Here is a 55,948-nt window from a genome sequence, read left to right as displayed (position 1 = left end):
ATCGATTACCAGACGCTGAAGTTCGAATACCGGACGCGCGCGGCGCGAGCCGGCGGCGAGGACGCGGCCGTGCATCCGGTGATCGTCGTCGGCGCGGGCCCGGTGGGTCTGTCGGCCGCGATCGATCTGGCGCAGCAGGGCGTGCCAGTGGTGCTGCTCGACGACGACGACACGCTGTCGACGGGTTCGCGCGCGATCTGCTTCGCGAAGCGCACGCTCGAGATCTTCGACCGGCTCGGCTGCGGTGAGCGCTTCGTCGACAAGGGCGTGAGCTGGCACGTCGGCAAGGTGTTTCTGCAGGACGAGCAGTTGTACGCATTCGACCTGCTGCCCGAGGAAGGGCATGCGCGTCCCGCGTTCATCAACCTGCAGCAATACTATGTCGAAGGCTATCTGGCCGAGCGCGCGTTCGCGCTGCCTAACATCGACATCCGCTGGAAGCACAAGGTGACGGGCGTCGCGCAGTCGGCGGAACACGCGGCGCTGACCGTCGAGACGCCGGAAGGCATCGAGACGCTGCGTGCGCGGTACGTGATCGCGGCTGACGGTTCGCGCAGCCCGATGCGCGCGGCGATGGGGCTGGAGAGCCGCGGCCGCACGTTCAAGGACCGCTTCCTGATCGCCGACGTGAAGATGAAGGCGGAATTTCCGACCGAACGCTGGTTCTGGTTCGACCCGCCGTTCCACCGCAACCAGTCGGTGCTGCTGCATCGCCAGCCCGACAACGTGTGGCGCATCGACTTCCAACTCGGCTGGGACGCCGATCCGGTCGCCGAGAAGCAGCCGGAGCGGGTGATCCCGCGCGTGCGCGCGCTGCTCGGGCCGGAGGTCGAGTTCGAGCTCGAATGGGTGAGCGTGTACACGTTCCGCTGCCAGCGGATGGATACGTTCCGTCACGGCCGCGTGTTGTTCGCGGGCGATTCCGCGCACGGCGTGTCGCCGTTCGGTGCGCGCGGCGCGAACAGCGGCGTGCAGGACGCGGACAACCTCGCCTGGAAGTTGAAGCTCGTGCTCGACGGCCGTTCGGACGACCGCCTGCTCGACACTTATGCAAGCGAGCGCGAATTCGCGGCCGACGAGAACATCCGCAACTCGACGCGCTCGACCGACTTCATCACGCCGAAGAGCGCGGTGTCGCGCGTGTTCCGCGACGCGACGCTGAAGCTCGCGCGCGACTGCGAGTTCGCACGCAAGCTCGTGAACAGCGGCCGCCTGTCGGTGCCGGCCGTGCTCGCCGATTCGCCACTGAACACGCCGGATCGCAACGGCGACGCATTCGCGTGCGCGATGCGACCGGGCGCGGCGGCGGCCGATGCGCCGGTGCGCGCGCAGGGCGCGCCCGGCTGGCTGCTGCAGCATCTGGGCGACGGTTTCGCGGGCATGCTGTTCGGGCGGCCGGGCGATGCCGCCGCGCTCGCGCAGGCGCTCGACGGCCTCGCGCTGCCGGTGCGGCCCGTGCTGGTGGTGCCGGTCGGCCACGCGCAACCGGTGCCCGGCGTCGACGTGGTGGAGGACATCGACGGTTTCGCCGCGCAACGCTACGACGCGCAGCCGGGCACGTTCTATCTGCTGCGCCCCGATCAGCACGTGTGTGCGCGGACACGCACGCTCGAACGCCAGGCGATCGCCGATGCCCTGGCGCGCGCGATCTGCGCATGCTGAGCACGGCATCGAACCCGACAACGACACCGGAGACACCCGTCATGCCCCGACTCGATACCCGCCCGCGCCTGGCCGATCCGGACGCGTTCTACGAAGCGCTGATCGACATGCATCGCGACCTGTCCGACGCCGACAGCCAACTCGTCAATGCGAAGCTGATCCTGTTGCTCGCGAACCAGATCGGCGATGCCGACGTGCTGCGCGAAGCGATGGCGCTCGCGCGCCAGGGCGTGAGCGCGCCTGCGCATCCGGCCGCCGAGGTGGTGCAATGAGCGCGGCGCCGGCCGGCACGCGCGTGCTCGAAGTCGAGCACGTGATCGACGAGACCCATCGCCCGGGCTTTCACTGGATGCTGCTCGTGCTCTGCGGGCTGTGTCTCGTCATCGACGGCTTCGATGCGCAGGCGATGGGTTACGTCGCGCCGAGCGTGATTGCCGAATGGGGCGTGCCGAAGCAGGCGCTCGGGCCCGTGTTCAGCGCGAGCCTGTTCGGGATGCTGCTCGGCGCGCTCGGGCTGTCGGTGCTGGCCGACCGGATCGGACGGCGCCCGGTGCTGATCGGCTCGACGCTGTTCTTCGCGGTGTCGATGCTCGCGACCCCGTTCGCCGGTTCGATCCCGGTGCTGATGGCGCTGCGCTTCGTCACGGGCCTCGGCCTCGGCTGCATCATGCCGAACGCGATGGCGCTGGTCGGCGAGTTCAGCCCGGCCGCGCATCGCGTGAAGCGGATGATGATCGTGTCGTGCGGCTTCACGCTCGGCGCGGCGCTCGGCGGTTTCATCAGTGCCGCGCTGATTCCGGCATTCGGCTGGCGCTCGGTGTTCTTCATCGGCGGCGCGGTGCCATTCGTGCTGACGATCGCGATGCTCGCGCGGCTGCCCGAGTCGATGCAGTTCCTGGTGCTGAAAGGGCGCGACGCGCAGGCACGCGACTGGCTCGCACGCTTCGCGCCGCAGGCCGGCATCGATGCGAACACACGGCTCGTCGTGCGCGAGCGCGCCGCGAGCGGCGCCCCGGTCGCCGAGCTGTTCCGCCACGGCCGGCTGCCGGTCACGCTGCTGCTGTGGGCGATCAGCTTCATGAACCTGATCGATCTGTACTTCCTGTCGAACTGGCTGCCGACCGTGATGCGCGACGCGGGCTATTCGCCCGGCACCGCCGTGATCGTCGGCACGGTGCTGCAGACGGGCGGCGTGCTCGGCACGCTGTCGCTCGGCTGGTTCATCGAGCGCTACGGCTTCGTGCGCGTGCTGTTCGCCTGCTTCGCATGCGCGGCCGTATCGGTGGGGCTGATCGGCTCGGTCGCGCATGCGCTGCCGTGGCTGTTGCTCGTCGTGTTCGCGGGCGGGTTCTGCGTGGTCGGCGGGCAGCCGGCCGTGAACGCGCTCGCGGGCCAGTATTACCCGACGTCGCTGCGCTCGACCGGCATCGGCTGGAGCCTCGGCATCGGCCGGATCGGCTCGGTGCTCGGGCCGCTCGTCGGCGGACAACTGATTGCGCTGAACTGGACCAATGGCGCGCTGTTCCATGCGGCCGCGGTGCCCGTGCTGTGCTCGGCGCTGTTCGTCGTCGTCCTGGCCGGCGTAACGCGGCGCAGCGGTGCGCAGGCGCCGAACGCCGCCATGAATTGATGGAGAAAGGAAACGATGACGTTTGACCTGTCGAAACCGGCGAGCGCCGGCTACCTGAGCGGCTTCGCGAACGAATTCGCGACGGAGGCGCTGCCCGGCGCGCTGCCGCACGGCCGCAATTCGCCGCAGCGTGCGCCGTACGGCCTGTATGCCGAGCAACTGTCGGGCACCGCGTTTACCGCACCGCGCGGGCACAACCGCCGCTCGTGGCTGTACCGGATCCGGCCGGCGGCCGTGCATCGGCCGTTCGAGCCGTTCACGGGCGTGCAGCGGCTCGTGTCGGAATTCGGCGATTCGGCCGACGTGCCGCCGACGCCGCCGAACCAGTTGCGCTGGGATCCGCTGCCGATGCCGGTCGAGCCAACCGATTTCGTCGAAGGGCTCGTGACGATGGCCGGCAACGGCTCGGCGGCCGCGATGAACGGCTGCGCGATTCATCTGTACGCGGCGAATCGCTCGATGCAGGACCGTTTCTTCTACAGCGCCGACGGCGAACTGCTGATCGTGCCGCAGCAGGGGCGGTTGTTCATCGCGACGGAATTCGGCCGGCTCGACGTCGAACCGTTCGAGATCGCGGTGATCCCGCGCGGCGTGCGCTTTTCCGTCACGCTGCCGGACGGCGATGCGCGCGGCTATATCTGCGAGAACTTCGGTGCGCTGCTGCGCCTGCCCGACCTCGGCCCGATCGGCTCGAACGGGCTCGCGAACCCGCGCGACTTCCTGACGCCGCAGGCGGCCTACGAGGATCGTGAAGGCGCGTTCGAGCTCGTCGCGAAGCTGAACGGGCGCCTGTGGCGCGCGGACATCGGCCATTCGCCGTTCGACGTCGTCGCGTGGCACGGCAACTACGTACCGTACAAATACGACCTGCGCCTGTTCAACACGATCGGGTCGATCAGTTTCGATCACCCGGATCCGTCGATCTTCCTCGTGCTGCAGTCGCAAAGCGACACGCCGGGCGTCGACACGATCGACTTCGTGATCTTCCCGCCGCGCTGGCTCGCGGCCGAGGATACGTTCCGCCCGCCATGGTTCCACCGCAACGTCGCGAGCGAGTTCATGGGGCTCGTGCACGGCGCGTACGACGCGAAGGCCGAAGGCTTCGTGCCGGGCGGCGCGAGCCTGCACAACTGCATGTCGGGCCACGGGCCGGACGCGGACACGTTCGAGAAGGCGTCCGCTGGCGACACGTCGAAGCCGCACAAGGTCGACGCGACGATGGCGTTCATGTTCGAAACCCGCACGCTGATCCGGCCGACGCGCTACGCGCTCGACACCGCGCAGCTGCAGGCCGACTACTTCGAATGCTGGCAAGGCATCAGGAAACACTTCAATCCGGAGCAACGATGAGCGATACCCAAGACTGGCGCGCGACGCTGGACCCCGCCCGCAAGAGCTGGGTCGATACGGCGAACGATCCCGCCTGCGATTTCCCGATCCAGAACCTGCCGTTCGGGATCTTCAGCGATGCGAAGCAGGCGGCGCGCCGCGCGGGCGTCGCGCTCGGCGACCAGATCGTCGATCTCGCCGCGCTCGCGCGTGCGGACCTCGTGACGGTGCCGGCCGGTGCGGATGTGTTCGCCGCGCCGACGCTCAACGCGTTCATCGCGCTCGGCCGCGATGCGTGGCGCAGCGTGCGCGTACAGCTGTCGGACCTGTTCTCGCGTGACAACCCGAGGCTGCGCGACGACGCCGCGTTGCGCGCGCAAGTGCTTGTCGCGCAGCGTGACGCGACGCTGCATCTGCCTGTCGACATTCCCGGCTACACCGATTTCTATTCGTCGAAGGAGCATGCGACCAACGTCGGTTCGATGTTCCGCGATCCGAAGAATGCGCTGTTGCCGAACTGGTCGGAAATGCCGATCGGCTACAACGGCCGCGCGTCGTCGGTGGTCGTGAGCGGCACGCCGGTGCGGCGTCCGAACGGGCAACTGAAGCTGCCCGACCAGGAGCGCCCGGTGTTCGGCGCGTGCCGCAAGCTCGACATCGAACTGGAAACGGGCTTCATCGTCGGCCAGGGCAACGTGCTCGGCGAGCCGATCGCATGCGAGGATGCCGAAGCGCACATCTTCGGGATGGTGCTGCTGAACGACTGGAGCGCGCGCGACATCCAGCAGTGGGAATACGTGCCGCTCGGCCCGTTCAATGCAAAGACTTTCGCGACGACGATCTCGCCGTGGATCGTCACGCTCGACGCGCTCGAACCCTTCCGCGTCGCGCAGCCCGAACAGTCGCCGCAGCCGCTCGCGTATCTGCGGCACACGGGCGAGCATGCGTTCGACATCGCGCTTGAAGTGACGCTGCGCGCGGAAGGTGCCGCCGAAGCGACGTCGATCTGCCGCACCAACTTCAAGCACATGTACTGGACGATGGCGCAGCAGCTCGCGCATCACACGGTTGCCGGCTGCAACACGCGCGTGGGTGACCTGATGGGTTCGGGCACGATCAGCGGACCGACCAGGGATTCGTTCGGCAGCCTGCTGGAACTGACGTGGAACGGCAAGGAGCCGCTCGCGCTGAACGGCGGCGGCAATCGTGCATTCATCGAGGATGGCGACGAGCTCACGCTCGCGGGCTGGTGCCAGGGCGACGGCTATCGCGTCGGCTTCGGCGCGTGTGCCGGCAAGATCCTGCCGGCGCGTAGCGCATAAGCGGCTGCGGCGCGATACGTCGCGCGTGATTCGCCGGAGCAGGGCGGCCCGCATTGCGCGGGCCGTTTTCGTTTGGCAGGCGGGCGGCGGTACCGACACGTCGATACGCCTGCGTGTCGATACGCCGACAGTCGCGCGCTGAACTACGCCGGCGTCAGATCGCGCGCTGCAGCGCGGTGCGGCGTTCCCACAGCGCGGCCGCGACGAACGCGGCGACGCACACGACCAGCACGCCGATCAACGCGTTGCTGCCCAGTTGCTCCATCAATGCGCCCGCAACCAGCGGGCCGCCGAAGCTCGCGGCGCTCCACGACGCCGATACGAGCGAGCTCGCGGTGACGAGCGCCGAGCCGCGGAAGCGTTCGCCGCACGCGACGAGCGACAGCGTATAGATGCTGCCGGCGGCCGCGCCGAGCACGAACAGCAGGGGCCAGCATAGCCACGGATTCGCGATCACCAGCGGCAGCAGCGGCAGCCCCGCGAGCACGATCCAGCCGGCGCCGAGATGTACGCGTTCGCGCCCGAGCTTGTCCGCGAGCCAGCCGATCGGGAATTGCATCGCGGTATCGCCGAACAGCATGATCGATGCGAGCAGCACGGCGGTCGCACTCGCGACGCCGTGATCCATCGCGTAGAGCGGCAGCAGCGACAGCGCGAGCGTATCGAACAGCGCGAAGAAGCCGGTGCCGATGATCAGCGCAGGCATGCGCGGCAGCACGGCGAGCCAGCTGTCGTGCGTTTCGTGATGCGCATCGTCGCCGGCGAGCGGCGCGCGCCGGATCGTCGCGAGCGTCGGTAGTGCGAGCAGGAACAGCGCGCCGCAGAGCGCAAAGCGGATGCTGGTCGCGCCGGCGATCTGGCTGACGAGCACGGGGCCCGCCATCTGGAACAGCGTGAAATTGGTCGCGTAGATCGCGACCACGCGGCCGCGCGTCGAATCGTCGGCGAGCTGGTTGACCCACGCCTCGCCGATCGTAAACAGCAGCATCAGCGCGGCGCCGCATAGCACGCGCAGCACGCCCCACAGAATCAGGTTCGACGTGAACTGCATCAGCGCGGTGGCGGCGGCGAGCAGCACGACCGACACGACGATCGCACGACGCGCGCCGATGCGCCGCGCGAGCGCGGTGACGAACGGGACGATCGCGAGGCCGCCGAGCGCCTGCGCTGCGGTCAGCATGCCGACGACGTTGGTGCCGTGGCCGGCTTCGGTCAGCGCGAGCGCGGTGAGCGGCAGCGTGGCACCGGTACCGAGACCGACTACCGCGACGCTCAGGATCAGCGCGAGGAAATCACGATTGAGAATGGCTTTCATCGGGCGCGATGCTACACCGCGGGCCCTGAAAGGTCCATGAAGGCCATCAGGATCGAATGGGGTTGCGCGCGCAACGAACGCCGCGGCGCGCGAGCGGGGCGCGGCGCATCAGATGTATTCGGTCGGCGCGGCCACCGGGCGGCGTTCGAGCGAGGCCGACCACAGCGTGAGCGCGAGCGCGGCGACGGCCATCGCGGTGCCGACCCACGGCAGGTTCACGAGCGACACGCCGGAGCCGATCGCCATCCCGCCGAGCCACGCGCCCGTCGCGTTGCCGAGGTTGAACGCGCCCTGGTTCAGCGTCGACGCGAGGTTCGGCGCATCGCTCGCGCGATCCACGATCATGATCTGCAGCGGCGGCACGATCGCGAACGCGAGGATGCCCCATACGAAGATCGTCGCGAGCGTTGCGAACGGCATGTGCATCGTGCCGGCGAACAGCGCGAGGACGACGCCGATCAGCGTGAGCGTCGCGATCAGCGACGGCATCCGGCGCCAGTCGGCGAGCTTGCCGCCGAGCGTGCCGCCGACGGTCAGGCCGAGGCCGAACAGCAGCAGCACGTAGGTGACCTGGTGCGGCGAGAAGCCGGTCACGTCCTCGAGGATCGGCGTGATGTAGGTGAACACGCTGAACAGGCTCGCGGACGCGAGCACGCTGATGCCGAGCACCATCAGCACCTGCGGATGCCTGAGCACGCTGAATTCGCGCGTGATGCTGGTGTCGGGCATCGCGAGGTTCTTCGGCAGGCAGACCGCGAGCGCGGCCGCCGCGGCAATGCCGATGCCGGTGACGGCCCAGAACGTCGCGCGCCAGCCGTACGCCTGACCGAGCGCGGTGCCGAGCGGCACGCCGAGCACGTTCGCGAGCGTGAGGCCGGTGAACATCAGCGCGATCGCCTGCGCGCGTCGGTTCGGCGCGACGAGGTTGCTGGCGACCACCGAGCCGATCCCGAAGAACGCGCCGTGGCAGAACGCGGTGACGACGCGCGCGGCCATCAGCACCGCATAGCCGGGCGCGATCGCGCAGAACAGGTTGCCCGCGATGAACAGGCCGATCAGTCCCATCAGCGCACGCTTGCGCGGCATCTTCGCGGTGACGATCGCGAGGATCGGTGCGCCGATCGTCACGCCGAGCGCGTAGCCCGACACGAGCATCCCGGCGGCCGGAATCGACACGCCGAGGTCGCGGGCGACGTTGGGCAGCAGCCCCATGATCACGAACTCGGTGGTACCGATTCCAAAAGCGGCGACGGCAAGGGCGAAAAGAGGTAAAGGCATCGCGGTGGCAGGTTACGGAACGAGCCGCTGCCGGGACCGGCGCAGGATGCGCGAGACGGGCGGGCGGAGGACATCAGCCGCGATTCTACTTCAGTGAAAACCCCTATGTTTGGGGCCAAAACGGATGTTGTCGGCGTGCGACGGCAAGGCGGCTGTGGTGCGCCACAGTGTGGGATTTCGCCGGGTTCAGGCAGGTATCGGTCGGGTATGTCGGGTCGGAACAAAACCGGCGAATCGGGCTTGATCGTGCTGCAAACGGTTCGCTCGGTCAGCGGTCGGGGAGTGCCGAGTTCGGTGCGGCGGCGGGGGCTTCGTCTGCTGCGGCGATCTCGGGCGACGATGACGATCCGGCTACGACCGAGGACACGGTGGGCGTGCAATCGGCGGAGGTGGGGGCGGAAGCCGCCGGCGCGTCCCAGCCGTTTTCGAACAGGCACGCTTCGATCGGCATCCGCGCGGCCCAGCGTTCCGCCTCGAGCATCGGCTTCGCGTAGAACGCGTCGACATGGCCGATGCACAGCACGGCGATCGGCTTCGCGCCGGCCGGCATGCCGAGCAGCGTGCGCAGCGCATCGACGTCGAACAGCGACACCCAGCCCATCCCGAGCCCTTCGGCGCGCGCGGCGAGCCACATGTTCTGGATCGCGCACGCGGCGGACGCGAGATCCATCTCCGGCATCGTGCGGCGGCCGAACACGTGGCGCTCGCGGTCGTCGGTCAGCGCGACGACCAGCAACTCGCCGCATTCGCGCACGCCTTCGACCTTCAGCCGCATGAATTCGTCCTGCCGTTCGCCGAGCGCGTCGGCGGTCGCGCGGCGCTCGGCCTCGACCAGCGCGTGGATCGCGGTGCGCAATGCGGGATCGGTGATGCGGATGAAGCGCCACGGCTGCATGAAGCCGACGCTCGGCGCGTGGTGCGCGGCGCGCAGCAGCCGCGCGAGCGTGGCCGGATCGACCGGCGCCCGCGTGAAGTGGCGCATGTCGCGCCGTTCGAAGATGGCACGGTAGACCGCGGCAATGGCGGAGTCGTCGAAACGCATGGGCGGCGCAAGCAGGGAGAAATCCGCGCAACGATAGCAGACGCGGCGCGCACGGCGTTACTTCAGTCGAAACAAAATAACGGATCGTTGACGGATCGCGTATGCCGAACGGGGCGAGTCAGCGGCCCGGCGTGACGACGTTGGTCGGCGCGCCCGCGTGCCACGCTTCGATGTTCAGCAGCGTCGTGTGCGCGATTTCGGCGAGCGCCTCGCGCGTGAAGAACGCCTGGTGCGACGTGACGATCACGTTCGGGAACGTCAGCAGGCGCGCGAGCACGTCGTCCTGCAGCGGCAGGTCGGAATGATCCTCGAAGAAAAGGCCGCTTTCCTCCTCATACACGTCGAGCCCGAGATGGCCGAGCTGGCCGTTCTTGAGCGCATCGATCAGCGCGTGCGCGTCGACGAGGCCGCCGCGCCCCGTATTGATCAGCATCGCGCCGTGCTTCATCCGCGCGAGCGTCTGCGCGTTGATCAGATGGTGCGTCGATGGCAGCAGCGGGCAGTGCAGGCTGACGATGTCGGCATGGCGCAGCAGATCGTCGAGCTCGACATAGCGCGTGCCGAATGCGATCAGTTCTTCGTCGTGCGGCGGCATCGAGTGCGCGAGCACGTGCATCCCGAAGCCCATCATGATCTTCGCGAACACGCGGCCGATCAGACCGGTGCCGATCACGCCGACGGTCTTGCCGTGCAGGTCGAAGCCAAGCAGGCCGTTCAGCGAGAAGTCGCCTTCGCGGGTGCGTGCCACCGCGCGCGGCAGCCGGCGATTGAGCGCGAGGATCAGCGCGACCGCATGTTCGGCGACCGCATGCGGCGAATACGCGGGCACGCGCACGACCGCGATGCCGAGCCGCTCGGCGGCCGCCAGGTCGACGTGGTTGAAGCCGGCCGAGCGCAGCGCGATCAGGCGCGTGCCGCCGTCGGCGAGCCGTTCGAGCACGGCTGCGTCGACGGTGTCGTTGACGAACGGGCAGACGACGTCATAGCCATGCGCGAGGATCGCGGTTTCCGCGTCGAGGTGTGAGGGCTGGAAGTGCAGCCGATAGCCGAACTGCCGGTTGGCGGCGGTAAACGAATCGTCGTCGTACTGCCGGCTGCTGAACAGGATCACGCGCATGCTGCACCTCCGATGGCTGTCGGGGGCAGTTTACTGCAGGCCCGTGACGATATCGGCACGATCGGGGCCGCGCGGCGAGCGCAGGAAGTCGTAGCTCGTCCGCTCGCCGGCCGCCTGCACGCCGAAATGCTCGAGCGCGTGTTCGACGAAGCTGCGCGTGCGAGCCGGCACATATTGGCGATTGGGATACACGAGCGACAGTTGCGCGTCCGGGTCGTCGATCCGGTAGCCGGGCAGCAGCCGCACGAGCGCGCCGCTCGCCAGTGCGTCGGCAACGCATGATTCGGGCAGCACCGCGATGCCCGAGCCGGCCGCGGCCGCCGCTTGCACGAGCGCGAGCTGATTGACCGTGCAGGTCGGGCGCAGCGTGACCGAATGCGTGACGCCGTCATGGCCGACGAGCCGCCACGCGGGCGCATGCTGATGCGGGGCGAGCGCGACCCAGTCGTGGCCGGGCAGGTCGTCGGGGATGCGGGGCTCGCCGCGGCGTTCGAGATAGGCGGGCGCCGCGCATGCGACGAACGGGTTCGGCGTGAGCGCATGACCGATCAGCGTCGGGTTGCCGTCGAGCCGGTTGCCGGTGATGATACCGACGTCGTAGCCCGAATCGAGCACGTCGAGCGGCCCTTCGGCGACGGTGAGCTGCACGCGCAGTTCGGGGTAGCGGTGGCGGAAGCTGCTGACGAGCGGCGTGAGGGCCAGCGGCGACAGCAGGCCCGACGCGACGACGCGCAGCGTGCCGGCCGGCTCGCGCACCGCATGCGCGACCGACGCCTCGAGGTGGTCGAATTCCTCGAGCAGCGCACGGCAGCCGTCGAGGTAGCGCAGCCCCGCCTCGGTCAGCGACAGGTTGCGCGTGGTGCGGTGGATCAACCGCGTATTCAGGTGCGACTCGAGCATCGCGATCGAACGCGTGACAAGCGCATTGGACACGCCTAGATGGTGCGCCGCGCGCCGGAAGCTCTGCTGCTCGGCGACGCAGACGAACACACGCATGGTCTGAATCTGGTTCATGGCTCGCGTATTTCTGGCCCGGTTGATTGATTTATGGTTGTGATTTTTCGTCGCACGCCCTGGAAAACCGTCGCGCGACCCCGGTTCTCGTTCGTATCGAAAAATCGATTTTTGATTCCACAGATGATTGTTCATGACGGAAGCGATATCCGTCAACCTGAGAAAAGGGGCGGGTTGCGGAAAATCGGATTCGCAGGTATCGGTTAAACGATGTGGGGCCGATCGGGCTCAATGAAGGGAGCTGGGGATGTATTGAAGGTGGGCACGGTCTGGATGGAGATTTTTTATTAAAAACAGTATGTTGGGTGTAATTTCGTGCGGCCGCTTACGGTAATGGGTGAAATCGGTCGCCAATAGATGCCGTGATAATGGATGTTTTTTAGCGCCCCCGGTTTTCGCGGACCGATTGCCGCCGCGCGATTTTTATCGTGATGCCGGATATTTTAGTGGGTAGATGCGCAGAGCCCAACGGCCGGCATCGGGGAGTTGTCACAATATTGCCGGAGTAAATCGCGCGAATCGAACCGAAGATGGAACCGATTCGCATGCGGAGCGCGATTCCCCGTCAATGAGAAATGCAATTGCGCGGCGTGTGCGCGGACGCTGGCCCGGTCCGTCGACCGGGCCAGCGTCACGCTGTCCGGCTGTGCGTGCCTCTTGCGCGCAGCCGCGGAACGCGGAATGATCGATCAGTTCGCCGTGCCGTGCGGCGGGCGACGTCCCAGCGTTTTCCTCCTTCCATTTTTGCCAGCCATGTCCATCGATTACTCGCCGATTCCCTGTCCCGTCGTCGTGCCGCTCGACGCGATCCTGCCCGAAGAACCGCTGCTGATGATGGGCGCCGGCCCGGTCCCGATCCCGGCCGCCGTCGCGAAGGCGAACACGATCGTGATCAACCACCTCGGCGCGACGATGGCGAAGATCATCGAGCAGGTGAAGGAGATGGCGCGCTACGTGTTCCAGACCCGCACGAAGTGGGTGCTCGGCGTCGCCGGCCCCGGTTCCGCCGCGATGGAAATGGCGATTTCGAACCTCGCGTGGCGCGGCACGCGCGTGCTGTCGATCCGCAACGGCTTCTTCAGCGCGCGGATGGCCGAAATGGCCACGCGCGTCGGCGCCGACGTCGCGACGCTCGAAGTGGCCGACCGCTCGGTCGCGAGCCTCGACGAGATCGCCGACGCGATCGCGCGCGAGCGGCCCGAGATCGTCACGATCGTGCAGGGCGAGACGTCGAACACCGTATGGAACCGCGACTTGCGCGACATCGCGGCGCTCGCGAAGGCAGCCGGCGCGCTGGTCGTCGTCGATGCGGTGTGCACGCTGTCGACGATGCCGCTCGAGATGGACGCGTGGGGCATCGACGCGGTGATCACGGGCGGTCAGAAGGGGCTGTCGTCGATCCCGGGCGTGTCGCTGATCGCGTTTTCGGATGCCGCGTGGGAGCGGATGAAGCATCGTCCGGAGCCGAACGCGCACTGGTGCCTCGACATGGCGCTCGCGGAGAACTTCTGGCACAACGCGGGCTATCACTACACGGCGCCGGTGTCGGGCGTGCTCGCGCTGCACGAGGCGCTGCGGCTCGTCTGCGCGGAGACGCTCGAAAGCCGCTTCGCGCGCCATCTGCGCTGCTCGCTCGCGCTGCAGTCGGGTGTCGAGGCGATGGGGCTCACGCTCTATGCGCCGAAGGACTGCCGGCTCAATTCGGTGGTCGGGATCGAGACGCCGGAAGGGCTGACGCCCGGGATGGTCTGCGGCCATATCTCGAAGCAGTACCAGGTCGAGATCTCGGGCTCGTTCGGTCTGCCGATCGTGCGGATTGGCCAGATGGGCGAGCAGTGTCGCGAACACAACCTGTTCCGTACGCTGCATGCGTTCGGCCGCACGATGGTCGACCTGAAGGTGCCGGTCGACCTGCCGGCCGGCGTGGCCGCGCTCGAGCAGGAGCTGTCGCGGCGCGGTACGTAAGCGGGAAGAAGGGCGTGCCGGGTGCGCTGCGCGCAACCGGCCGTTGAGCCGGCGTGCGGCGCTCAGCCGCCCTGCATGGCGCGCCGATACGCGTTCGGCGTCGTGCCGTGCGCGTCGCGAAAGCGATGGCTGAAGTGGCCGGCATTCGCGTAGCCGCATTCGGCCGAGATCTGCGCGAGCGGCAGCGACGTCGTGCGCAGCAGCAGGCGCGCCCGCGCGAGCCGCTGCTCGGCGACCCATGCATGCGGTGCGCGGCCGAACGACAGCCGGAACATTCGCGAGAAATGGTATTCGGACAGCGCGGCGACGTTCGCCAGCTCGCCGAGCGTCAGCGGCTGAGACAGGTAGCTGTCGATATAGTCGCGCACGCGGCGTCGCACGGCCGGCGCGAGCCCGCCGCGGAACGGCATGTCGGTGCGCATCGTGCTCTGGCCGCGCAGCAGCAGGCTCAGCACGTCGTGGGCGGCTTCGTTGACGCGCAGCCGGCCGTCGGCATCGTCCCAGCGTTCCAGCGCGAGCGAGCGGAACTGCGCCGCTACGCGCGCATCCTCGAAATAGGTGCGATCGGCGAGCTTCAACTCGCGCGGCTCGCGATCGAGCTCGCGGATCGCGCGCTGCGTGAAGTGCTCGGGCAGGAAGTACAGGTGGATAAAGTGCATCTCGCCGCGCACCCACCAGCGCGATTCATGGTCGCCCGGCAGCGCGCACAGCAGGCTCGGCGCGCCATAACGCTGCACGCGCTGGCGTTCCGTCCGGTAGCCGCCGTCGAGATAGCACGACAGCGTGTGATGGCCGGGCTGGTCGTAGATCGTCTCGCTTTCGTCGGTGATACGCGTCCATTCGGCGATCGCGAGATGGTCGCCGAGCCACGTGAAGCGCTCGAGCGTCGCGTTCGCCTCGGCGAGCGTCCGGCATACCGACTGCAGGCCGAACGGCATGGCACCGCCGGCCAGGGCGGCGGCGGGATCGACGGGTGGGGCGTGCAGGGGCGAACTCATGATGCGCCGAGTATAAGCGCGTGCGCGACGCGCCGTGCGGCGGGCCGAAAAAGACCGCAATTCCGGACAATTCGCGCGGGCGGTGCGGCCGCATAGTCGGCGTCCGTTTCACTCGATTTCGCTTCATCGCCGCCATGAACCTGTCGCTCTATTTCGTCACCGTGCTGATCTGGGGCACCACCTGGATCGCGATCAAGTGGCAGCTGGGCGCCGTGCCGCCGCCCGTCTCGATCGCTTGGCGCTTCTGGCTTGCGGCCGCCGTGCTGTTCGCGCTGCTGCGCGTGATGCGCCGGCCGGTCCGCCCGCCGCGCGAAGCGTGGCGCTACCTCGTCGCGCAGGGCTTCGCGTTGTTCTGCCTGAACTTCCTGTGCTTCTACTACGCGGAGCAGGTCGTGCCGAGCGGGCTAGTTGCGGTGATCTTCTCGACCGCGCCGCTGCTCAATTCGATCAACGGCCGGCTGTTCATGGGCCGCCCGCTGCGACCGTCCGCGATCGCCGGCGCATTGCTCGGGCTGACCGGCATCGCGTGCCTGTTCTGGCAGCAGATGGCCGGCCACCTCGACGATCACGCGACCTGGATCGGTCTCGCGATCGCATTCGCGGGCACGATGTGCTTCTCGGTCGGCAACCTGCTGTCGAGCCGGATGCAGTCGATGGGGCTGCACCCGCTCGCGACCAACGGCTGGGCGATGCTGATCGGCGCGGCGATCCTGACGGTCGGCAGCGCGGTGGCCGGGATGCCGTTCATGATCGACCCGAGCCCGCGCTATCTCGGCGCGCTCGTGTATCTCGCGGTGCCGGGTTCGGTGATCGGTTTCACCGCGTACCTGACGCTCGTCGGCCGGATCGGGCCGGAGCGCGCCGCGTATTGCACGGTGCTGTTCCCGATCGTCGCGCTGGCGGTGTCGACGGTGTTCGAGGGCTACCAGTGGTCGCCGCTCGCGGTGGTCGGGCTGCTGCTCGTGCTGGCCGGCAATCTCGTTGCGTTCGATCTCACGCGGCGGTTGTTTTTGCGGGCGGCGTGATCGGGGGCCAGGTACCACGACTCGCAAGAGCGCGGTTACCCGACGTTCTATCCGGAGGACGACACCCCGATGGGGCAGGTGTTCGCTCACGTGTGAATGATTGGTTTTCGACTTGAGACCGAATCACCGGCAAGCGCACCCGGGCGGGATGAATAAGTCGGCTGCTGGATGGAAAGCGACGCCGAAGAAATCAAGCTATCGCACCGATCCACCGGCGTAATCCCGCGCTAGGTTGATTCAAACAGTAAAACAGAGCAATTCACATCTGTTATAGGTGCCGAATCATATTCGTCCGATTGATCGACGTTTCTTATCTGGAATAGCGTCTCCAGGCAGCCATTCCATTTACTGAGACAGGGAAGCCGGATGAAAAACGAACTCCAAGCACCGACCCATCTTTTCGCCACCGTTGGCGCGCTCACGGAACGCGGTGGACGCGTCACCACCGCAACCAGCGGCCTGACCTTGGCTGGATTGGAAGTCGCCTGCGTCGGCGATGTAGTGACCTATGACGACGGCAGCGAGGCCGCGATTATCGACGGCGCGGGAAACAACCATAGCGGAGGCAAGCCATTGGCATTGGTGGGCAGCCGGTTGAGCAACGGCGACACGATCACCGATAGCCCCGAGCGACAAGGCGTAGCGTCGTCCGTTGTATTTAGCGTCGTCACCCGCTCGTCCATGCCCCACTGAGGTGGCGCCCATGATCCGCTACTTTCTTGCCAAAGGCGGCAGCGCCGGGGAAGCGGTGATTGTCGAAGGCCTCGACACCGTGACCTGTTCCAATCCGCCGCCGAGGGTTCAGATCGCCACGCTCGATATGAAGACCTACTGTACGGCCTGCAAGCGTGAAGGGTACATCGCACCGCAAGGGCCGCGCTGGCCCGGTACCGGCCCGAACGGCAAACAGTGGGCATTAAGCGGGGATATCAATGTCTGCGGATGCAACCCGCCGCCGATCTTTTACGCTGAGCGCGGCATGCGGATGATTTTTACTGCAGGAGAGATTGCGACGCTGAATGGGCGCAAACCTGGTCCAGCCCATCTGCCGTTTGCCTCATCGGATGCCGTACATGACGAGCAATTCACCTTGCTCGATGATGCGCACCGCCCGCTCGTCAACGTTCGCTATCGAATCGTCACCGACGCATCGGCATCTTTGAAAATCTATACGAAGGGGCGCTGACGCAATGAACGGTTTTTCGGGAAATAAATACAACTTCGAAGTTCAGGAAAACGAAGAATAGATCCTCGTCCATTCGAGGGCCGTCACCAATACCAATCCGGGGTCGATGGTCTATGTGTCCATCAACACGACACCCATATGCACGAACATGGCCAACAAGGCGTTCGGAGAATTAGTCATGAAGGCCCGCGATGCGGCGACTTCGTTGATACAACAGCGTATCGCGGGCGTGACTACGTGGAACGTAGCGGAACAGGCGCGTGCCCGTCTCTACTTCGGGCCGTGCCGACAACGACATCCGGGCAATCCTGGCGATCGGGCTTCCGAAGCTGCTCAACGCGATGCAAGAGCTTGTTCCGGAGAAAATTGTTCGATGGGACGACACCATGAACACGCAACTCACCTGCGGTGTGATACCCGACAGTGGCAGCAATACGGCTGGAGTATGCAAGCCGGATTCCGAAAAACGAATCATTGCCATCTATTCGAAGTTCTGTACGATTTCAAACGGCGACTTGTGGCCGGCAGCGAAGGTCAAGACACTCATTCACGAATGCGCCCACTATATCGACACTTTCGATTCAGATGACATTGCGTATTCCGATACGGAATCCGGGTTGAGAATTTTCGCAATGAGCAACCCTGATAGCGCGATCCGAAACGCGGATAGCATTACGGGATACATTGCTACCTTCGACAGGACGGTCATGAAATGAAGACCCACATCAAAGATGCCATCCGGAGCGCATCAGCGATGCTCGCATTATTCGCATACGTTGGCATCACGCCTGCATACGCATGCACCATAGGGGAGCCAGTCCGAATTTCATTGCCGCTAAACGGCATTGACGTTTCCAATGCCGACAGGCTAAGAATTGCCGACGCAGTAATCGAGGCAAAAAAATGGCCAGGCGTCGAAGTTCAAGCCGTCGTAATACCCGGCGCTTATACGAAAGAACGGAGCGGCGAACAGCTCAAAGATGAGCGCGCCACGGATGCGGTCGCATACCTAAAACAACTGGGAATCAAGAGCGAAAACATCATCGTCGAAAAGAAGACATTCACCGATGAGATGGTGCGAAAGAGCGACGGAACGCTAGACCTGTATCAGATTGATACCGAACTAGTTCCCCTGTGCCCGGGCGGATGTCAAAAGCTTTGTGACGACCCGCGTGTAACGCCCCGAAGCCGGGCGATCCAGTGAGGCCAATGACGCCCGCAAATAGCGGGTGTCATTGGCTCGCGGGCGATGGTTCGCGAACGCATTCAGCACAGCGTTCGCCGATCGTTACCCTTTTCTGTCCTTATGCCGCCGCACCGCTCCCCTCGACCCGCGCCTGCCGCTGGTACAGCACCATCGACAGCCCCACGCCGGCCGCCGCGGCCACGGCCGCGAACAGGAACACCTGCGGATAGCCGAACGCGCCGGCGACATAGCCGGCGAGCGGGCCCGTGATGCCGAGCGACAGGTCGAGGAACACCGAATACGCGGACAGCGCCGCGCCGCGGCTCGCCGGCGGCACGAGCGCAACGGCCTCGACGCCGAGCGCCGGGAAGATCAGCGCGAAGCCGAAACCAGTCAGCGCGGCGCCGACGAGCGCCACGTGCGGCACGGGCGCGAGCCACAGCAGCACGAGGCCCGAGCATTCGAATGCGAACGACACGATCGCGACGCGGAAGCCGCCGTAAGTCTTGATCGTGTTCGCGAACAGCAGCCGCGCGCCGATGAACAGCGTGCCGAACACGGTCAGCGACAGCGCGGCGTTCGGCCAGTGGCGCGCCGCGTAGTACAGCGTGACGAAGGTCGCGATCGAGCCGAAGCCCGCCGAGCCGAGCGCGAGGCCGAGGCCGTGCGGCAGCACGCGGGTGAACACGCTCGCATACGACATCCGTTCGCCGTGCACGAGCGGCACGGCATCGATCAGGCGCGCGAGGTAGAAGCCGATCGCGGCGAGCGCGATCACGATCACGCCGATCAGCGCCGGATTCAGCGTATGCGCGATCGCGACGCCGACCGGCGCGCCGAGTGCGAGCGCGCCATAGGTGGCGATGCCGTTCCATGAGATCACTTTCGCGTTGTGCGCGACGCCGACCCGGCCGATGCCCCACAGGATCGCACCGGTGCCGCACAGGCTCTCGCCGACGCCGAGCACGAGCCGGCTCGCGACCAGCAGCACGAGACTCCCGGCCGGCCAGTGCGCCAGCAGCAGCGCGACGAGCAGCAGCATGCCCGACACGCCGCAGCCGATCAGCCCGCGCAGCACTGTCTGCTTCGGGCCGAGCGTATCGGCGAAGCGTCCGGCGAGCGGCCGGGACGCGAGCGTCGCGAAATACTGGACGCTGATCGCGCCGCCCGCGACGATCGCGGAAAAACCGAGGTCGTCATGGACGAAGCCCGGCAGCACCGCGAGCGGCAGGCCGATGGTCAGGTAGCAGATGAACGTGAAGCAGACGACGGACACGATTTGCAGCGTGACGGCGAACCCGCTGCGCGGCGGTATGGCGGAATCGGTTGACATGGGGTCGGAACGGATGATCGAAACGGAACGGAAGGCGGCGAGAAACGGAATCGGGATTTTCCCATGGAACCGGTTTTGGCGCATGTACCGTTTAGTTAATGGGGCCCCGTTTTAATCGGTGACGGATCGACGGCGGACCGGAGCGGACCAACGGGAAAACCACGCGGGGCAACGCGCGGCGGGCGCGCCGGGCAGTCCCGGCGCGCATATCGCGGCAGTTATATGGGCCTCATGCGTGATGGGCTATGGGTTGCGGAATTTGATGGTGATAGCGTGCAAACTGTCAGAAAAACGTCGGTCGAGCGCCAAGCGCAGGCCGCCTTGCCCCCACTTGAAGAATGATAGAGACATGAGTGAGCCGATCCGCTTCTACCATCGTCACGCGGTCCGCGAAGTCAGCGGCGCGGACGTCACCCGCACCGTGCTGCAGTATCTGCGCGAGGACGCGCACTGCACCGGCACCAAGGAAGGCTGCGCGGAAGGCGATTGCGGCGCGTGCACGGTCGTCGTCGGCGAGCTGACCGATTCGGGCACGGTCGCGTTCAAGGCCGTCAACGCGTGCATCCAGTTCCTGCCGACGCTCGACGGCCGTGCGCTGCTGACGGTGGAAGACCTGCGCCAGCCGGACGGTTCGCTGCATCCGGTGCAGCAGGCGATGGTCGATTGCCACGGCTCGCAATGCGGGTTCTGCACGCCCGGCTTCGTGATGTCGATGTGGGCGCTGTACGAGAAGCATGGCCACGAGGGCTGCGGCGGCGCGTGCGCGAAGGCGAAGGACGTGCCGACGCGCACCGAGATCGCCGATGCGCTGACCGGCAACCTGTGCCGCTGCACCGGTTACCGGCCGATCGTCGATGCGGCGGTGCGCATGTTCGACGCGAGCGGCGAAGGTGCGCCGCAGCCGTCGGCGCTGGTCGACACGGCCGCGCTCGCCCGCACGCTCGCGTTGCTCAAGCGCGACGACACGTTCGCCTACACCACGGCCGACGGCGCGCAATTCGCCGCACCGCGCACGCTCGATGCGCTGGCGGCGCTGAAGGTCGAGCGTCCCGATGCGCGGATCCTCGCCGGCAGCACCGACATCGGCCTGTGGGTCACCAAGCAGATGCGCCGGCTCGACGACCTGATCTATGTCGGCCAGATCGCCGAGTTGCAGCAGGTCGCGCACGGCGACGACTGGATCGAGATCGGCGCGGGCGTGACGGTCGAAAAGGCGTACGCGGCACTTGCCGGCACGTATCCGGAGCTGACCGAGATGTGGAAGCGCTTCGCGTCGCTGCCGATCCGCAACGCGGGGACGATCGGCGGCAACGTCGCGAACGGCTCGCCGATCGGCGACTCGATGCCCGGCCTGATCGCGCTCGGCGCGCGGGTCGTGCTGCGCGGCGGCGACACGGTGCGCGAGCTGCCGCTCGAAGCGCTCTACACGGGCTATCAGCAAAAGGACATGGCGCCGCACGAATTCGTCATAGGCGTGAAGGTGCCGACCCGCACCGGCGCGCGCGCGAAGCTGCAGTTCCGCACCTACAAGCTGTCGAAGCGGTTCGACTCCGACATCTCGGCCGTGTGCGCGGCATTCGCGTTCATCGCGGACGGCGACCTGGTGCGCGAGCCGAGCATCGCGTTCGGCGGGATGGCCGCGACGCCGAAGCGCGCGACCCACGCGGAAGCGGTGCTCGACGGCGCGCAGTGGCACGAAGCCACCGCGCAGGCCGCGATGCAGGCGCTCGAGCGCGACTACCAGCCGCTGTCCGACATGCGTGCGACGAGCGCGTATCGCCTCGATACCGCGAAGAACCTGATGTACCGATTCTGGCTGGAGACGCGCCCGCATGATCCGCTGCCGCCGCAGGCGCTGAACGTGCGTGAAGTGGCCGCTGAAGGTGCTAACGACGCGGCGCGCGTCTGAAGAAGGAGAACACCGAACATGAACCAGCAAGCAGAACCGTTCCTGAGCACCCTCGATCCGCAGGCAGACGCCGCGCAGGTGCACGTGTCACGCGCGCACGAATCCGCCCATCTGCACGTGAGCGGACGCGCGACCTACACCGACGACATTCCGATCGTCGCCGGCACGCTGCACGCTGCGCTCGGATTGTCCGCGAAGCCGCACGCGAGGATCGTGTCGATGAACTTCGACGCGGTGCGCGCGACGCCCGGCGTGGTCGCCGTGTTCACGGCCGACGACATCCCTGGCGTCAACGACTGCGGCCCGATCATCCACGACGACCCGGTGCTCGCCAAAGGCATCGTGCAGTTCGTCGGCCAGCCGATGTTCATCGTCGTCGCGACGTCGCATGAAACTGCGCGGCTTGCCGCGCGCCGCGCGCAGGTCGACTACGAAGAGCTGCCCGCGATCCTGACCGCGCAAGAGGCGCGCAAGGCCGAAACCTACGTGATTCCGCCGCTGAAGCTCGCGCGCGGCGACGCGGCCGCGCGGCTTGCCGCCGCGCCGCATCGCGAGTCGGGCGAGATGCTGCTCGGCGGCCAGGAGCAGTTCTACCTGGAAGGGCAGATCGCGTACGCGGTGCCGAAGGACGACGACGGCATGCACGTGTACTGCTCGACGCAGCATCCGAGCGAAATGCAGCACCTCGTCGCGCACGTGCTCGGCGTCGCGTCCCACAACGTGCTGGTCGAATGCCGCCGGATGGGCGGCGGGTTCGGCGGCAAGGAATCGCAGTCGGGCCTGTTCGCCTGCTGCGCGGCGCTCGCCGCGTGGAAGCTGCTGTGCCCGGTGAAGCTGCGCCCGGACCGCGACGACGACATGATGATCACCGGCAAGCGGCACGACTTCCATTACCGCTTCGACGTCGGCTACGACGACGACGGCCGCCTCGACGGCGTCGCGCTCGACATGACGTCGCGCTGCGGCTTCTCGGCCGACCTGTCGGGCCCGGTGATGACGCGCGCTGTGTGCCACTTCGACAACGCGTACTGGCTCGGCGACGTCGACATCGCCGGCTACTGCGGCAAGACCAACACGCAGTCGAACACGGCGTTCCGCGGCTTCGGCGGCCCGCAGGGCGCGTTCGCGATCGAGTACATCCTCGACGACGTCGCGCGTTCGCTCGACCGCGATCCGCTCGACGTGCGCTACGCGAACCTGTACGGCAAGACGGAGCGCAACGTGACGCCTTACGGCCAGACGGTCGAGGACAACGTGCTGCAGGAGCTGCTCGGCGAACTCGAAACGACGAGCGACTACCGTGCGCGTCGCGCGGGCGTGCGCGAATTCAACGCGCGCAACACGGTGCTGAAGAAGGGCATCGCGCTCACGCCGGTGAAGTTCGGCATCGCGTTCAACGTCACGCACTTCAACCAGGCCGGCGCGCTGGTGCACATCTATACCGACGGTTCGGTGCTCGTGAACCACGGCGGCACGGAGATGGGGCAGGGGCTCAACACCAAGGTCGCGCAGGTCGTCGCGCACGAGCTCGGCATCCGCTTCGGCCGGATCCGCGTGACGGCGACCGACACGAGCAAGGTCGCGAACACGTCCGCCACCGCTGCGTCGACGGGCTCGGACCTGAACGGCAAGGCCGCGCAGGATGCGGCGCGCCAGTTGCGCGAGCGGCTCGCGGCGTTCGCGGCGAAGCAGTTCGGCGACGGCAAGGTCGAGGCGGCCGACGTGAAGTTCGGCAACGACTTCGTGTGGGTCGGCGGTACGGGCGTGCCGTTCGGCGAAGTGATCGCGAAGGCGTATCTCGCGCGCGTGCAGCTGTGGTCGGACGGTTTCTACGCGACGCCGAAGCTGTACTGGGATCAGTCGAAGCTGCAGGGCCGGCCGTTCTACTACTACTCGTACGGCGCGGCCGTGTCGGAAGTCGTGATCGACACGCTGACCGGCGAAATGCGCACGCTGCGCGTCGATGCGCTGCACGACGTCGGCGCGTCGCTGAACCCGGCGCTCGACATCGGCCAGGTCGAAGGCGCGTTCATCCAGGGGATGGGCTGGCTCACGACCGAGGAGCTGTGGTGGAACGCGGGCGGCAAGCTGATGACGCATGCGCCGTCCACCTACAAGATCCCGACCGTCAACGACACGCCGCCCGAGTTCAACGTGCGGTTGTTCCAGAACCGCAACGTCGAGGACAGCATCCACCGTTCGAAGGCCGTCGGCGAGCCGCCGCTGCTGCTGCCGTTCTCGGTGTTCTTCGCGGTGCGCGATGCCGTGGCCGCGGTCGGCGACTACCGGGTGAATCCGCCGCTCGACGCGCCGGCCACTGGCGAGTCGATCCTGCGCGCGGTGTGTGCGGTGCGTGCGGCGAGCGCCGCGCGGGCAGGCTGACATGAACGGGCCCACCCGCTCGCTGCGTGCCGCGTCGCATGCGCCCGTCGCCGGGTGCGACGGCGCGTGCGCGGGCGCATCGGACTACGCGTTCGCGCAAGGCACCGGCCGGCGCAACCGTGCGAGCGCCGCGCGGCCGCCGATGCACATCGTGCTGTTCGGCGCGGGGCACGTCGGTCACGCGCTCGTCACGCTGCTCGGCGCATTGCCGTGCGTCGTGCAGTGGGTCGACACGCGCGACGAGCTGTTCCCGGACGAATGTCCGCCGAACGTGCAGCCGGAGCCAACCGACACGCCGGAGGCCGTCGTCGACGCGGCGCCGCCCGGCGCGTACTTCCTCGTGATGACGCACAACCACGCGCTCGACTTCTCGCTCGCCGCGCAGATCATGCGGCGGCGCGACTTCGCGTACTTCGGGATGATCGGCTCGCGCACCAAGCGCGTGAAGTTCGAACGCCGGCTCGCGGCGCGCGGCGTCGATCCGGTCAGGCTCACGGAGATGGTGTGCCCGATCGGGGTTGCGGGCATCGTCGACAAGGCGCCGGGCGCGATCGCGGTGGCCGTCTGTGCGGAACTGCTGCAGGCGCGCTCGGGCACGCCGGTCGCCGATGCAAAGGCGGCCGCGGCGGGTCGCACGCGCGACGACGTGAGCTGCGCGCGATAACCGCATGCGCGACGCGCACGCGCGCGTTTTTGCATACACTGCACGGAATGCGCGGCATGGGGCCGCGCATTTTTTTCGCGCAGGCACCATGTCCGATCATCAGGCCTATCTCGACGCGCTCGATACGAGCCTCGTCGTCATCGAACGCTGGCTATCCGGCGTCGACACTTCACCCGCCGCGCTCGACGCGCTGATCGCGCTGTTCTCCGACGATTTCACGATGATCATGACCGACGGTCGCGCGCTCGATCGCGACGGCACGCGCGCGCTGTTCGCGACGCTCGGCGGCGTGAAGCCCGGGCTGCGCATCGCGTTGTCGGAAATCCGCGTGCTTGCGGCCGATGCGTCGCATGCGGTGCTTACCTATTTCGAGGCGCAGCATGCGGCATCGGGCGAGCTGCCCGCGCGTCGCGCGACGGCCGTGTTCGAGCGCGACGCGGCGGGCGTCGTGCGCTGGACCCATCTGCAGGAAACGACCTGCGCGGCGCAAGCGAGCCGCGCGGACTGAAGGCGAAGGCCCGTGCGGTTGCGCGTCAGCGCTTGCGGCCGCGTTGCGCCGTCAGTTCGTCGGACACGCTCTGCATCAGCGCGCACAGCCACGCGATGTCGGTCGGGCGATCCGGCTGCGGATGCGTGAGCAGGTAACTCTTGATGCGCGGAAACGGCACGGGCGGCGTGACGACGACGAGCGGCAGCAGTTGCGCATAGTGCGTTGCGAAGCGGCGCGTCGTCGTGAAGATCAGGTCCGATTGCAGCAGCACCTGCGGCACGATCCCGAAGTACGGCAGCGTCGTCACGATCCGCCGCGTGAGGCGCGCGCGCGAGAGGCCGATTTCGATCGCGTTGCGCTTGTCGCCGGTGTACGGCGTCGGCGCGACGTGCGCGGCCGACGCGTACGCCTCGCGTGTGAGCGGCGCGTGCGCGAGCGGATGCGCGTCGCGCATCAGGCACACGATCGTGTCGGAGAACAGGTCCTGGCGCGCGAAGCGCGGATCGGGTTTCGGCCAGTTGCCGATCACGAGATCGAGCGCGCCCGATTCGAGCGCGCCCGCATGATCGAGCGCGGGATTCAGTGAATCGATTTCCAGATGCGCATGCGGCGCCGCGTCGCGAAAGCGCTCGATCAGCGTCGGCATGAAGAAGTCGTTCAGGTAGTCGGGCGCGGCGACGCGGAACGTGCGCCGCGCGGACGACGGATCGAAGTCGCCGTGCGGCGTCGCGATGAAGTCGACTTCGCGCAGCGCGCGCGACGCCGCGCCGAGCAGCGATGCGCCGTATTCGGTCGGCACCATCCCGGATTTGCCGCGCACGAGAATCGGGTCGTTCAGCGTTTCGCGCAGCTTGCGCAGCGCGGTGCTGATCGCGGGCTGGGTCTGGTTCAGCCGTAGCGCGGCCTGCGTGACGCTGCGCTCGAGCAGCAGCGTGCGCAATACGCGCACGAGCCAGATATCGAGCGAGGCGGTACGGTCGTCGTCTTCCATCGGGGCGGGTCGATTCGGGGAAGCGTAACCTTACCGCAGCCGCGCGTTGCCGTGCGTGATACCGGCCATCACGCGCGGCCCTTCGGCAGCGTGCTGATCCGCCTGACTTCGCGCGACTCGAGCCAGTTCGGCGTGCGCGCGCAGTACAGCACCATCGGCAGCGCGTCCTCGCCCCAGAACAGTTGCTTGTTCATCCAGAAAGTCGGCACGCCGAACACGCCGAGCGCGATCGCGTCATCGGTGTTGCGGCGCAGTTGTGCATTCGTTTCCTCGAATTCGATCAGTTCGTCGCCGTGCCCGACGCCGACGCGTTCGCACAGCGCGGCGAACCCGTCCGGTGTCGACGGATCGTTGCCGTCGCGCCAGATGAAGCGGAACATTTCGAGCACGGTCGCGATGTCGGCGCGCAGCGCGATCGCGAGGCGCAGCACCTTGTCGGAATCGAACGGATGCGCGGGCGGCATCTTGAAGCGGATGCCGAGCTGTTCGGCGCGAAACAGCGCGTGACGGTACGTGAACACGCGCTTGGCCGGGACGTCCGCGCTCGAGCGCTGCCCCCAGTGACGCTGCAGGTCGGGCAGCGACACGGCGACGGGTTCGAACGGCACGTCCGGCCACTTGTCGTGTTGTTCGAGCAGCAGGTAGGAGAACGGCGACACGAAGTCGAAGAACCAGGCAGGCTGGGCAGTGTCGAGGCCGGTTGTCATGGCGGATCTCCAGAGGTGGGGCGTGCGCGCCTGGCGGTGGCCCTCATGTTACGCGGTGGCGCGCGGATGCGGTAATGATCGCGGATCGTCCGCTCATGCGGAACCGGGAGTCGCCCGAGGGGGCGCGCCGGCCGGCGGCGACGTGACGCCGGTGTCGGCGCCGGGCGTGCCTGCCGCCGTGTCGCGGTCGTGCGCGGTGAGCCGCTCGCGCACGAAGCCGATGTGCTCGCGCAGCACGTAGAACTGTCCCGCATACGCGAGCGGCATCTTCATCCGGTTCACGGCTTCCTCGATGTCGTCGAGCTCGTCGAGCAGCGCGACGCGTTCCTCGGCCGTATGCTCGCCGAGGGCGCTGCGCTCGAGCGCGATCAGCGCGCCGTACCAGCGGTAGATGCGCGAGCGCACGCGCCAGCCGTACAGCGACGGCACGAGCCGCAGCCCCGGAATCAGCACGACGATCAGCGGCACCACCACGACGAGCAGCCGGTCGACGAGACTCGCGACCCAGAACGGCAGGCGCCGGTACAGGAAGGTCTTGCCCGACTTGTAGTAACGCGCCGCATCGTCCGACAGCGGGAAGCCGCGCGTGATCGGCGACGGGAATTCGCCCGCGTGCTGGAGGATCGTCGCGTGGCCGTGGACTTCGCGCGCGGCCTCGATCAGCAGGTCTGACAGCGCCGGATGCAGCGTGTCGCGCGCGACCAGCTCGATCGTCGGTGCGACCGTATGGATGTCGGCGGGCGGCAGGTTGCGGCCGAGATCGTAGACGCCCATCGGCAGCGTGATCGCGGTCAGGTACGGGAAGCGCCGCGCGTACGCTTCGGCCTGCGTGAACGAGTACACGTGCACGCCGGGCGCGCGGAACAACTTCGCCATCACCGGGATCTGCGTCGAGTCGCCGGACAGGAACGCGGCGTCGATCTTGCCGTCGAGCAGTTCGGTCGCGGCGTCTTCGCCGGCGGTCGGCAGCAGCTCGGTCGAGCCGCCCGGCACGATGCCGTTCATCTTCAGCAGCGCGAGGCTCAGCTCGCGCGCGCCGCTGCCTTCCGCGCCGAGCGCGAGCCGCTTGCCCTTGAAATCGGACAGGCGCGCGACGATCGGGCCGCGGTACATGATCGCGAGCGGCACGTAGCCGATGCTGCCGAGCGACACCAGGTGTTCGTCGCGCTCCTTCGGGCCGATGCCGCTCTGCACGAAGCCCACGTCGACCGGCGCGTTCGGGTTCGACAGGCGCGCGAGGTTCTGCGCGGATCCTTCGGACGCCTCGACGTCGAGCGTGATGCCGTTCTTCGCGAGGATCGTCTTGTATTTCTGCGCGGCGTTCCAGTATGTGCTGCCGGGCGGCCCGGACGAAATCACGAGCGTGGACGGCGGCGCGGGCTGGATCAGCTTGACCGCGAGCCAGACGGCCGCTGCGGCGAGCAGCACGGTAGGGCCGATCGACAGGGCGAGGTCGCGCCACGACACCGCGACGAAGCGGGCGAGGATGCGGCGTGGCGGGCGAGGGCGGGCAGGCTTCATGGAATCGGCGGATGACACGGGTGTGACGCATCGATGACGACCGTCATCGACGATGCACGCGGTGCACGTTCTGGCGGCGATGGTACCCGGTTTCGCCGCACGTGCGCGAGCCGGGCGGCGCGGCGCGGCTGTGCGCCCACGTCGGCGGGCGGGCGCGCTTCAAAAGCTTTGCGCTTCGGCGGGCGCTGGATTACATTGTCCGACGCAGCCGCGCCCGATTCGCGCGCGACCCGGCACGCAATGAGACCGGGCGCGTCCGGCCGGCGGCTGTCCGGCCCGGCCGGCCCGCATTCGCGCGCGCCGGTCGCCGGCCCGTGTCGCCTCTCTCGCATCGCCGTGGAAATCATCGGCCGTCCCGCCCGTTTGCGCGCGGGCCGGCTGCCTTTGGGGGTTTCCGGCCGTACTGTGCACGGCCGTTCCGGAGTCACAAGGAGATAGCATGAAGTCGATTGTGTTGAGAGCGTTGGGTGTTGCGGCCGTGGCGGCCTGTTTGACGGGCAGCGTATACGCGCAGTCGAGCGATGCGGCGGCCACCGAAGCGCCGGCCGCGGCGACGAGCTCGCCGAAGGCGGCAGCCAAGACCGCGAAGAAGGCGAACCGCAAGCTGGGCTACGCGGTGCGCAAGGCGATTACGAAGGATGGCGGCGTGAACGTGTCGAACCTCGTCGTACGTTCGAAGGGCGGGGCGATCACGCTGGAGGGCACGGTGCCCGAGCAGGCACAGATCGACAAGGCGGAAGCCGCGGCCAAGGGCGTGAAGGGCGTGACGTCGGTCACGAACAAGCTGACGGTCCAGCAGCAATGACGCCGGGCGGCGGCGCGCCAGCGCCGTCCGCGCCCGCATTCAGGCGGGCCCCGGCATGCCGGGGCCCGTTTGCGCTTCAAAGGCCGCTAGCCGCGCACGACGTGGCGGCGGACCCATGACGAGATCGAGAGGGCGGCAATGACGACGCACGGGTGGGGCAGTCGGATTCTTCTCGGCGCGGCGCTGGCCGCGGCTACGATGCTCGGCGCCTGCAACGGCGACGATTCGGGCGAACGCAACCGGCTGCCCGGCTTCGTGTCCGGCAGCGTGCGCACGACCGCCTATGACGGCACGAGCGACGACCTGCTGACGGCCGGCCTTGGCAAGACGGGCCTCGCCGCCGCCACCGCACCGGCATTCGCGAATCCGTCGCGGCCGACGAGCGCCGAGCTGCGCCGGGTCGCGATCTGGTCGAACTACCGCGCGCTCGTCGACATGAGCGCCAACGGTGGCTACGGCCGCTTCTGGGGGCCGAACGTCGACCTCGACGGCAACGACACGCTCGGCGAAGGCAAGATCCCCGGCACCGAGTATCTCGCGTACTCCGACGACGGCAGCGGCCGCAAGAACGTGACGCTGCTCGTGCAGGTGCCCGCGAGCTTCGATCCGGCGCAGCCGTGCATCGTCACGGCGACGTCGTCGGGCTCGCGCGGCGTGTACGGCGCGATTTCGGCGGCCGGCGAATGGGGGCTCAAGCGCGGCTGTGCCGTGGCGTACAACGACAAGGGCGGCGGCAACGGCGCGCACGAGCTCGGCACCGACACGATCACGCTGATCGACGGCACGCTCGCCAACGCGGTGCTGGCCGGCAGCGCCAGCCTCTTCACCGCCAACGTGACGAGCGGCGATCTCGCCACGTACAACAGCCGCTTCCCGAACCGCTACGCGTTCAAGCACGCGCATTCGCAGCAAAATCCCGAGCAGGACTGGGGCCACGCGACGCTGCAGTCGGTCGAATTCGCTTACTGGGCGCTCAACGAGCGGTTCGGGCCGCTGCTCGACGGCTCGCATCGCGGCGTGCGCTACCACCCGGGCGACATCACGACGATCGCCGCATCCGTCAGCAACGGCGGTGGCGCCGCGCTCGCGGCGGCCGAGCAGGACACGCGCCGCTGGATTACGGCGGTCGTGGTCGGCGAGCCGCAGATCAACGTGCGGATGGCGGCGAACGCGGTCGTGCGCGAGGGCGGCCAGCCGGTGCCGTCGTTCGGCCGGCCGCTGGCCGACTACGCGACGCTCGCGAACCTGCTGCAGCCGTGCGCGGCCGCGTCGGCGTCGCTCGCCGGCGAGCCGTACCTGAGCGCGCTGCCGCTCGCCACCACGCAGTCGATCCGCACGCAGCGCTGCGCGACGCTCGCCGCGGCGGGACTCGTGTCGGGCGCCGATACGCCGAGCCAGGCCGCCGACGCGCTCGCGCAACTGCACGCGGCCGGCTATCTCGCCGATTCCGACCTGCTGCACGCGCCGATGTGGGATTCGCAGGCGATTCCGGCGATCGCGGTCACCTATGCGAACGCGTACACGCGCTCGCGCGCGACCGACAACCTGTGCAACTTCAGCTTCGCCACCACCAGCGCGGCGACAGGCACGGTCGCGCCGCCCGCGGCGTCGCCGATGCCGGCCGTGTTCGGCCTCGGCAACGGCGTGCCGCCGACGGCCGGCATCGATCTCGTGTTCAACACCGGCGCGGGTATCGACCACCGGCTCGCGACGCCCGATGCCAGCTTCGCGGGCGCGCTGTGTCTGCGCCAGCTGTGGACCAGCGGGATGCTCGACATGCCGGCGAACGTCGACGCGGTGCGCGTGAACGCGAACCTGCAGGGCAAGCCGGCGATCATCGTGCAGGGCCGCAGCGACGCGCTCGTGCCGGTAAACCATGCGTCGCGCGCATACGTCGCGCAAAACGGCATCAGCGAAGGCGGCCGCAGCCAGCTCGTGTTCTACGAGGTGACGAACGGCCAGCACTTCGACGCGTTCCTGCCGGTGGCGGGCTTCGACACGCGCTTCGTGCCGGTTCACTACTACAACCTGCAGGCGCTGAACCTGATGTGGCGGCACCTGAAGAATGGCGCGCCGCTGCCGCCGTCGCAGGTGATCCGCACGGTGCCGCGCGGCGGCACGCCGGGCGCCGCGCCCGCGCTGACGAGCACTAACCTGCCGCCGATCTCGTCGTCGCCCGGCGCGAACGCGATTACCGCCGGCGCCGGCACGATCGACGTGCCGCTCTGACGGCGCCCGGCGCGCCGTACGCCCGAAGCCGGACAAGTCGTCCGGCTTTTTTCTTTTCAGCGCCCGGAATCGGTTCCGTACGGTCTTTTATCCGAATGACCTGCTCTGTAACAAATTATTACTTTACGGCGGAAAACCCGGAATCTAATATGCGCCGATATTTTCACTTAATTTAATAAATTACCGAGAGACAATAATTCTTTCCGCATAATTAACCGATCCTTTCGATTTCATTAAGTCGATTCGAGCAGCGACTGGCCGCCGTTTTGTGCTTGGCCGGCCTCTCGTCGGCGGGGATCGTTCGTCTGTTCGAAGCGAGGCTGCCTTGTCCGGCGGGCTTTGCGGGGGAGCCTTTTGCTTTTTGGTTGATGACGAGCATGGATGGTCGCCTGAATCTGCATTGCTGCGGATTATTGAATTGTCGTTCGCAATGGAATTGATTCCATTGTGCAATCACGAAATATGGGTGGGGTAAATCATGCCGGTCGGTATTCGCTGACCCGGTAAAAAACTCGGAATGCGTCGCATAACGAATGCATTCCGGTGCGGAGCGCCGGCGCAAATGATCCTTTGCGAGCGGCGGTATTTATCGTTCTGTTCGAGAGGCAATAATGACGACACTGAAGTCCTTGAAAGACGGTTTCGCGCTATTTGGAACGACACTGAGCGTGCCGCTCGCCGCAGCCGCGGCGGCGGCGCTGCTCGTCACGGGGTGCGGCGGCGACGACGGATCAGGGCCGTCCGCCGCGACCTCCGCGGCGGCCGCGACGACGTCGAACGGCAGCACGTCGGCCAGCGCCGACACGACGGCGGCTGCGGCCGACCAGCCGTACGTCGATAACGACGTGTACGGCACCGGGCCCGACGACGCGGTCACGGACTCGACCGAAGGCGCAGCAGTCGTGCACCGCCAGGTCACGATCGGCGGCAAGACCATCAAGTACACGGCCACCACCGGCCACCTGACCACCATCGACCCGACCACGTCGGCGCCGAACGCGAAGATGTTCTACGTCGCGTACACGCAGGACAACCCGGATCCGTCGAAGCCGCGCCCGGTCACGTTCTTCTACAACGGCGGCCCCGGCTCGTCGTCGGTCTACCTGCTGCTCGGCTCGTTCGGGCCGAAGCGCCTGCAGTCGTCGTTCCCGAACTTCACGCCGCCGGCCCCGTACAAGCTGCTCGACAACCCGGACAGCCTGCTCGACCGCACCGACCTCGTGTTCATCAACCCGGTCGGCACCGGCTATTCGGCGGCCATCGCCCCGGCGAAAAACAAGGACTTCTGGGGCACCGACCAGGACGCGCGCTCGATCGACCGCTTCATCCAGCGCTACCTGACCAAGTACTCGCGCTGGAATTCGCCGAAGTTCCTGTACGGCGAGTCGTACGGCACGGCGCGCAGCGCGGTCGTGTCGTGGGTGCTGCACGAGGACGGCATCGACCTGAACGGGATCACGCTGCAGTCGTCGATCCTCGACTATGCGAATGCGCTGTCCGCGCCGGGCACGTTCCCGACGCTCGCGGCCGATGCGTTCTACTGGAAAAAGACGACGCTCAACCCGACGCCGACCGATCTCGACGCGTACATGGTGCAGGCCCGCAACTACGCGGACAACACGCTCGCGCCGCTCGCGCAGAAGCCGAACCCGCAGGACGGCGGCTTCGTGAACGTGCGGTTGAACCTGAACCTGCAGACCGCGCAGCAGATGGGCTCGTACATCGGCACGGATCCGACGTCGCTGATCCAGACCTTCGGCAACCCGGCCGCGCTCGGCAACGTGCCGTCGTCGGACGACAACCCGCCGTACACGTTCTTCCTGACGCTCGTGCCGGGCACGCAGATCGGCCAGTACGACGGTCGCGCGAACTACACGGGCAAGGGCATCGCACCGTACATCCTGCCGAACTCGGGCAGCAACGATCCGTCGATCACGAACGTCGGCGGCGCGTACACGGTGCTGTGGAACAGCTACATCAACACCGACCTCAAGTACACGTCGACGTCGTCGTTCGTGGACCTGAACGACCAGGTCTTCAACAACTGGGACTTCAGCCACACCGACCCGACCGGCGCGAACAAGGGCGGCGGCAATACGCTCTACACGGCCGGCGACCTGGCGGCGACGATGAGCGTGAACCCGGATCTGAAGGTGCTGTCGGCGAACGGCTACTTCGATGCGGTCACGCCGTTCCACCAGACCGAGCTGACGCTCGCGCAGATGCCGCTCGATCCGACGCTCAAGGCGCAGAACCTGACGATCAAGAACTACCCGTCGGGTCACATGATCTATCTGAACGACGCGTCGCGCACCGCGCTGAAGGGCGACCTCGGCAGCTTCTACGACGGCATCCTCGCGAACCGGTCCGCGCTGCAACGCGTGCTGAAGCTGCAGGCGCGCACGCAGCAGCTCAAGCAGCAGCAACTGGAGCAGCAGGGGCGGTAAGCATGGCGGATGGCGCGCGTCCGCCGCTGCGGGAAAAAAACTGACCCGCTCATGCGTTCCTGCGCTTCGTATCGCGTGTGTTAACGGACCTCCGCCGTTCCTCAAGATGCCCCGTGAGTCGAGGACTCCCGGGGCATCGTCTCGTCCTTGCAGGCGTGCATCGCCCTGGAAGTCACCAGTGACGGCATCTTGTAATTCCCAAAAGAAGGATGGAAAGCCCTCTATTGAGGATTTGCCTGAATATCCTCATAACGAGGACGATCATCCCTGGTTTGAGGATTTTCGTGGGCCTTGCCGACTTTCTCTTCACGCCGGGCATGCAACGCGTCCTGGGTGCTGCGCTATTGCAACCCGATCGCAGTTTTACGCTGCAGGAATTGCTGCATTTGGCAAACAGTGAGCGTGGAAGCGCTCAGAAGCAGGTGGACCGGCTGATCGAAGCCGGCGTACTCAAGGAGGATGCCCGACGAGGTCGACAACGGAGCGTCCGCGCGAATACGGAATTCATCCTCTATGCGGAATTGGTGGAGATCGCACGGAAGACGTTTGCCGTGGCGGAGCCTTTGAGGGAAGCTTTGTTGCCTTTCGCCTCGCATATTTCCACGGCCTTCGTGTTTGGGTCGGTGGCCAAGGGCACCGATAGCGCCCGCAGCGACATCGATCTGATCGTCATCGGTGACATCCAACTCCTCGAGCTATCCGAAGCCATGCACGCGCCGAGCAGAATCTGCTGCGTCCCATCAACTTCTCGTTGTACGAGCCTGCCGAATGGACCGTGTTGGTAGACACCGACCCTGTCATGGCGCAGATCGCCCAAGGCCCCACGTTGAGGATTCTGTGATGCAGCCGCCCAACTGAATACGAAAACCTCATCAAGACGAAAGCCTTTGATGCCGTTGCGCCGACGCCCGGGGCAATTGCGGGTTTCCTGCGCAATGCCGACGATTACAAGGCCACTGCCGACGAGCTGGATCCTGCCCGGCATTTGCAAGTATTTACCTTGGCCTGCGAAGGCTACTTCCAGGTGGTACAGGCCGTCCTGGAGTTCTACGAGGTGCGAACCAAGGATGCAGGCCGTAACCTGGCCATCCAGCGTGTATCTGCCTCATTGGGCGTGAGTGCTCCGGAGTTCGCCTTCATCACGAAGGCGCACGAGCGACGCAACGGCACGTCGTACGTTTCGCCATTTCCGCCGGTGTCGAAAGCAGAGGCCGCCACCATGCTGAGCATCCTGGCGAAGGATCTGCCAGTTGCACGTACGCTGACCGGTATGCCGTGAGACCCGGCTGGAAATCCGTCAAGGAGACGATGACAGGCGCACGCACCGAGGTGGCGTGTTTCGTCAGGGCAGAGGCTGCTTACGCGAGCACGAGCCGCACGCCGACCGCGACGAGCGTCGCGGCGAGCAGGTTGCGCAGCAGGCGCTCCGGCGCGCGCGCCGACAGCAGGCTGCCGAGCACGATGCCGGGCAGCGAGCCGAGCAGCAGCGACAGCAGCATCGACCAGTCGACCGAACCGAGCAGCCAGTGGCCCATGCCCGCGACGAGCGTGAGCGGCACCGCGTGCGCGATGTCGGACCCGACGATGCGGGTGGTCGCGAGCGTCGGGTACAGCAGCAGCAGCACGGTGACGCCGATCGCGCCGGCGCCGACCGAGGTCATCGACACGAGCACGCCGAGCACGACGCCGGTCAGCACGGTCGACCATAGCGTGCGCGCGGGGCTGGGTGCGAGCGGATTGCGCGCGGCGAGGGCGGTGAGCTGCGGCCGGAAGATCAGCGCGAGCGACGTGAGCAGCAGCGCGACGCCGAGCACCAGCTGGATCACCCGCGCGGTGCCCGGCGAATTCATCCCGTGCGCATGCATCGCCCACAGCGTGACGGCCGCGGCCGGGACGCTGCCCGCTGCGAGCCGGCCGGTGATGCGCCAGTCGATCGACCCCTTCAGCCCGTGGACGAGCGTGCCGGTGGCCTTGGTCGCGGCCGCGTACAGCAGGTCGGTGCCGACTGCCGTCGCGGGATGGACGCCGAACAGCAGCACGAGGATCGGCGTCATCAGCGAACCGCCGCCGACGCCCGTCAGGCCGACGAGAATGCCGACGAACAGGCCGGACAGGGAGTACAGCAGATCGATATGGGGAAGCGACATCGGAGGCAGGCGGTTATGCGGCGTTCGGCGGCGGCGCGTGGCGGCGGCAGCTTGGCTGCGGCGCGGCGTCAAAGTCTGCCATTGTCGCAAAAGTGGCGCTTCGGTGTACGACTACGTTAAAAATCGGCCGGAGAAGCCCTCCGGGCGTGCGGTTCGTCGTGCGTGAAACGGTCGTTTGAACGTGTGTCGTGCCGGAAGGGCGACGCGCGTGCGGCTGGCGGGCTGGCGGGCGGCGGGGCAGGCCCGCCCGGAAAAGCGGGAGAGGCCGGGGCGTGGCAGTGCGTGCCCCGGCCGGCCGTCAGTGCATCGCGGGGCCGACGCCGGGGACCGCATCCTGGCGACGGATGCGCAGCGCGAGGCCGAGCAGCACGCCGATGCTGCCGCCGCCCGCGCACACGAAGCCGTAGACGCCCATCGCGCGCGCCCGTTCGCCAGGCTCGCTGAACAGATTCATGATCAGCGACAGCGACAGCGACAGCGACAGCGACAGCGACAGCGACAGCGACAGCGACACGGCCGACACGGCCGACACGATCGCGCCGCCGAAGCCCTGCACCGCGCGCGCGGCGATCAGCATCGTCTGCGACTGCGCGAGGCCGCATGCGAGCGACGCGAGCGTGAACACGACCAGGCCTGCGAGGAACATGCGCCGCTGGCCGTACAGGTCGCCGAGCCGGCCGCCGAGCAGCAGGCAGCCGCCGAACGTCAGCAGGTATGGGTTGACGACCCACACGAGCGCCGTCTCGGTGAAATGGAGATCGGTGCTGATCGACGGCAGCGCAACGTTCACGATCGTGCTGTCGAGCACGATCATCAGCACGCCGAGGCAGAGGACGATCAGCGCGTACCAGCGTTTCTCGCCGTGAAACCCGTGGGTCATGGGCTTGCAGCCTTCTTTTCGATAGGTATTTGAAAGGCTGCGTTGTAGACGTCATTCGCGCGGTTCCTGCCGGTTTGTGGCAGCAGCGGCGCGTCGTGACGGGCGCGCTTCGCACGACGGCGTGGCGCGCCGGGCGCCGGGTGTTATTCGCGCGGCGGCAGTTCGCAGCCGTCCGGGCCGCAGGCAGCGGCGGCGTCGCCGGTCAGCTCGACGATGCCGCCGTCGCGCCACGCCTGGTCGAGCGCCTGCGCGAACACGTCAGCCGGTTGCGCGCCCGACACCGCGTAGCGGCCGCCGAACACGAACAGCGGCACGCCGCGTCCGCCGATCTGCCCAGCGAGAGCGATGTCGGCCTCGACTTCGTCGCGGTATGCGTCGCCGCGCAGCACGGCTTCGGCTGCCGAGCGCTCCAGCCCCGCTTCGACCGCGAAATCGAGCAGTGCCGCGTGATCGAACAGCGAGCCGTGTTCGCAGAAATACGCGCGGTACAGCCGCTCGGTCAGCGCGTGCGCGCGGCCCGTCGTTTCCGCGAGCTTCACGAGCCGGTGAGCGTCGAGCGTGTCGCCGGCGAGCGTGCCGGGCAGGTCGTAGTTCAGCCCGACGCTCGCGGCCGCGTCGGTCACCTGGCGCAGCATCTGGTCGACCTGCGCGGACGACATCCGGTACTTGCCCGCTAGCATCGCCTCGACCGGCTCGACCGGATGGCCCGGCATCAGCCGGTACGCGCGCAGCACGACCTCGACGTGCTCGGCGTGCGCGAACGCGGCGAGCGCCTCGTCGAAGCGGCGCTTGCCGATCCAGCACCACGGGCAGATCAGGTCGGACCAGATTTCGACGGTCAGGGTCGGGCGGTCGGTCGGGGCAGCGGTGATCGGCATCGGGACTCCGGGCAGCAAAAAATGTAACCGAGACTATATCATTTTCCGGTTTCGATGCCGGGGGCGGCGCGGCCGCGTTGCCCGACACTGGCCGTGCAGCCGTGCGAGCAAGCGGTATCCGGCGCGCGCCGATGCGACGCGCGGCTTGCCGGTTTACGCGTCGTCCTGCGTTTCCTTCAGATGCTTCAGGTGCTTGTAGACGGTCGCGCGGCCCATCCCGAGCACGTTCGCGACATAGTTCGCGGCGCTCTTGCCGCGGAACGCGCCTTCCGCATGCAGCGCCTCGACGAGCTCGCGCCGGTGCTCGCGCGTGAGCCCGTTCAGGCCGACCTGACGCTCGCGCAGCCAGCCGTGCAGGAACGTGTTGATGCGCTCCTGCCAGTCGTCGCGGAACAGCTCGTCGGGCTGCGCGACGACGCCCGCGCCCTTGATGAACACGTCGAGCGTCGCGCGGACGTCGTCGAACACCGCGATGTTGAAGTTGATGCACATCATCCCGGCCGGGTGGCCTTCGTCGTCGAACAGCACGTTGCTGACACAGCGCATGCGCCGTCCGTCCCAGTTCAGCTTCTCGTATGGGCCGATCACGCGTTCGCGTGCCGAATGATCGATTTCCTCGAGCGCCGAGTCGTCGCCGACCTCGCGTTTGGACAGGTTGTTCGCGAGATACAGCACGGTCTGGTCGTGCAGGTCGTGGATCACGACTTCCGCGTACGGGAAGAACAGCGCCGCGATGCCGTCGGCGATCGGTGCGTAGCGGGTGAGCAGCAGGTCTTTGACGGGGGATTGCTTCTTGCGCATCGGAATCGCCATCTCGGGTGAGCGGGGGCCGGGCGGTGCGTCGGCGGTTGCGCCATTGTATCGGCCCCGCGTGCGCGTGACGCTCATGCGCGCGTCAGCTGCGTGTACAGCGCGTGTGCGATCGCGATGTCCTCGAGTCCGAGGCCGATCGAGCGGAAGAACGCGTGACGCGTGCGCGACGGCGCCCCGCAACTGCCGGCGACGAGCGCGGGCAGGTCGCCGACGATCCGCTCGGGCGACCAGCCGTGTTCGGCCGCCGCGATCTGCATCTCGCCCGCGCTCGCGGGCGTGGTGTGCCGGTAGTCGCAGTACACGTCCATGTCGGGCAGCCATGCGGGCGGGATTTCGTGTGCGCGCGCGACGTTCGTGCTGATCGACGTGACGAGCGCCGGGCGCGTGAGCATGCCGTCGGCGAGCACCGGCGTGCCCGACGACGTGCAGAGCATGACGACATCCGCGTCGCGCACGCACGCTTCGACGCTCGCGGCCGGTCGCGAGCGCGGATCGATCTGCGCGAGCGTCGCCTGCAGCGCGGCGTCGTCGGCGAGCGCCGGAGAATGGACGCTGATCGAAGTCCAGTCGCGCAATCCCGCGGTGTGGCGCAGATGTGCGAGGCCGACCGCGCCCGTGCCGATCACGGCGAGCCGGCGCGCATCGCGCGGCGCGAGGCAGTCGACCGCGAGCGCGGTCGTGCCGGCCGTGCGCTCGACCGTCAGCAGCCCGGCGTCGCACCACATCAGCGGCTGGCCGGTGCGCATCGACATCAGCGCGGTCCACGCGGTGACGATCGGTCTTCCGGCGGGCTTGCCGCCGGTCACGATGTAGGGCGACAGCTTCGCGCCGAACACCTGTTCGTCGGCGAGCGCGCCGAGGTACGTGATGAAGTCGCCGGCCTGTTCCGGGAACAGCGCGAGGGTTTGCGGCGGCTGCACCGCGCGGGCCGACGCGAGCGACGCGAACATGCGGCGCAGCGTGCCGAGCACGTCGAGCGACGGCAGCGCTGCGCGCACCGCGGCTTCGTCGACGGTCAGCGGCAGGGTCGGGGCGGGTTGCGTCATGGGACTTCTCCGGTCGGGAGCTGGACGACACAGTCTCGAAAGACGGCGTCCGGCGGTGTTCGTAATGGACTAAAATTCTAATATAGACAAAAGAAGTCTGGTGAAATTTTCTTTTCGGGACGGGATGGTGCCCGTGGATATTGGAAAAACCCCGATAAATCAACGTCATTCTGCGCAATCCGCGGAATTTATGCAGGCGGCATCCTGACCGGGATTATCGTATCCCCTATAGTCTATAGTAGACTAAGAGTCTATATTTCGCGTGCAGACCGGCGTGCCGCCGCACGGCGTCATGCGACCGGTCTTCACCGCCTCAATCCAGAACCGAAGGACCTCCGCCATGAACTGGAAGCTTTCCCTTTGCGCCGTCGCGGCGCTTGCGTGCGCGGCCGTCACGGCCCACGCGGAACAGACCACGCTGCGCTTCGGGATCGAAGCCGCCTACCCGCCGTTCGAGAGCAAGACGCCGGCCGGCCAGTTGCAGGGTTTCGACGTCGACATCGGCAACGCGGTGTGCGCGAAGCTGAACATGAAGTGCGTATGGGTCGAGAACGCGTTCGACGGGCTGATCCCGGCGTTGCAGGCGCGCAAGTTCGACGCGATCAATTCGGCGATGAACATCACCGCGAAGCGCAAGCAGAGCATCGACTTCACGCCGGCGATCTACGTGGTGCCGATCGTGATGGTCGCGCGCCGCGGCTCGCCGCTGCGCCCGGATGCGGCGAGCCTGCGCGGCAAGCACGTCGGCGTGCTGCAGGGGTCGTCGCAGGAGGATTTCCTGAAGGCGCACTGGGCCAACGCGGGCGTCGCCGTCGTGTCGTACCAGGATCAGGACCAGATCTACGCGGATCTCGTCGCCGGCCGTCTCGACGCGGCCGTGCAGGAAGCGCAGACCGCGCAGGACGGTTTCCTCGACAAGCCGGCGGGGCGCGATTACCAGATCGTCGGCGATCCGCTGAAGGATCCCGCGACGCTCGGCGAAGGCACCGGCTTCGGGATGCGCAAGGGCGACAAGGCGCTGCAGGCGAGGATCGTCGGCGCGCTCGATGCGCTGAAGAAGGACGGCACGCTCGGCGCGCTGTCGCAGAAGTACTTCAAGCGCGACATCATCGCGAAGTAAGTCTCCCCGCGCGCTGGCCGCGGGGCCGGTGCGCGTCGTACCGAATCTCGACGCAGTACGGAAAAAGCATGGATTTCGACGTCATCGTTCTGGGGGCCGGCATCGTCGGCGTGTCGTCGGCGCTGCATCTGCAGGATCGCGGGCTGCGTGTCGCGCTCGTCGACCGGCGCGCGCCCGGCGAGGAAACGAGCCACGGCAATGCCGGGCTGATCGAGCGCTCGTCGGTCGTGCCGTACGCGTTCCCGCGCCGGCTCGGCACGCTGCTGCGCTACGCGCGCAACCGCTCGGTCGATCTCTATTGGGACTACAAAGCATTGCCCGCCTATGCGGGCTGGCTCGCGCGCTTCTGGCGCGAATCGTCGCCGCAACGGCTCGCGGCCGCCGCGCGCGACATGCTGCCGCTGGTGGCGGCGAGCGTCGTCGAGCACGACGCGTTGCTCGCGCGCACCGACGCGCAGCCGCTCGTGCACGACGGCGGGTGGATCGAGGCATTCCGCTCGCCCGCGCTGTTCGACGCGGAAACGCGCGCGCAGCAGCGCGTGGCCGACGCGCACGGATTGCGCATGCGCGTGCTCGACGCGCGTGCGCTGCGCGATCGCGAACCCGGCATCGGCGATGCCTTCTGCGGTGCCTTCCACTGGCAGGATCCGAAGACCGTGTCGAGCCCGGGCGGGTTGACGAAGGCCTACGCGCGGCTGTTCGAGCGCGACGGCGGCACGTTCGTGTCCGGCGACGCGACGACGCTTGCGCAAGTGCGCGACGGCTGGCAGGTCGATACCGGGCACGGTCCGGTTTCGGCGAAGTCGGTCGTGGTGGCGCTCGGGCCGTGGTCCGATCACGTGTTCGCGCCGCTCGGCTACCGGATTCCGCTGCGCGCGAAGCGCGGCTATCACATGCACTACCGGCCGACCCGCACGCCGCTGAACGTGCCGGTGTGCGACACCGAGGAGGGCTTCGTCGTCGCGCCGATGGAAGGCGGCCGCCTGCGGCTCACGACCGGCGTCGAGATCGCGCTGCGCGGCGCGCCGCCGACCGGCGTGCAGCTTGCGCGCGCGGAGCCGCTCGCGCGCAACGCGTTCGGCATCGGCGAGCGTCTCGACCCGGCGCCGTGGCTCGGGATGCGGCCGTGCACGCCCGACATGCGGCCGGTTATCGGGCCTGCGCCGCGCCATCGTCATCTGTGGTTCGCATTCGGCCATTGTCATCACGGGCTCACGCTCGGCCCCGCAACCGGACGGTTGCTCGCGGAAATGATGACGGGCGCGCCGACCTACATCGATCCGCATCCGTATCGCCCCGCGCGCTTCGGCTGAGCGTGCCGGACCGTGGCGGCCGCGCGTGCGGCTGCCGCGGCTGTTCGTTGAGCCGGCCGGAGCGATCGGCGACTGGATTGACGCGCGAGCGCAAGCAATTTGCGTAATCGGGCGGAAAGAAATCGCGAAATAGAAAAATTCGGAAATCGCGATTCATCAATGCAGTTTCATTGCGATGAAAAGCGGAACGGCAAGTCCGTCCGGGCAGGCCGGCATGTACCGGAACACGTTACCGCAGCCTCGCCAACGTTACGTTACATCGGCGTTCCGCACGCCTTTTTCGTCGGACGATTAAGGCGATTCGGCGCGCCTTTTACCCGGAAATTCCTGAAAAAAACGTGATTGGCTTGCAATGAGCCAACGAACGAATCCGCTTCGTCGCGGTGGCATGCTTCGTGCAATCGGTCCCCATGCTTGATCAACGTAGTGTCAACCGAGACGGGGTAACGATGCGGCAAAAACTCAAATTGACGGGGATGGCGTTGTCGGTCGCGACGGCGTTCGGGGGACTCGCTTCGGGGGCTGCCATGGCCGAGTCGCTCGGTGCGCTGCCGATCCCGCAAGCGATCGTCAATCCGCCGGCGAGCAACGTATCCGTCGGGCTGGTCGCGACGGCCACGTCGCCGCTCGGTTCGGTTGCGGTGGTGACGGGCGCATCGGGCTCGGCCCCGACGTCGCTCGACAATCCCGGTCACGCGCTGTCGGGTGCGGCGGGTGCGCTGACGGGCGCGCTCGGCGGAGGCAATCCGGCTGGCGCACTGAGCGGCGCGCTGAATACGGGGGCGGGCGCGTTGAGCAACGCACTCGGCGCGGCAACGGGCGCACTGGGTAACGCCGGCGGCGGTGAAATCCCCGCTGGCGCCGCTTCAAGGTGTGGTGAATCAGGTAACCGGCCCGCTCGGCGGCGGCAACCCGGCAAGCGGGGTGACCGGTGCCTTGGGCAACCTCGTCGGCAGCAGTCCGGCAAATGCGCTGACCGGCGTCCTGGGCACCGTCACCGGCGCGTTGGGCGCTGCCGGCAGCGCGACCCCGATTGCGCCGCTCCAGAGCGTCGTCGACCAGGTGACGGGCACGCTGGGCAGCGGCAACCCGGCCGGTACGCTGGGCAACGCGGTCAATACGATCGCAGGGACGCTCGGCAACGCCGGCGGCGCATCGAACCCGCTCGCGCCGGTGCAGGGCGCCGTCACGCAACTCGCCGGAACGCTGGGCAGCGACAACCCGGCAGGCGCGATAACGGGCGCGGTGAACTCGCTGACCGGCACGCTCGGCAACCTCGGCGGATCGGACCCGCTCGCGCCGGTACAGGGTGTCGTGAATCAGGTCGTCGGCACGCTGTCCGGTGCAGGCGCCGGCAGCGGCAGCCCGATCACGCCGATCACGAACCTCGTCAGCGGCCTGCAGAACGCGCTGCCGACGAGCGGCAACGCGGCGGGCGTGCTCACCGGTGCGCTCGGCTCGGTGCGGGGCGCGCTCGGCAGCCTCGGCGGCTCGAACCCGCTCGCGCCGGTGCAGGGCGTCGTGACTCAGGTCGTCGGCACGCTCGGCGGCGGCAATCCTGCCGGCGCGCTGAGCAACGCGGTCAGCTCGGTGACGGGCACGCTCGGCAATTTTGGCAATCTCGGCGGCTCGAACGCGCTCGCGCCGGTGCAAGGCGTCGTGAGCCAGGTCGTCGGTACGTCGGGTGCCGGCGGCGGCAACCCGGCCGGCGCGCTGACCGGTGCGCTCGGCTCGGTGATCAGGGCGCTCGCGAACGGCCCGGCGGCGCTCGGGCAGGCGGCCGGCACGTCGTCGGGCACCGCCGGCTCGCTGCTGTCGACGGGCACCAATGCGACGACTGCGGTCGTCAATGCGGTCGGCACGACGCTGGGCACGGCGCTCGGCTCCGTGCCGGGCCTGTCGGGCGCGTCGCACTCGGGCGGCGGCTCGGCGAACAACCTGCTCGCACCGGTGTCGACGCTGCTTCAGTCGGTGACGGGCGCACTGCCGAAGTAACCTGCGCGAACGCGGGGCGGCGACGCATCGTCCGCCGAGCGAACCAGGGCGCGCAACGCGGCATGACAGCAATGTCATGCCGCGTTTTCTTTGGATCCCCGATTGCTTGTGCCGGATCACCGGCCGGTGCGCGGTCGCCGCCGGCCATCGTGCGATGTCGTGGAATGTCCGGTCTCGCACATCCCGTTCGCAGCGGGATAATGGACGCGACGAAGTCGAGCGTTCGATCCGGCGGTGCGGTGGTGTCAGGCCACGCCCAGGAGAGCGGGAATGAAGACGATGCAGCGCGTGGTCGCGCGGCGGGTGACGGAAGCGCTGCGCAGCGTCGAAGGGAACCCGGCCGACGAGGATTGCGTGGCGTGCGGCGTGCTGCGGGGCCGCGCAGCGGGCATCCGGATTGCGCACGGGAACTGTGCTGCACTCGCGCCGGTACCGGTCGGATGCAAACCGGCCTTCGCGCCGCCCGGTGTCGACATCGACGCGCGGCAGGCCGGCATCGCGCCGCACGCGGGAGCGGATGCGGCACCGCGTACCTTCCGCTTCATCGCGGCGGAGCGCGGCGGCTTCGCCTGCCATTTCACGCATCGGCTGCCGTTCTTCGGCGGCCGTCGCGAGCGCGGCATCGAACGCGCGTTCGACGTCGAGGCGGCGCCATGATCGCCGCATTGCTGGCCGCGAGCCTGATAGGAGCGAGCATGACAGCCGATCCCGTGACCGTCGCGCAGGCGCATTTCGACCACGTCCAGTCGTACCGCGCGACGATTCGCGCGTCGGGGAGAAGCGGCGAGCGCACCGAGATTCACTACGCGTACCTGAAACCCGGCTTCGTCCGGATGGATTTCGTGTCGCCCCACCATGGCGCGGTGCTCGCCTACGATCCCGGCGAAGGCAAGGTCCGGCTGCGTCCGTTCGGCGAACATGCACCGCCCGCGCTGACGCTGTCGCCGTCCAATCCGCTCGTGCGCGATCGCAGCGGCCACCGTGTCGACCACTCGGACGTCGGCGCGCTGCTGCGCAACGTCCATGCGCTGCAGCAGGGCGGTGCGACGGTGACCGGGGGCGAGGAAACCGTCAGCGGCCGCACCGCGCTGCGCGTATCGGTGACGGGCGCGCCCGCGCATGCGATCCACGGCGTGCATCGCTACGAGCTGTGGCTCGACACCGAGGACGGCTTCCCGTTGAAGGTCGTCAGTTTCGCGGATGGCGACGGCGAGCCGCTCGAAACCGTGACGCTCGACGACGTCGAGATCGACGTCGCGTTTCCCGCACGCTTTTTCGCGCCCTGATCGCGCGTCATGCGCGCACGACACGACACGCCGGAGGCTGCATGGCGGAATACCGGTTTTCGACGACGTGGCGCGTGGATGCGCCGCTCGCGGTCGTCTGGGAGGCGATTTACCAGGTCGACCGCTGGCCGGACTGGTGGAAGAGCGCCGTGCGGACCGTCGAGATCGAGCGCGGCGACACACGAGGCGTCGGCTCGCTGCAGCGGTACACCTGGAAGGGGGCGTTGCCGTACCGGCTGACCTTCGACATGCGCGTGCTGCGCATCGAGCCGCCGCACGTGCTCGAAGGCCGCGCGAGCGGCGCGATCGAAGGCGACGGGTGCTGGTCGTTCGGCGCCGATGGCACGCGCACCGTCGTGCGCTACGACTGGCACATCCGCACCCGCGAGCGCTGGATGAACTGGCTGGAGCCGGTTGCGCGCCCGCTGTTCAGATGGAATCACGACGTCGTGATGCGCGAAGGCGCGAAAGGCCTGGCGCGCCGGCTCGGTGCCGAAGTCGAAACGGACGGCCGCACCTTCCGGCCGGCCGCGGGCGCGGACTGCGCCGACGTGTGAGCCCGGCGCGCCGGTCAGCGCGCGTACGCCATCACCGCACCGTCGACGACGAGTGCGACGCGCTCGCCGACGGCCGGACACCGATGCCCCGGCACGCGCGCGCGCACGAGGGTGTCGGCAGCGGCGTCGAGCCGCACGAGCACGTCGGCGTCCTGCCCGGCGAACTGCGTGGCTTCCACCCGCGCGGCGTGACTGCTCGCGGTGCCGGCAGGCGGCGGGCGCGATGCCGATCTGTTCCGGACGCAGCATCGCGTCTGCCGGCCCGTCCGGCAGCGGTGCGACGAGCGGCAACTTCCGCCGAGCACGCACACGATGCGCCTGTCGCGCACGCGGCCCGCGAGCAGCACGGCCTGCCCGACGAACGACGCGACGTCGCGCGTGACGGGTTGCCGGTACAGCGTCTGCGGCGCGGCGGTCTGCACGAGCCGGCCCTGCCACATCACCGCGACTTCATCGCCGAGCGTCATGGCTTCGGGCTGATCGTGCGTGACGAGCACCGACGTCGCGCCTGCGGCGGCGAGGGCATCGGCGACCGCGGTGCGTGTCTCGTGCCGCAGCGACGTATCGAGTGCGGAGAACGGCTCGTCGAGGATCACGAGCGACGGTTCGGGCGCAAGTGCGCGCGCCAGCGCGACGCGCTGTTGCTGTCCGCCGGACAGCTGTTGCGGCACGCGGCTCGCATACGATGCGGGCAGCCCGACCATCTCGAGCAGCTCGTCGACGCGATGATGACGTCGACGTGCCGCGCGCGGCAGCCCGAATGCAATGTTGTCGGCCACCGACAGATGTGGAAACAGCGCGCCTTCCTGCGGCACGTAGCCGATCCGGCGCTGCTCGGGCGGCAGATGCAGGCCGGGTGCGGCCACGCGTCGGCCGTCGATCTCGACGGTGCCGCGCTCCGCGTGCTCGAAGCCGCACAGCACGCGCAGCAGCGTCGTCTTGCCGCTGCCGGACGGGCCGAGCAGCGCGAGCCGTGAGCCGCGTCGTACCGTGAGGTCGATGTCGTGCAGGACGGTATGCGATCCGAACGATTTGGACAGGCCGTGGATGCGTAATTCGCTCATGAGCGGTTCCGGGGGAAAGAGGGCGGCGCGCTCAGTGGCGCACGGACGCGCGGCCGAGCAGCAGGAACAACAGGCCCGACGCGCCCAGCGACAGTGCGACCAGAAGCGCCGCATACGGCGCCGCGGCCGCGAACGCGAGCGTCGCGGTATCGCTCCACACCTGCGTCGCGAGCGTGCGCGTGCCGATCGGCGACAGCAGCAGCGTCGCGTTCAGCTCCGTCACGACCGAGATGAATACCATCGTCGCGGCGGCGCCGAGGCCTGGCGCCGCGAGCGGCAACACCACGCGCGTGAGTGTCGCGCGCCAGCCGAGACCGAGCGAGCGCGCGGTTTCCTCGAGCCGCACCTGTACGTGCGACAGCGCCGCGCGCACGCTCACGATCGCGAGCGGCAGGAACAGGATCGCGTAGGCGGCGACGAGCGCCGGCGCGCTCTGGTACAGCGGTTGCAGCAGCCGCACGGTGATCGACACGATCGCGAGTGCGACGACGATGCCCGGCACGCCCTGCACGGTCATCGCCGTGCGTTCGAGCAGCGTCGCGACGCTGCTCGGGTGGCGCACCAGCAGGAACGCGAGCGGCAGCGCGAGCAGCGTCGTCACGGCAGCGGCCGTCAGACCGTAGCCGGCGGATGCAAGCGTGGTCTGCAACAGCAGTTCGGGCGACACGTCGGCCGGCGTGACGGCCGCGGCCCCCTGTTGCGTGAGCCAGTAGCCGATCATCGCGAGCGGCACGCCGAGCGTGGCGATCGCAACGGCGGCGAACACCGCGACGGCGGGGCCGCGCAGCCAGCCGAGCGGGTAGCGCATCGCGACGCGGCGTGCGGCGCGATGCGTATGGCCGTAGCGTGCATGGCCGCGCGCACGCGCCTCGACGGCAAGGCACAGCAGGCACAGCGCGATCAGCACGCAGCCGAGCAGCGATGCGCCGCCACCGTCGAACGCGGTGCGGTATTCCGCGTAGATCTCGGTCGTGAAGGTCCGAAAGCGCAGCAACTGGAACGCGCCGAACTCGGACAGCACGCCGAGCGCGACGAGCAGCATGCCGCCGCACAGCGCGGGGCGCAGTTGCGGCAGCACGACGCGAAAGAAGGTATGCCATGGCGAGCAGCCGAGCGTGCGCGCGCTTTCCTCGAGCGCGGGATCGAGCTCGCGCAACGCCGCCGCTACCGGCAGGTAGACGAGCGGAAAGTACGCGGACGTCAGCACGAGCAGCGCGCCGGCGAAGTCCTGCAGGTCGAGGCTCAGCGACACCCACGCGTAGCTGGTGATGAACGGCGGCACCGCGAGCGGCGCGGCGGCGAGCGCGGTCCACAGCGGCCGCGCGGGCAGGTCGGTGCGCTCGATGAACCACGCGAGCGCCGTGCCGAGCAGCGCGCACGCGAGCGTCGCGGCCAGCGTGATCGACAGCGTGTTGACGAGCAGTTCGCCGACGAGCGGCCGCCACAGCAGCTCGATCGCATCGTCGAAGCCGAAGGTCGCCGCGCGGTACAGCGTGAAGCCGAGCGGCAGCAGGATTGCGAGCGGCCCGCACGCGGCGGCCGCGACGAGCGCACGCGACGGGCGCCGCCGCGTCGCGGTGCGCTCGCCGTCGGGCGTCGCGCGGGCCGTGCTGGACACGGCGTCGCTCATGGTCAGAGGAGACCCGCCTGGCGCAGCAGCTTGCCGGCCTGGCTGTCGTCGCCGAGCTGATCGAACGTCAGCGCCGGCGGGTGCAGTTCATTGAACGGCTTCAGGATCGGATCGGGCGCGACGCCGGGCCGCAGCGGGTACTCGAAGCTGATATGACCGTCGGCCATCAGTTTCTGCGCGCGCGCGCTCACCAGATACGCGACGAACTTCTGCGCGTCCGCCTGGTGCTTGGATGCCTTCAGCACCGCGGCGCCCGACACGTTGACGGCCGCCCCGACGTCGCCGTTGGCGAAGTGATGGATCGCGCTCTTCGTCGACTTGTCGCCGAGCTCGGCGTGCAGACGTGCCCAGTAGTAGTTGTTGATCACGCCGGTCAGGACGCCGCCGCGATTGACGGCCGCCGTCACGCCTTCGTCGTCGTCGAAGATCTGCGCGTTGGTCTTCAGGCCCTTCAGCCATTGCAGCGTCGCGGCCTCGCCGTGCAGCGCGAGCACGGCGCTCACGACCGGCAGGAAGTCGGCGTCGCTCGGCGCGATGCCGACCTTGCCCTTCCATTCGGGTTTCGCGAGGTCGAGCAGCGATGCGGGCAGTTGCTGCGGCTGGATCTTCGCGGTGTTGTAGACGAGCACGTTCTCGCGCGCGAGCACGCCGACCCAGTTGCCGTCGGCCGGATTGAAGCGCGCGGGCACCGCTTGCAGCGCGGCGCCGTCGGTCTTCGCGAGCAGGCCCTTGTGATCGAGCAGCACGAGTTCCGGCGAGTTCTCGGTGAAGTACACGTCGGCCGGCGTGCGGTCGCCTTCCGCGACGAGTTGCGCGGCGAGCGCCGGGCCTTCGCCCGAGCGCACCTTCACGGCGATGCCGCTCTCTGCTTCGAAGTCCTTGACGAGCTGGTTGACGACCTGCTCGTGCTGCGCGTTGTACAGCGTGAGCGTGGCCGAGTGCGCGGGCATGGCATGCAGCGCGCCGGTCAGCATGAGCGCGGCGGCGGCCGCGGAGATCAGGTGCCGCAGCGGGCGGCTAACGGGTGAAGTATTCATGTCGTGGTCGTAGGTTGCATCCGGACGGGCCGGCAGGAAATGCGTCGTACGTCGTCGCGCCGTCAGGCTTCGAAAAGAGCGGCGCCGATGTATGAACCCGGTTGCGCGCCCGGCGGGCACGCGAAGATCGCGCTGCCGACGTGCGTCGTGAACTGGTTCATGATGTCCATCTTCGCGAGCTTCTCGTTGATCGGAATGAAGCCCTTGCGCGGGTCGCGCTGGTGCGCGACGAACATCAGCCCCGCGTCGTACTCGGTCTGCTGACGCCACGGCGGCCAGCGCTCGATGTAGAAGTTCGTGCTGTCGTTGTACGAATACGCGCGGCGCAGGATCTGCGCGCCGTTGTTCAGCTGGGGCGATGCGAGACGCGCGTGCGCGTTGTCCGGGATGACCGGGTTGCCGTCCTTGTCGACCGCGTCGAGATCGAGCGCGTCGAACTCGTGCTGGCCGCCGAGCGGCGCGCCGCTGTACTTCTTGCGGCCGAACACCTGCTCCTGGAAGCCGAGCTCGGTGTTGTCCCAGTGCTCGAGCGTGATGCGGATGCGGCGCACGACCGTGTAGGTGCCGCCGTTCATCCATGCCGGGCCTTCGGCGCCGGCCCACACGAATTCGTCCATCGAGCCCGGATCCTTGCTCGACGGATTCATCGTGCCGTCCTTGAAGCCCATCAGGTTGCGTGGCGTCTCGCCCGGCTTGCCGGACGTGAAGCCGGCCTGCCCCCAGCGCATCTGCACGGTCTTGCCGCCGAGCCGCACGAGCTGGCGCACCGCGTGGAACGCGACCTGCGCATCGTTCGCGCACGCCTGGATGAACAGGTCGCCGCCGGTCTTCTCCGGGATCAGCTGGTCGCCGTTGAAGCGAGGCAGATCGACCAGCGCGGCGGGGCGCTGCTTCTCGAGTCCGTAGCGGTCCTTGCCCGCGAGCGTGAACATGCCCGGCCCGAAGCCGAACGTGATGGTCAGCCGCGACGGTCCGATGCCGAGCGCGTCGCCCGAATCGGCCGGCGCCACCTCGTCCGCACCGTTCGCCGGCAGCGGCTGCGCGGTTTCGCCACGCGCGAGGCGCGCGGCCGCGTCGGTCCACGTCTTCAGCAGTGCGATCACGTCTTCGCGCCGGGTCGTCGCGAGGTCGAGCGCCGCGAAATACGCATTGCGCTGCTGCGGCGTCGCGATGCCGCTCTGGTGTTTGCCGTAGAACGGCTCGATGTCGTCGTCGTGCGCGTGCGGGGACGGCGCGCCCGGGTCGGCTGCATCGGCCGCGCGCGCGGCCGGCATCGCGCCGGCGGCGAGGCCCGCGGCCACCGCCGCGCCGCCGGCCTTCAGGAAGCCGCGGCGCGCGGGGCGCGACGGCGGGTTCAGATCGTCTGCCATGATTCGTTCCGTTACTTCGCAAGCATCAGCGTGTTGACGTCGTCCTGCACGTAGTAGAAGCCGTCGCCTTCGGGCGTCATCGCGATCCCGAACAGGTCGCCGTTGCCCGGCGGCGATTGCGCCTTGTCGGTGTCGATCCAGCGCGCATACAGCTGCTTGCCGGCGACCGGGTCGATCTCGACGACCTGGCCGTTCAGCGCGTTGGTCGCGAGCAGGTGGCCGTTCGGCGCGGTCGCGAGCGCGAGCGGGCGGCGCAGGAAGCCGTCGGCCGTGATCTGGCGGCCGACGCCTGCGCTGGTGTCGCGCGTGAGCGGATCGTCGATCTCGACGATCCGGTTGCCGATCGCGTCCGACACGTACAGCTTCTTCTGGTCGCCCGACAGCGCGAGACCGGTCGGGCCGACCAGGAACACGCCCTTGTCGGCCTGCGCGCCGAGGCCGCTTGCGATCACCGTTTCCTGCTTGATCGCGGGCGGCTTGCCGGCCGGCACGTCGACCTCCAGGCGCAGTACGGTCGCCTGCTTGTAGACGGGCGGGTTGCCGTCCGCGCCGCCGACGCCGAAGCCGGCCATGCTGACGAACAGCGTCGCGCTGTCGCCGCGGTCGACCACGGCCATGTTGCCCCACGGGTCGTTGATGTTCGGGCTCGACCACGTCGATGCGACCTTGCCTTGCGGGTCGAGCACGATCAGGCAGCCGGCGCCCTTGGTGTTGGTCGTGCCGTCGTTGCTCGGCGTGCTGCCGACGATCACCCAGCCGGACTTCAGCATCGTCATCGCGGTCGACAGGCCGACGCCGCCGGGGCATGCCTTCAGGTCGCGGGGGATCGTCGCGAACACGCTCATCTGCTTCGTCGACGGGCGGTAGTCGACGATTGTGCTGCCGGTGCCCTGCAGGTTCGCCGAGTTGTTGAAGTTGTCGACGAGCACGTCGCCCGCCTGGACCGTGCCGGCCGATACCGGCGCGACCGCGATCGCATACGGGTTCTGGTCGCCGTTCTCGGGCACCGTGTTCACGAGCAGCGTGTGGCGATGCAGCGTTTCGAGGAAGCCTTGCGGCTCGGCGAGCGCGCCGGCGGCGGCCGTCAGCGCGGCAGCGGCCAGTGCGCCCGTCGCGAAGCGGCGAAGCAGGGCGGATTGATTCATCTGGGTTTCTCCTGGGAGCGCGCCGCCCGGGCGGCGCGCGAAAAACGGGTGACGTGGGCGGCGTTCAGAACGTGATGGTCGTACGCGCGCCGAGCACGAACGTGTTGCGCAGCGGCTGGGTCGCATCGCTCGGGTTCTGGCCGGCGCCGGCATTGAACGTGTACTGCGCATCGGCCTGGATCACCCACCACGGGTTCACCTGGTACTGGTAGGTCGCCTCGACGGTCGTTTCGCGGGTGCGCACGCCGTACGGGCCGGCCGCGGCCATCTGCGCGGTCTGGTCGAGATCGGTCACGTGGCTGCCGACCTGGATGTACGTGACGCCGAGGCCGACGCTGTCGTTGTCGCGGCCGTCGAACGGCCCTTTCAGCACGATGCCCGCGTTGGCCGAGAAGCTCACGAGGTTGCGGTCGCCCGGCGCGCCCATCACGCGTGCGAACACCCCGAGGCTTTTCGCGCCGGTCGGGTCCGGGCGCCAGATCATCTGGTCGGCCACCGCGTAGAAGCTGTAGTCGCCGTGATGCTGCTGCGCGATACCGTTCGATCCGGTGCTCGCGAGCGACAGCCCGTCGGTGCCGACGTTCTGATCGGCGAAGCGGCCGTTGTGATACCAGACGCCGATCTTGTAGGTGCCCGGCAGCCCGTTCGACTGGCCGGTGTCCATCTCGCCGTCGGCCGGCTGGTTCAGCGCGTACTGCAGCTCGCCGATGTAGAGCGTGCCGTTGTGCAGGTTGAAGTTCGTGCCGCTCAGGTTGCTCGGGTTGTTGCCGAGCGGATCGCCGTCGAACACGCCTGCGAGCGCGGTGAGCTTCGGCGTGATCTGGCCGCGCACGCGCACGCCCAGGCCCGCGAGCGGATACGCGGGGCCGCCGTTCGGCAGGTCGTACGACGGCAGCGCGGGCCAGCCGAACATCGTGTTGACGAACGTGTTCGCGTAGGTGCTGACCATGAATTCCTGGTCGAGGCTCTGCTGACCGATCTTCACGTCGACGCGCTTGTCGAGGAACGACTGCTGGTACCACAGTTCCCAGAGGCGCGTCGTGTCCTGCGCCTCGATGCCGCTCGCGGTATTGAGCGTGCCGAGGTTGCGCGCACTGAGGTTGGTGCCGTGGATCTGCAGCGCGCTGACGTTGAAGGTGCCGCCGGGCAGGCCGATCGCCTTCTGCGTGTCGACCGTCAGCGTGGCCGTCGTGAGCCCGTCGTACGTGCCGCCGCGGTTCAGGCCGCCGCGCAGGTTCGCGAGGTATTCGCTGGTTTCGGTGATCTGCAGCGTCGCGCCGTATTTGCCGAGCCACGGGCGGATGCCGCCCATGTCGCCGAGCAGGTTCTGCCGGGTCCAGATGCCGGTCCACATGTTGGTCGGCTGCGCCTGGATCGAGAGGTCGGCTTCGGGCGCTTCGGGCTGCGCATCGACCGGCGTGTCGGCATAGGCGCCGGCGCAGGCGAACGTTGCCCCGGCGACGAGAACCGCGCAGGCGGCCGGGCGCATCCGGGAGCGGAGGCGGTCTCCATGGAGCGACGCAAAGGTCATATCAAATCCCTGGTTCTAATTAGTTTGTAGTCCTGCTGGTCGGTCGCTGTCCCGACGCTCGGCACCTGTCGATCGTGGCACGAAAACGAACGCAACGTGGCGGATCGTAGGAGTGTCAAATGGGAAAGTCAATGTAAACGAGAATGATTCGCATCCAGATTACTGAATGTAATGGGGGGCCTTACGGATGGGACTCCGCACGTGTTTAGTAGTGAGATAAACCGTAAATATCGGCGTAATGAAATTGAATGGTTCGATGCGGGCCGATGTAACGGCGAGGAGGGGGTGCGGCGTGCGCGAGCGGGATGCCGCGGTGGACGGAATCGACGTCGGTGCGGGCTTTTCGATGCGATGTCGCCGGGTGCAGGAACTCCGTGCTTACCCGGTGTCCAACCAGGGCTGAACGATTTTCGGGGTGAGCCGCACACGTCGATCATGCCGGTCATGGCTCGCCATGTTTTTGTTTTAAAAAGGTTTTTCGTTGTATTCGTGTGCTTTCCTGCCTGCTTTGCCGCTCCGAAAATTCATCCGGCATCCCTTCTTGAATTTGTCAAAACCCGTCCATATAATTAGCACTCGCTGCACGAGAGTGCTAACAATTCTCTGCCGGGCGATCCGCCGGGCAGATTCCCTAAGCGTTCTTCAATCTCAGTCAAGAGAGGAGTGAATATGAACCTTCGTCCTTTGCACGATCGCGTGATCGTCAAGCGCCTGGATCAGGAAACCAAGACCGCCTCGGGCATCGTGATCCCCGAAGCTGCTGCTGAAAAGCCGGATCAAGGCGAGATCCTCGCGGTCGGCCCGGGCAAGCGCGACGACAAGGGCGCGCCGATCGCGCTCGACGTGAAGGTCGGCGATCGCGTCCTGTTCGGCAAGTACGCTGGTCAGACCGTGAAGGTCGACGGCCAGGAACTGCTGGTCATGCGTGAAGAAGACATCATGGCCGTGGTCAACGCGAAGTAAGCGTCCACTGACGGTACATATTCCCAAGAATTCAAGGAGTTAGAAGATGGCAGCTAAAGACGTCGTATTCGGCGATTCCGCCCGTTCGAAGATGGTCGAAGGCGTGAACATTCTCGCCAACGCAGTCAAGGTCACGCTGGGTCCGAAGGGCCGCAACGTGGTGCTCGAGCGCAGCTTCGGCGGCCCGACGGTCACCAAGGACGGTGTGTCGGTCGCGAAGGAAATCGAGCTGAAGGACAAGCTCCAGAACATGGGCGCGCAAATGGTCAAGGAAGTGGCTTCCAAGACCAGCGACAACGCAGGCGACGGCACGACGACGGCAACCGTCCTCGCGCAATCGATCGTTCGCGAAGGCATGAAGTACGTCGCATCGGGCATGAACCCGATGGACCTGAAGCGCGGCATCGACAAGGCAGTCGCAGCGGCTGTCGAAGAGCTGAAGAAGATCAGCAAGCCGTGCACGACGAACAAGGAAATCGCACAGGTCGGCTCGATCTCGGCGAACAGCGACTCGTCGATCGGCGATCGCATCGCTGAAGCGATGGACAAGGTCGGCAAGGAAGGCGTGATCACCGTCGAAGACGGCAAGTCGCTCGCCGACGAACTCGACGTCGTCGAAGGCATGCAGTTCGACCGCGGCTACCTGTCGCCGTACTTCATCAACAACCCGGACAAGCAAGTCGCCGTCCTCGACAACCCGTTCGTGCTGCTGCACGACAAGAAGGTGTCGAACATCCGTGATCTGCTGCCGGTACTCGAGCAAGTCGCGAAGGCTGGCCGTCCGCTGCTGATCATCGCTGAAGACGTCGAAGGCGAAGCGCTCGCAACGCTGGTCGTCAACAACATCCGCGGCATCCTGAAGACCGTTGCGGTCAAGGCGCCGGGCTTCGGCGATCGTCGCAAGGCCATGCTGGAAGACATCGCGATCCTGACCGGCGGTCAAGTCATCGCGGAAGAAACCGGCCTGACGCTCGAGAAGGCAACGCTGGCAGAACTGGGCCAGGCGAAGCGCATCGAAGTGGGCAAGGAAAACACGACGATCATCGACGGCGCAGGCGAAGCAGCAAGCATCGAAGCGCGCGTGAAGCAGGTCCGTACGCAAATCGAAGAAGCGACGTCGGACTACGACCGTGAAAAGCTGCAAGAGCGCGTGGCCAAGCTGGCCGGCGGCGTGGCAGTGATCAAGGTCGGTGCTGCGACCGAAGTCGAAATGAAGGAAAAGAAGGCACGTGTCGAAGACGCACTGCACGCAACGCGCGCAGCTGTGGAAGAAGGCATCGTGGCAGGCGGCGGCGTTGCGCTGATCCGCGCTCGCACCGCGATCGCAGGCCTGACCGGCGCGAACGCTGACCAAAACGCCGGCATCAAGATCGTGCTGCGCGCAATGGAAGAGCCGCTGCGCCAGATCGTCACGAACGGTGGCGAAGAAGCCAGCGTCGTGGTGGCGGCAGTTGCTGCAGGCAAGGGCAACTACGGCTACAACGCAGCAACGGGCGAGTACGTCGACATGGTTGAAGCCGGCGTCGTCGACCCGACCAAGGTCACGCGCACCGCACTGCAGAACGCAGCTTCGGTTGCTGGCCTGCTGCTGACGACGGACGCAGCTGTCGCAGAACTGCCGAAGGA

The 55,948-nt window shown here is 67.5% G+C and carries 47 protein-coding genes and 3 pseudogenes (1 of these 50 cut by a window edge); 28 read left to right on the top strand and 22 right to left on the bottom strand.

Features of this window, described 5'->3' with window-relative positions; genetic code table 11:
• The 5 genes from J7024_RS10960 to fahA all read left to right on the top strand — a co-directional run.
• The coding region (locus tag J7024_RS10960) for an FAD-dependent oxidoreductase (RefSeq protein ID WP_234745033.1) at positions 1–1,662 on the top strand (1,662 nt) is incomplete at its 5' end.
• Between the two features lie 41 nt (positions 1,663–1,703).
• On the top strand, positions 1,704–1,934 hold the full coding sequence (locus J7024_RS10955) for a DUF2783 domain-containing protein (RefSeq protein ID WP_175761899.1): 231 nt from the start codon (positions 1,704–1,706) through the stop codon (positions 1,932–1,934).
• Positions 1,931–3,292: an MFS transporter gene (locus J7024_RS10950; protein ID WP_234745032.1), complete on the top strand. Its 1,362-nt coding sequence runs from the start codon at positions 1,931–1,933 to the stop codon at positions 3,290–3,292. The genes J7024_RS10955 and J7024_RS10950 overlap by 4 nt, the downstream gene beginning before the upstream one ends.
• Positions 3,293–3,307: 15 nt before the next feature.
• The gene (hmgA, locus tag J7024_RS10945; RefSeq protein ID WP_124830250.1) at positions 3,308–4,642 is read left to right on the top strand and encodes a homogentisate 1,2-dioxygenase; all 1,335 of its coding nucleotides are present in this window, start codon (positions 3,308–3,310) and stop codon (positions 4,640–4,642) included.
• On the top strand, positions 4,639–5,943 hold the full coding sequence (fahA, locus tag J7024_RS10940) for a fumarylacetoacetase (protein ID WP_124830249.1): 1,305 nt from the start codon (positions 4,639–4,641) through the stop codon (positions 5,941–5,943). The genes hmgA and fahA overlap by 4 nt, the downstream gene beginning before the upstream one ends.
• A 154-nt stretch (positions 5,944–6,097) precedes the next feature.
• Here fahA and J7024_RS10935 read toward each other — a convergent pair whose 3' ends face one another.
• From J7024_RS10935 to J7024_RS10915, 5 genes are all read right to left on the bottom strand, one after another.
• The gene (locus tag J7024_RS10935; RefSeq protein ID WP_124830248.1) at positions 6,098–7,258 is read right to left on the bottom strand and encodes an MFS transporter; all 1,161 of its coding nucleotides are present in this window, start codon (positions 7,256–7,258) and stop codon (positions 6,098–6,100) included.
• A gap of 108 nt (positions 7,259–7,366) precedes the next feature.
• Positions 7,367–8,536: an MFS transporter gene (locus J7024_RS10930; RefSeq protein WP_124830247.1), complete on the bottom strand. Its 1,170-nt coding sequence runs from the start codon at positions 8,534–8,536 to the stop codon at positions 7,367–7,369.
• 268 nt (positions 8,537–8,804) lie between these two features.
• Entirely contained in the window at positions 8,805–9,578 is a 774-nt protein-coding gene (bluB, locus tag J7024_RS10925) for a 5,6-dimethylbenzimidazole synthase (RefSeq protein ID WP_124830246.1), read from the bottom strand.
• Positions 9,579–9,696: 118 nt separating this feature from the next.
• Entirely contained in the window at positions 9,697–10,695 is a 999-nt protein-coding gene (locus tag J7024_RS10920) for a 2-hydroxyacid dehydrogenase (protein WP_234745031.1), read from the bottom strand.
• A 30-nt stretch (positions 10,696–10,725) separates the two neighbouring features.
• Positions 10,726–11,709 (bottom strand): LysR family transcriptional regulator, encoded by a 984-nt coding sequence (locus J7024_RS10915; RefSeq protein WP_234745030.1) that lies wholly within the window; start codon positions 11,707–11,709, stop codon positions 10,726–10,728.
• A 753-nt stretch (positions 11,710–12,462) separates the two neighbouring features.
• Between J7024_RS10915 and J7024_RS10910 the strand changes: the two genes are divergently transcribed.
• Positions 12,463–13,674: a pyridoxal-phosphate-dependent aminotransferase family protein gene (locus J7024_RS10910; RefSeq protein ID WP_124830243.1), complete on the top strand. Its 1,212-nt coding sequence runs from the start codon at positions 12,463–12,465 to the stop codon at positions 13,672–13,674.
• A gap of 62 nt (positions 13,675–13,736) precedes the next feature.
• On the opposite strand, the gene J7024_RS10905 is transcribed toward J7024_RS10910, so the two are convergent.
• Positions 13,737–14,672, bottom strand: coding sequence for a helix-turn-helix domain-containing protein (locus tag J7024_RS10905; RefSeq protein ID WP_124830242.1), 936 nt, complete (start codon positions 14,670–14,672; stop codon positions 13,737–13,739).
• 134 nt (positions 14,673–14,806) lie between these two features.
• Between J7024_RS10905 and J7024_RS10900 the strand changes: the two genes are divergently transcribed.
• The 5 genes from J7024_RS10900 (at position 14,807) to J7024_RS10880 (ending at position 18,087) form a co-directional block, all read left to right on the top strand.
• The gene (locus J7024_RS10900; RefSeq protein ID WP_124830241.1) at positions 14,807–15,697 is read left to right on the top strand and encodes a DMT family transporter; all 891 of its coding nucleotides are present in this window, start codon (positions 14,807–14,809) and stop codon (positions 15,695–15,697) included.
• A 366-nt stretch (positions 15,698–16,063) separates the two neighbouring features.
• Positions 16,064–16,390 (top strand): PAAR domain-containing protein, encoded by a 327-nt coding sequence (locus tag J7024_RS10895; protein WP_124830240.1) that lies wholly within the window; start codon positions 16,064–16,066, stop codon positions 16,388–16,390.
• Between the two features lie 10 nt (positions 16,391–16,400).
• Positions 16,401–16,883, top strand: a complete 483-nt coding sequence (locus J7024_RS10890) for a hypothetical protein (protein ID WP_233409946.1) — start codon at positions 16,401–16,403, stop codon at positions 16,881–16,883.
• Positions 16,884–17,143: 260 nt separating this feature from the next.
• Entirely contained in the window at positions 17,144–17,599 is a 456-nt protein-coding gene (locus tag J7024_RS10885) for a M35 family metallo-endopeptidase (RefSeq protein ID WP_233409947.1), read from the top strand.
• The gene (locus J7024_RS10880; protein WP_234745029.1) at positions 17,596–18,087 is read left to right on the top strand and encodes a hypothetical protein; all 492 of its coding nucleotides are present in this window, start codon (positions 17,596–17,598) and stop codon (positions 18,085–18,087) included. Before J7024_RS10885 ends, J7024_RS10880 begins: the two co-directional genes overlap by 4 nt.
• A gap of 100 nt (positions 18,088–18,187) precedes the next feature.
• On the opposite strand, the gene J7024_RS10875 is transcribed toward J7024_RS10880, so the two are convergent.
• Positions 18,188–19,402, bottom strand: a complete 1,215-nt coding sequence (locus J7024_RS10875; protein WP_124830238.1) for an MFS transporter — start codon at positions 19,400–19,402, stop codon at positions 18,188–18,190.
• A 349-nt stretch (positions 19,403–19,751) separates the two neighbouring features.
• On the opposite strand from J7024_RS10875, the gene xdhA reads away from it, so the two are divergent.
• The 4 genes from xdhA (at position 19,752) to J7024_RS10855 (ending at position 24,865) form a co-directional block, all read left to right on the top strand.
• On the top strand, positions 19,752–21,311 hold the full coding sequence (gene xdhA, locus J7024_RS10870; RefSeq protein WP_234745028.1) for a xanthine dehydrogenase small subunit: 1,560 nt from the start codon (positions 19,752–19,754) through the stop codon (positions 21,309–21,311).
• Positions 21,312–21,329: 18 nt separating this feature from the next.
• Positions 21,330–23,693, top strand: a complete 2,364-nt coding sequence (xdhB, locus tag J7024_RS10865; protein WP_124830236.1) for a xanthine dehydrogenase molybdopterin binding subunit — start codon at positions 21,330–21,332, stop codon at positions 23,691–23,693.
• A 1-nt stretch (position 23,694) separates the two neighbouring features.
• Positions 23,695–24,357, top strand: coding sequence for a xanthine dehydrogenase accessory protein XdhC (gene xdhC, locus J7024_RS10860; protein ID WP_124830235.1), 663 nt, complete (start codon positions 23,695–23,697; stop codon positions 24,355–24,357).
• An 88-nt stretch (positions 24,358–24,445) separates the two neighbouring features.
• A complete protein-coding gene (locus J7024_RS10855) occupies positions 24,446–24,865 on the top strand; it encodes a nuclear transport factor 2 family protein (RefSeq protein WP_124830234.1) in 420 nt (139 codons plus the stop codon).
• 25 nt (positions 24,866–24,890) lie between these two features.
• Here J7024_RS10855 and J7024_RS10850 read toward each other — a convergent pair whose 3' ends face one another.
• The 3 genes from J7024_RS10850 to J7024_RS10840 form a co-directional block, all read right to left on the bottom strand.
• Positions 24,891–25,838, bottom strand: coding sequence for a LysR family transcriptional regulator (locus J7024_RS10850; RefSeq protein WP_124830233.1), 948 nt, complete (start codon positions 25,836–25,838; stop codon positions 24,891–24,893).
• Positions 25,839–25,906: 68 nt separating this feature from the next.
• Positions 25,907–26,545 (bottom strand): 2-hydroxychromene-2-carboxylate isomerase, encoded by a 639-nt coding sequence (locus J7024_RS10845; protein WP_124830232.1) that lies wholly within the window; start codon positions 26,543–26,545, stop codon positions 25,907–25,909.
• A gap of 93 nt (positions 26,546–26,638) precedes the next feature.
• A complete protein-coding gene (locus tag J7024_RS10840; protein WP_124830231.1) occupies positions 26,639–28,066 on the bottom strand; it encodes a TAXI family TRAP transporter solute-binding subunit in 1,428 nt (475 codons plus the stop codon).
• Positions 28,067–28,505: 439 nt separating this feature from the next.
• Here J7024_RS10840 and J7024_RS10835 point away from each other — a divergent pair, with 439 nt between their 5' ends.
• A complete protein-coding gene (locus J7024_RS10835) occupies positions 28,506–28,871 on the top strand; it encodes a BON domain-containing protein (protein ID WP_098549604.1) in 366 nt (121 codons plus the stop codon).
• A 138-nt stretch (positions 28,872–29,009) separates the two neighbouring features.
• Positions 29,010–31,100: a D-(-)-3-hydroxybutyrate oligomer hydrolase gene (locus J7024_RS10830; protein WP_175770659.1), complete on the top strand. Its 2,091-nt coding sequence runs from the start codon at positions 29,010–29,012 to the stop codon at positions 31,098–31,100.
• 211 nt (positions 31,101–31,311) lie between these two features.
• Here J7024_RS10830 and J7024_RS10825 read toward each other — a convergent pair whose 3' ends face one another.
• The gene (locus J7024_RS10825; RefSeq protein WP_234745027.1) at positions 31,312–31,479 is read right to left on the bottom strand and encodes a hypothetical protein; all 168 of its coding nucleotides are present in this window, start codon (positions 31,477–31,479) and stop codon (positions 31,312–31,314) included.
• 232 nt (positions 31,480–31,711) lie between these two features.
• Here J7024_RS10825 and J7024_RS10820 point away from each other — a divergent pair, with 232 nt between their 5' ends.
• The 3 genes from J7024_RS10820 (at position 31,712) to J7024_RS10810 (ending at position 34,826) form a co-directional block, all read left to right on the top strand.
• On the top strand, positions 31,712–33,547 hold the full coding sequence (locus tag J7024_RS10820) for a S10 family peptidase (protein WP_124830229.1): 1,836 nt from the start codon (positions 31,712–31,714) through the stop codon (positions 33,545–33,547).
• A 284-nt stretch (positions 33,548–33,831) separates the two neighbouring features.
• Complete coding sequence (locus tag J7024_RS10815) at positions 33,832–34,332, top strand: nucleotidyltransferase domain-containing protein (RefSeq protein WP_234745026.1); 501 nt, start codon at positions 33,832–33,834, stop codon at positions 34,330–34,332.
• Between the two features lie 200 nt (positions 34,333–34,532).
• Positions 34,533–34,826: a hypothetical protein gene (locus J7024_RS10810; protein ID WP_233409948.1), complete on the top strand. Its 294-nt coding sequence runs from the start codon at positions 34,533–34,535 to the stop codon at positions 34,824–34,826.
• A 79-nt stretch (positions 34,827–34,905) separates the two neighbouring features.
• Here the strand turns inward: J7024_RS10810 and J7024_RS10805 are convergent, their stop codons facing one another.
• From J7024_RS10805 to J7024_RS10785, 5 genes and pseudogenes are all read right to left on the bottom strand, one after another.
• The gene (locus J7024_RS10805) at positions 34,906–35,694 is read right to left on the bottom strand and encodes a sulfite exporter TauE/SafE family protein (RefSeq protein WP_175751280.1); all 789 of its coding nucleotides are present in this window, start codon (positions 35,692–35,694) and stop codon (positions 34,906–34,908) included.
• 358 nt (positions 35,695–36,052) lie between these two features.
• A pseudogene (locus J7024_RS10800) lies at positions 36,053–36,574 on the bottom strand (MFS transporter); the annotation flags it as partial.
• 143 nt (positions 36,575–36,717) lie between these two features.
• A complete protein-coding gene (locus J7024_RS10795; RefSeq protein WP_124830226.1) occupies positions 36,718–37,452 on the bottom strand; it encodes a DsbA family oxidoreductase in 735 nt (244 codons plus the stop codon).
• Positions 37,453–37,605: 153 nt separating this feature from the next.
• A complete protein-coding gene (locus tag J7024_RS10790; protein WP_124830225.1) occupies positions 37,606–38,340 on the bottom strand; it encodes a helix-turn-helix transcriptional regulator in 735 nt (244 codons plus the stop codon).
• Complete coding sequence (locus J7024_RS10785; RefSeq protein ID WP_124830224.1) at positions 38,337–39,311, bottom strand: ornithine cyclodeaminase family protein; 975 nt, start codon at positions 39,309–39,311, stop codon at positions 38,337–38,339. Before J7024_RS10785 ends, J7024_RS10790 begins: the two co-directional genes overlap by 4 nt.
• A 340-nt stretch (positions 39,312–39,651) precedes the next feature.
• On the opposite strand from J7024_RS10785, the gene J7024_RS10780 reads away from it, so the two are divergent.
• The 6 genes and pseudogenes from J7024_RS10780 to J7024_RS10755 all read left to right on the top strand — a co-directional run bounded on the left by J7024_RS10780 (position 39,652) and on the right by J7024_RS10755 (position 45,582).
• Positions 39,652–40,431 carry an ABC transporter substrate-binding protein gene (locus tag J7024_RS10780; protein ID WP_124830223.1) on the top strand — a complete coding sequence of 260 codons (780 nt, stop codon included), beginning with the start codon at positions 39,652–39,654 and terminating at the stop codon, positions 40,429–40,431.
• A gap of 68 nt (positions 40,432–40,499) precedes the next feature.
• Positions 40,500–41,744 (top strand): NAD(P)/FAD-dependent oxidoreductase, encoded by a 1,245-nt coding sequence (locus J7024_RS10775; RefSeq protein WP_124830222.1) that lies wholly within the window; start codon positions 40,500–40,502, stop codon positions 41,742–41,744.
• Between the two features lie 449 nt (positions 41,745–42,193).
• Positions 42,194–43,739, top strand: a pseudogene (locus J7024_RS10770) (beta strand repeat-containing protein).
• A 270-nt stretch (positions 43,740–44,009) separates the two neighbouring features.
• Positions 44,010–44,396 carry a quinol oxidase gene (locus J7024_RS10765; RefSeq protein ID WP_124830221.1) on the top strand — a complete coding sequence of 129 codons (387 nt, stop codon included), beginning with the start codon at positions 44,010–44,012 and terminating at the stop codon, positions 44,394–44,396.
• Positions 44,393–45,025, top strand: coding sequence for a LolA family protein (locus J7024_RS10760; RefSeq protein ID WP_124830220.1), 633 nt, complete (start codon positions 44,393–44,395; stop codon positions 45,023–45,025). The genes J7024_RS10765 and J7024_RS10760 overlap by 4 nt, the downstream gene beginning before the upstream one ends.
• A 41-nt stretch (positions 45,026–45,066) precedes the next feature.
• Positions 45,067–45,582 (top strand): SRPBCC family protein, encoded by a 516-nt coding sequence (locus tag J7024_RS10755; RefSeq protein ID WP_124830219.1) that lies wholly within the window; start codon positions 45,067–45,069, stop codon positions 45,580–45,582.
• Between the two features lie 14 nt (positions 45,583–45,596).
• Here the strand turns inward: J7024_RS10755 and J7024_RS10750 are convergent.
• The 6 genes and pseudogenes from J7024_RS10750 to J7024_RS10725 all read right to left on the bottom strand — a co-directional run bounded on the left by J7024_RS10750 (position 45,597) and on the right by J7024_RS10725 (position 53,359).
• Positions 45,597–46,646: pseudogene (locus tag J7024_RS10750) on the bottom strand (ABC transporter ATP-binding protein).
• Positions 46,647–46,677: 31 nt separating this feature from the next.
• Positions 46,678–48,276 (bottom strand): ABC transporter permease, encoded by a 1,599-nt coding sequence (locus tag J7024_RS10745; RefSeq protein WP_124830217.1) that lies wholly within the window; start codon positions 48,274–48,276, stop codon positions 46,678–46,680.
• A 2-nt stretch (positions 48,277–48,278) separates the two neighbouring features.
• Positions 48,279–49,313, bottom strand: a complete 1,035-nt coding sequence (locus J7024_RS10740; RefSeq protein ID WP_124830216.1) for an iron ABC transporter substrate-binding protein — start codon at positions 49,311–49,313, stop codon at positions 48,279–48,281.
• Between the two features lie 62 nt (positions 49,314–49,375).
• The gene (gene efeB / locus J7024_RS10735; RefSeq protein WP_124830215.1) at positions 49,376–50,683 is read right to left on the bottom strand and encodes an iron uptake transporter deferrochelatase/peroxidase subunit; all 1,308 of its coding nucleotides are present in this window, start codon (positions 50,681–50,683) and stop codon (positions 49,376–49,378) included.
• Positions 50,684–50,694: 11 nt separating this feature from the next.
• Positions 50,695–51,828, bottom strand: coding sequence for a hypothetical protein (locus J7024_RS10730; protein ID WP_124830214.1), 1,134 nt, complete (start codon positions 51,826–51,828; stop codon positions 50,695–50,697).
• 64 nt (positions 51,829–51,892) lie between these two features.
• Complete coding sequence (locus J7024_RS10725; RefSeq protein WP_124830213.1) at positions 51,893–53,359, bottom strand: carbohydrate porin; 1,467 nt, start codon at positions 53,357–53,359, stop codon at positions 51,893–51,895.
• A gap of 669 nt (positions 53,360–54,028) precedes the next feature.
• On the opposite strand from J7024_RS10725, the gene J7024_RS10720 reads away from it, so the two are divergent.
• Both J7024_RS10720 and groL read left to right on the top strand, forming a co-directional pair.
• Positions 54,029–54,322: a co-chaperone GroES gene (locus J7024_RS10720; protein WP_011544732.1), complete on the top strand. Its 294-nt coding sequence runs from the start codon at positions 54,029–54,031 to the stop codon at positions 54,320–54,322.
• Positions 54,323–54,368: 46 nt separating this feature from the next.
• On the top strand, positions 54,369–55,948 hold the 5' portion of the coding sequence (gene groL, locus J7024_RS10715; RefSeq protein WP_011883504.1) for a chaperonin GroEL. Its footprint extends 61 nt past the window's final position; the window shows 1,580 of its 1,641 coding nt (coding positions 1–1,580); it begins with the start codon at positions 54,369–54,371; the stop codon falls past the right edge of the window.

It is taken from the genome of Burkholderia sp. WTPI3, from assembly GCF_021483755.1.
Classification (GTDB): domain Bacteria; phylum Pseudomonadota; class Gammaproteobacteria; order Burkholderiales; family Burkholderiaceae; genus Burkholderia.
Note: the sequence above shows the minus strand (reverse complement) of the source record. Positions and strands in the feature narration are given on the sequence as shown.

Coding starts and splice junctions, on each gene's coding strand:
- J7024_RS10955 (WP_175761899.1), top strand. CDS start 1,704: ATGCCCCGACTCGATACCCGCCCGCGCCTGGCCGATCCGGACGCGTTC.
- J7024_RS10950 (WP_234745032.1), top strand. CDS start 1,931: ATGAGCGCGGCGCCGGCCGGCACGCGCGTGCTCGAAGTCGAGCACGTG.
- hmgA (WP_124830250.1), top strand. CDS start 3,308: ATGACGTTTGACCTGTCGAAACCGGCGAGCGCCGGCTACCTGAGCGGC.
- fahA (WP_124830249.1), top strand. CDS start 4,639: ATGAGCGATACCCAAGACTGGCGCGCGACGCTGGACCCCGCCCGCAAG.
- J7024_RS10935 (WP_124830248.1), bottom strand. CDS start 7,258: ATGAAAGCCATTCTCAATCGTGATTTCCTCGCGCTGATCCTGAGCGTC.
- J7024_RS10930 (WP_124830247.1), bottom strand. CDS start 8,536: ATGCCTTTACCTCTTTTCGCCCTTGCCGTCGCCGCTTTTGGAATCGGT.
- bluB (WP_124830246.1), bottom strand. CDS start 9,578: ATGCGTTTCGACGACTCCGCCATTGCCGCGGTCTACCGTGCCATCTTC.
- J7024_RS10920 (WP_234745031.1), bottom strand. CDS start 10,695: ATGCGCGTGATCCTGTTCAGCAGCCGGCAGTACGACGACGATTCGTTT.
- J7024_RS10915 (WP_234745030.1), bottom strand. CDS start 11,709: ATGAACCAGATTCAGACCATGCGTGTGTTCGTCTGCGTCGCCGAGCAG.
- J7024_RS10910 (WP_124830243.1), top strand. CDS start 12,463: ATGTCCATCGATTACTCGCCGATTCCCTGTCCCGTCGTCGTGCCGCTC.
- J7024_RS10905 (WP_124830242.1), bottom strand. CDS start 14,672: ATGAGTTCGCCCCTGCACGCCCCACCCGTCGATCCCGCCGCCGCCCTG.
- J7024_RS10900 (WP_124830241.1), top strand. CDS start 14,807: ATGAACCTGTCGCTCTATTTCGTCACCGTGCTGATCTGGGGCACCACC.
- J7024_RS10895 (WP_124830240.1), top strand. CDS start 16,064: ATGAAAAACGAACTCCAAGCACCGACCCATCTTTTCGCCACCGTTGGC.
- J7024_RS10890 (WP_233409946.1), top strand. CDS start 16,401: ATGATCCGCTACTTTCTTGCCAAAGGCGGCAGCGCCGGGGAAGCGGTG.
- J7024_RS10880 (WP_234745029.1), top strand. CDS start 17,596: ATGAAGACCCACATCAAAGATGCCATCCGGAGCGCATCAGCGATGCTC.
- J7024_RS10875 (WP_124830238.1), bottom strand. CDS start 19,402: ATGTCAACCGATTCCGCCATACCGCCGCGCAGCGGGTTCGCCGTCACG.
- xdhA (WP_234745028.1), top strand. CDS start 19,752: ATGAGTGAGCCGATCCGCTTCTACCATCGTCACGCGGTCCGCGAAGTC.
- xdhB (WP_124830236.1), top strand. CDS start 21,330: ATGAACCAGCAAGCAGAACCGTTCCTGAGCACCCTCGATCCGCAGGCA.
- xdhC (WP_124830235.1), top strand. CDS start 23,695: ATGAACGGGCCCACCCGCTCGCTGCGTGCCGCGTCGCATGCGCCCGTC.
- J7024_RS10855 (WP_124830234.1), top strand. CDS start 24,446: ATGTCCGATCATCAGGCCTATCTCGACGCGCTCGATACGAGCCTCGTC.
- J7024_RS10850 (WP_124830233.1), bottom strand. CDS start 25,838: ATGGAAGACGACGACCGTACCGCCTCGCTCGATATCTGGCTCGTGCGC.
- J7024_RS10845 (WP_124830232.1), bottom strand. CDS start 26,545: ATGACAACCGGCCTCGACACTGCCCAGCCTGCCTGGTTCTTCGACTTC.
- J7024_RS10840 (WP_124830231.1), bottom strand. CDS start 28,066: ATGAAGCCTGCCCGCCCTCGCCCGCCACGCCGCATCCTCGCCCGCTTC.
- J7024_RS10835 (WP_098549604.1), top strand. CDS start 28,506: ATGAAGTCGATTGTGTTGAGAGCGTTGGGTGTTGCGGCCGTGGCGGCC.
- J7024_RS10830 (WP_175770659.1), top strand. CDS start 29,010: ATGACGACGCACGGGTGGGGCAGTCGGATTCTTCTCGGCGCGGCGCTG.
- J7024_RS10825 (WP_234745027.1), bottom strand. CDS start 31,479: ATGCTCGTCATCAACCAAAAAGCAAAAGGCTCCCCCGCAAAGCCCGCC.
- J7024_RS10820 (WP_124830229.1), top strand. CDS start 31,712: ATGACGACACTGAAGTCCTTGAAAGACGGTTTCGCGCTATTTGGAACG.
- J7024_RS10805 (WP_175751280.1), bottom strand. CDS start 35,694: ATGTCGCTTCCCCATATCGATCTGCTGTACTCCCTGTCCGGCCTGTTC.
- J7024_RS10795 (WP_124830226.1), bottom strand. CDS start 37,452: ATGCCGATCACCGCTGCCCCGACCGACCGCCCGACCCTGACCGTCGAA.
- J7024_RS10790 (WP_124830225.1), bottom strand. CDS start 38,340: ATGAGCGTCACGCGCACGCGGGGCCGATACAATGGCGCAACCGCCGAC.
- J7024_RS10785 (WP_124830224.1), bottom strand. CDS start 39,311: ATGACGCAACCCGCCCCGACCCTGCCGCTGACCGTCGACGAAGCCGCG.
- J7024_RS10780 (WP_124830223.1), top strand. CDS start 39,652: ATGAACTGGAAGCTTTCCCTTTGCGCCGTCGCGGCGCTTGCGTGCGCG.
- J7024_RS10775 (WP_124830222.1), top strand. CDS start 40,500: ATGGATTTCGACGTCATCGTTCTGGGGGCCGGCATCGTCGGCGTGTCG.
- J7024_RS10765 (WP_124830221.1), top strand. CDS start 44,010: ATGAAGACGATGCAGCGCGTGGTCGCGCGGCGGGTGACGGAAGCGCTG.
- J7024_RS10760 (WP_124830220.1), top strand. CDS start 44,393: ATGATCGCCGCATTGCTGGCCGCGAGCCTGATAGGAGCGAGCATGACA.
- J7024_RS10755 (WP_124830219.1), top strand. CDS start 45,067: ATGGCGGAATACCGGTTTTCGACGACGTGGCGCGTGGATGCGCCGCTC.
- J7024_RS10745 (WP_124830217.1), bottom strand. CDS start 48,276: ATGAGCGACGCCGTGTCCAGCACGGCCCGCGCGACGCCCGACGGCGAG.
- J7024_RS10740 (WP_124830216.1), bottom strand. CDS start 49,313: ATGAATACTTCACCCGTTAGCCGCCCGCTGCGGCACCTGATCTCCGCG.
- efeB (WP_124830215.1), bottom strand. CDS start 50,683: ATGGCAGACGATCTGAACCCGCCGTCGCGCCCCGCGCGCCGCGGCTTC.
- J7024_RS10730 (WP_124830214.1), bottom strand. CDS start 51,828: ATGAATCAATCCGCCCTGCTTCGCCGCTTCGCGACGGGCGCACTGGCC.
- J7024_RS10725 (WP_124830213.1), bottom strand. CDS start 53,359: ATGACCTTTGCGTCGCTCCATGGAGACCGCCTCCGCTCCCGGATGCGC.
- J7024_RS10720 (WP_011544732.1), top strand. CDS start 54,029: ATGAACCTTCGTCCTTTGCACGATCGCGTGATCGTCAAGCGCCTGGAT.